We start from the raw sequence: 43,994 nt of genomic DNA, 5'->3' as shown, positions 1-43,994 counted from the left end.
GGTTACGCGTACCTTGTGGGAGCGGGTTCACCCGCGATAGGGCCCTGAAGGGCGGTCACTGAAGCAGCGGAGTCCGCAAAACCTCCGACTCCCGCCCCATTACACTCTCGGCCAACTGCACGAACTCCGCCGTGCTGACACTGTTCATCCGCATCAACGCCCGCACCAGATCGTCCAGCGACTGCTTGTTGTGGGTATGAACACGGATTTCCCGATCCAGCGCCTGCAACAGCAACACCGCGCGGGCGATGGTCGCCGCGTTGGCCTGCTCGCCGCGCAGGCTGGTCACCGCCTTGCCTTCCTTGTTCAGGCGCTTCTGCAATGCCTGGTAGCGGTCATCACTGATCCCGCCGGCACGACGCAGCAGCTCGGTAGCGTAATACTCCGCCAGCCCCTCGCCGATCCAGTCGCTGCCTTCGCGGTCGTTGATCCGCGCAAACACCCGCACCAGCTCGCGCAACAACGGGCTGCTGCCGTTTTCGCTGACCAGCGCACTGGCACTGTTGAGGTAGATGGAGTCGTGCGCCGCACGCGCGCCTCGCCATAGATGTTCACGGGCGCCGACCAGCAGCAGCTTCGTTGGATTGCGCGGGAACACCGCCTGGTACTGCGGCCAGACGAACGTCAGCAAGGTCAATGCATCCATGCGGCGCTGCCCCTGCCCGACCGGACCGGCCACGCTGACCTCGGTCTCGCCCAGGCGGGCACGTCGTACCCCAACCGTACCGGCGAGCATCCAGCCGGTCGGACGGTCGAACAGGCGCGAAACGTTGTCGATACGAAAACGCTGCTTGCCAATCCGCGGCCATGCCGTCTCGATGCTGTTCCAGCCGGCAGGCAGATCGATGCTCAGGCGAGCCACCAGTTCGGTGCCATCCTGCTGGTCGAGACGCGCTGGCGGCACCAGGTCATCACCGCGGAACAGCGCCCAGTTCGCCGCGATACGGCTGTCGTAGCTGCCGTTCTTCAGCTTGTGATCAAGCCGTACCTTGTAGCTCAGGCTGGACTTGCCCGGCGCCGGCTGCCAGACCCCACGCTGGCGGTCCGCCGCCGGTAGCCACGGACCGTCGGCCTTGAAATCGCTATACAGGCCTTCCTTGCCCAGGTCGAAATCCAGGCTGCGCACCTGGGCGCCATCGGCCAGGGTCAGGCGCACTTCGGCCTGGCCGCTCTGGGGCAGCAGGCGCACGTGGTAATCCAGATCGACTTTCCTGGCCCAGGCGGCATCGCTCGCCAGCAGCAACAGGACCCACGCCAGAGGGTGACGCACAGGCATTGCCCGACTCCTTGCACGAACGCGAAACGCGCCAGCTTAGCTGGCGCGGAATATCAGATAGTCTTCCCAGTCATCTTCGGCGACGCTGTTCTCGCTGAGCATGCGCCCCGCCTGCGAAATGCGCTGCTTGTGCACCTGCTCGCGGTCGCCGCAGACCAGGTGGTGCCAGTCCGGCAGGTCCTTGCCCTCGCTGACTAGGCGATAACCGCAGGTGGGCGGCAGCCACTTGAACTGGTCGGCCTTGCCCGGGGTGAGCTGGATACAGTCGGGCACATGCTCGAAGCGGTTCGGATAATCGCTGCAGCGGCAGGTGTTCAGGTCCAGCAATTTGCAGGCGATGCGCGTGTAGTAGACGCTGTTGTCGTCTTCGTCTTCGAGCTTTTGCAGGCAGCACAGGCCGCAACCGTCGCACAGCGACTCCCATTCGGCGGCGTCGAGCTGATCGAGGGTCTTGCGGGTCCAGAACGGCGCGGAGCTTGCCTGCATGTTGCGATGATCCTGTTTCAAAATTCTTCGGCCCTGCGGGGCGGCGCCAGTCTAGGACGTGCGTTGCGCCTTTGCCAGACCGCTTGTCAGGGTGTGGCCGACAGTTGTAGTTTTGCAAACCATTTCAGTTCTCGCCCCTGTCCAGGAATCCGTCATGAGCGCCAACCCTCGTATCGCTGACTATGCCATCCATGAACAGTTCATCCAGCGCTGGTCGCCCCGTGCCTTCACCGGCGAGCCGATTCCCGAAGAAACCCTGCTGAGCTTCCTCGAGGCCGCGCGCTGGGCGCCTTCGGCCTACAACTCGCAACCCTGGCGCTTCCTCTACGCCCGCCGCGATACGCCGAACTGGGAGCGTTACCTGGGGCTGCTCAACGAATTCAACCGCAGCTGGGCGCAGCATGCATCGGCACTGGTGGTCGTGATCTCCAAGACCACCTTCACCGCACCGGGCGCCAGCGAGGAAACCCCGGCCCTGTGGCACACCTTCGACACCGGCTCGGCCTGGGGGCACCTGGCGCTGCAAGCAAGCATCAGCGGCTGGCACACCCACGGCATGGCCGGCTTCGATCAGGAACTGACCCGCAAGGAGCTGAAGATCCCCGAGGGCTATGACCTGCACGCGGCAGTGGCGATCGGCAAGCTGGGTGACAAGGCGACCCTGGCCGAGTACCTGCAGGCCCGTGAAGTACCGAGCCCGCGCCGGCCGCTGAACGAGCTGGCGGCCGAGGGTGACTTCACCCTGTAAGCCTTATGGCCTGATCGCCGGCAACGCCGGCTCCCACAGGTATCGAGTACACCACCGAACCTTGTGGGAGCCGGCGTTGCCGGCGATAGCGGCCTCAATAGCCCCGCGAAAAATCGACCTCTCCGCGCAATCCGTCGCCCCGCCCGTAAGCCCCCAGGTTCTCAACGAACAACCGCACCATCGCCGCCGGCGAGGTCGGCGCCGAGCTGTGCCCGGTCAGCAGCAGCCCTAGCGCGGTCCAGAACGGATGATTGCGCGGCAACGGCTCCTGGCGGCACACATCGATCACCGCCCCGGCCAGATGGCCCTTGGTCAGCGCCGCCACCAGGTCGCCATCGACCACCGCCACACCGCGCCCGGCGTTGATGAACAACGCATCCGGGTTGAAGCGCTGGAACAGCGCAGCGTCATAGATATCGCGGGTCGCCGGGGTATCCGGCAGCAGATTGACCACATAGTCCACCTGCCCCACCAGCCGGCCGATCTCGTCCAGCCCGGCCACTTCGATGAAGGGCTCGAGCGGGCGGGGCGAACGGGCGATGCCATACAGCGTGCAGCCGAACGGCATGAGGAAACGCGCCACTTCGCAGCCGATGTCACCGGTCCCGACGATCAGCACCCGACGCCCGTCCAGGCTGCGTCCCGGACGCCCGTCCCACTTGCGCTCGACCTGGCTCATCAGGCGGGTCAGCACTTCACGCTCGTGACCGAGCATGTAGGTCAGCACGTACTCGGCCATGACCTGGCCGAAGATACCCACGGCCCGGGTCAGCCGGTATTCGCGGGGCAGGCCCTCGGCCAGCAGCGGCGTGATGCCGGCCCAGGTCGACTGCACCCAGCCAGGGCGGTGCCCCTGGCGCAGCAGGGAGGCCAGCAGGTCGGGCTGGCCCAGCCAGACCGGGCACTGCGCTGCCTGCGCCGACAATTCGGCGGAATCACCGCTGGTGAGCACTTCGAGTTCGGGCAATGCCTCGCGCAGCAGACGGGCATAGAGAGCGTGATCCTGTTCGGCGATCAGAACGCGCATATCGATTACAACCTTGCAGAACGGCGGGAGGGCCGGTCGGGACCGGCCCCGTCAGGGCGGGATCAGACCGGATCGTTGCGACGCAGCAATTCGTCCGGCAGGTGCTCGATGTATTCCTCTTCGGCAGGCGGCATCTGCAGGTGGAAGCCCTGGCTATCGAGGTTTTCCAAGACCTTGGCGATGTCCTCGCTGGCCAGGGTGCGCTCCGGGGTCAGCACGACGTCGAAGGCGTGCTGCGGCGTGCCGAACAGCGGCAACAGGGCATCCGGCACCCGGTTCAGGCCATCGGCCTTGAGCAGGTAAAGGTACATGCCCGGCTTGCGCGGGCTGCGGTAAATCGAACAGATACGTTTCAAGCGGATTCTCCGGCATCGGCCAGGCAGTCGAGGAGGGCCTGGCCCATCCGCTCGCGGCGCCAGCCGCGCAGCGAGTCGGGCAATTGGTACGGTCCGTCGGGGTAGCCGCTCTTGAGCAGCGCCTCGAGGGTTTTCTTGCGCAGCATGAGCTCGGGCGCGATGTTCAGGCGTTCACCCTCGGCCTGGCCGATGGCACGTAGTTTCTTCAGCAGCGCCGCGGCTTCGATCGGCAGCGGCTCGGGCACTGCCGGCGGCCATTCTTCCGGCGGCAGGTTGCCCGTGCGCTTGATCAGGTCGAGCAGGAACTCGCCATCCTGGCGGATGGTGCGCGGGTGCATGTCTTCGATACGGGCCAGGGCTGACAGGTTGTCCGGCTGGGTCCGGGCGATCGGCCACATGGCATGCTCGCGCAGGATGCGGTTGCGCGGCACGTCGCGCTCGCGGGCTTCCAGTTCGCGCCAGGCGCACAGCTCGCGCAGCACGGCAAGCTGGGCCCGGGACAGCTTCCAGGCCAGCTTGGCGTCGCGGTACAGCTCGTAGGGGTCGATTTCCCGGCACAATTGAATCACCAACTCGGCGCCGTCCTCCAGCACCCAGGCATTCTTGTCGTCGCTCAGTTGCGGGCGCAGGCGCTCGTACAGCTCGGCCAGGTGCACGGCGTCTTCCGCGGCGTAGCTGACCTGGGTTTGCGAGAGCGGGCGTTGCAGCCAGTCGGAACGGGTCTCGCCCTTCGGCAGTTCGATGCCCAGCACTTCCTGGACCAGGCGCGAGTAGCCCATGGAAAAGCCGAGGTTGAGATAGCCGGCCGCCAGTTGCGTGTCGAACAGCGGCACCGGCAGGCTGCCGGTCAGGCGGGCAAGGACTTCGAGGTCTTCGCTGCAGGCATGCAGGACCTTGGTCACGCCCTGGTCTTCGAGCAGGCCGGCCAGGGGCTGCCAGTCGTTGATCAGCAGCGGATCGATCAGGAAGGCACGCTGGCCATCGCCGACCTGGATCAAACCGGCTTTGGGGTAGAAGGTGTCGACCCGCATGAACTCGGTGTCGAGGGCCACGAAGGGCAGTTGACGCCATTGCCGGCAATGTTCCGCCAGGGCGCTGTCGTCGGTAATCCAGTGAATTTCGATGGCCACAAGGCTCTCCCACATACAATGGCGCGCAGTATATACGGCACGGGCCACCGCCGGGAAACCGCTCGACGGTAGCCTTTCCAGAGTAGGCGGCGAGCCCGTGCCGCGCTTTTACAGTGATGCCTGGACCGGACGGCAGCCGGCGAACAGGTCCAGTTGCGGGTTGTACAGCGAGGTCCGCACCTGCAGCAGGCCGAGCATGGAGTGGAACAGGTTGTCCTGGCTCAGCGGCCGGTCGCGGCCCTGTTGCAGGCAGTCGGTATCGACGCCGAAGCTCTTGCGGTAGTTGTCCGAGAACCAGGCCAGCATCGGCACGTGCTTCTGCTGCTCGGGGGCCAGCATGTAGGGCGTGCCGTGGAGGAACAGGTTGTACTCGCCCAGGGATTCGCCGTGGTCGGAGAGGTAGATCATCGCCGTGTCGACCTGGTCCTGCTTGCTGCGCAGCACATCGATCAGCGAGGCCAGCACGTGGTCGGTGTACAGCAAGGTGTTGTCATAGCCGTTGACGATGCTCTGGCGGTCGCACTGGTTCAGGGCGTTGCTGCGGCAAACCGGGGTGAAGCGCTCGAACGACGCCGGGTAGCGCTTGTAGTAATCCGGACCGTGACTGCCCATCTGGTGCAGGACCAGCACGGTGTCCTGCTTGAGATCGTCGATACGCGCGGCGAGGTCCTTGAGCAGGATTTCGTCGTGGCATTCGTTGTCGGCGCACAGGGCCGGGTCCTTCAAATTGCTGACGTCCTCGACGTGCACGCGGTCGCAGGTGCCCTTGCAGCCCGACTGGTTGTCGCGCCATTCCACCACCAGGCCGGCACGCTGCAGCATGTCGAGCAGGCCTTCCTGATTCTTCGCCTTGGCCGCGTCGTAGTCCTTGCGGGTCATTCCGGAGAACATGCAGGGCACGGAGACCGCGGTTTCGGTGCCGCAGGAGGTGACATTGCTGAAGCTCAGCAAGCCCTGCTCCTTGCTCAGTTGCGGCGTGGTATCGCGGTTGTAGCCCAGCAGTCCGAAGTTCTCGGCGCGGGCACTCTCGCCCACCACCAGTACCGTCAGGGATTTGCGTGGATGGCCGGCCCAGGCAGGGGCCAGCGTGGCATCCTCGCCGATCTTGCGGAACGGCTGCGAGGCGACCCCGACCTTTTCCCGGGCGTAGTTCACCGAGGCGCCGATGTAGTTGCTCGGCACGATCATCAGGCGCAGCTCATGGTGATTGCGAAACAGCGAGGCCAGCCCCTGGTAATTGACCATGGCCACGGCAGCCAGCAACGCCGCACTGGCCAGCACGACCAGGAGTTTCTGCAACAGCTCGCGGGGCAGGCTGCGGAAGCGGATCGGTGTCCTCAGCAGGATGAAGGTCGGTAGTACCCCGAGCAGCAGGATATGAACGAACAACTTCAGCGATAGCAGGTCACGCACTTCCGTGACATTGGTTTCCACGGTATTGCGCAACATGCCGATATCGATCAGCACGCCGTACTGGCTCATGAAATAGGCGACGCCGGCACTGATGATGAATAACGTGGCCAATACCGGTTTAAGAACTTTGCGAAACGCCAGCAGGGTCAGCACGATATTGAAGGCGCACAGCAGCAGCACGCCGAAAGCCAGGCGCAGCAGCACGGCATGGGCGTCCCCCTGCAACACCGTGGAAATGTGCTCCCAGAGTACCGAGTTGAAGCCGATCAACAGGTAGGCGCTGGCCAGCAGCGTCACCCATTCGGGACGCAACGACTTGAGTTTCAGCATGACGATTCGCTTATAAAAAGATCCATCCGCTGATGTCTTTGCGACATCAGGTTGTTCGCGGGGTGGACTTTAAGCAGCCATTCATCAATTTTCCGTGAAAAAAACGCCAACAAACGATGGCCTGGAATGAACTTTTATTAATGCGGGATTTTCACCTTCAGCCGCCGTTCGCAAACGGCGGCCTGGCCAACCGGTTTCAGGCAGGGAAACGGACCTTGGCGTAAGAATCGCGATCGATGTCCAGGATCTCCACGCACAGTTGCGTATCGATACCGGCCGGGACCGCCAGCACATCCTTCAGCGCCTCCAGCAGGCTGGCGGACAACTGGCGCTTGATCTCCGGCGAGCGACCGCTGAGCAGCGCCAGCTTTACATGGACGAAGGCACGCTCGACAGGCGCGATGCCGACGCGAAAGGTTTCATGGGCCACGGCGCGACTCTTGATATCCACCTCGTCGCCGAACTGGCCACTGGCAACCAGGGCGCTGTTCAGGCGCAGCAGGGCCTTGTCGGTATCGAGGTCACGCAGGTTGGCGCTGTATTCCAGATGAAGCTGGGGCATGGGGAACTACCGGTCGCGGAAATAGATCCGACAGACTAACCCCGACTGTCCAACACGGCAAAGGCATCTACGCTGAAGGTTCATGCCCCGACCTGACTGAGGAGTTGAAGCTATGCCGGTCAAACACAATCTGTACGCCGACCTGGGAGTGACCGCGGAAGAATTCGAGGCGCTGAAGAAAGGCAGTGCCCACCTGGCGGAGCTGGAAACCCGCTACCTGCAAAAGGACAAGGAGGTCGTCGAAGCCGAACAGAGCGCCGCCGCAGATGACATCGTCACCCGGCTGCGCAAGGAGCGCCTGGAGATCAAGGACAAGATCGCCAGCCTGGTGAAATCCGCCTGACCCCGCCCCCGCGCTGACGCCCCGGTGTCAGCGCACCACCTGACGCTGCCGACGCAGCGCCGCCCGCACCTGGTCCGCCCCGAACACGAAGCCCTGGGCCTGGCCCAGCTCCAGAATGCGGCTGATCAGCACCTCGCGATCCTGCAGCGGGTCGAGTGCTGCTGCCTGCTGTGGATGCTGCTCCAGCCAGCGGGTGAACCCGGCATAGGCCCTGTTGAAACGACCCTCGCCGGCGGCCGGTGTGGTCGCCAGCCCCGCGTCGATCGCCGCGTCCACCCAAGGGCCAGGACGGCAGTCGATAACCAGGTGGATGCGCGGCCTGTCGCCATGATTGTTGACGCTGTGCGGGCGATACAGGTCGAGAAACCAGCACTCCCCGGCACGCATCGGCACGCGCTGGTCCTCCAGCATGAAATCCACCTCCTCCGGCGCCAGCAACGGCACATGCAGGCGCATGTCGGCCTCCGGGCCACCCAGATCGTAGTCGCGGTGTTCGCGGATATGGCTGTGGGGGCCGAGGCGCAGCAAACGGGCGTTGCGGATCTCCACCTCGAGCCCGGCCAGGCCCCGCGCCCAGCGTGGATCGTCCAGCCACGGCTGGCGCTTGATCGCCGGGCCCTCGCCGTGCACCAGCGCCACCTGGGACTCGGTGGTTATCAGCCCGACGCCACTCCAGTCACCCTGGTAGTAATCGCGGTTGAAATGGGGTTGCCAAAGGGTGTCGTCGAGGTCGGCCAGGGCAGCCAGCATCGACACCGGGTCGATGACCAGGGGCAATCGGGAAAAGCCGGGGCGGCTGCGTTGCACGGGTTGCATGGGCGACTCCGATTCCATTGGCTGTCACATCTTGTCTTGGAGCAAAACGCCATCACCCTGCCAGTTGCAGGATTCCCCCGCAAGGATCATGTTTACACCCCATCGGCCGATACACTGGCCAGGCACTCTTTTCGAAGCGAACCCCATGCAGTCCATCTACCTGAACCTCGGTTGCCCCGATCACCCACGCCAGGGCTTCTTCAATATCGACCTGGAGGCCGCCCATGCCGACTACCAGCTCGATCCGGGTGCTGCCCTGCCCTGGGAGCGCGGCACGGTGCCGGGGATCTACAGCGCGCATCTGCTGGAGCGCCTGAATCGCAACCAGGGTATCCGCCTGCTGCTCGAATGCCGCCGTGTCCTGCAGCCGGGTGGCGTACTGCGCCTGGTGACCAGCGACCTGCAGGCCCTCGTGGATGACTACGTGGCTGATCGGGCTCACCCCGAAACACCCGGTATCGGTCGCGGCGAGCGCTTGAACCGTGCCCTGCGCCAGCACGCCTGGACCTGGGACCGTGACGACCTGACCCGTGTCTGCAAGATGGTCGGCCTGGTCCCGGTAGACGGCATCGCTGCGGGCCACAGCAGCGACGCCAACCTGGGCGGCCTGGAAAGCGCAGCGGCGGGCCGGGTGGTCCTGGAATTCCGCAAACCGCAACGCCAGCTCGCCGCTGATGCCGAGCCGCTGGTCAGCATCGTCATGCCGACCTACCGGACCGAGCATTTGCACCAGGCCCTGGAAAGCGCCTTGAACCAGACCTACCGCAATATCGAAGTCCTGGTCTGCGACGACTGCCCGAGCGACGCCATCGAGACCATCGTCGCCGACTATGCCCGCTTCGACCCGCGCCTGCGCTATGTGCGCAACCCCGACGCGGGCAAGGACATCGGCCGCCTCAACCATGTGCTGTGCATGCAGCAGGCCCGCGGCGAGTACATCAAGTTCCTCAACGACGACGACCTCCTGGACATCGAATGCGTCGAGCGCCTGCTCGGGACCTTCCGCGATTACCCGGACATCACCCTGGCAACCTCCAAGCGCCAGCGCATCGACGGGTTCGGCGCACCGCTGGCCGATATTCCCGCGACCCAGGCACCGGTAGCTGCCGACTCGATGATCGAGGGCCTGTCCATGGGCACCGCGTTGATGCTGTCGCAGCTCAACTTCATCGGCGAGCCGAGCACGGTGATGTTCCGCCGCGACGACATGATCGACGTCACCCCGGACTTCATGTCGGTGGACCAGCAGCCGATCGCCTGGGCGTCCGACGTGGCGATCTTCCTCAACCTCGCACTGCGCGGCAATACCGTGTATCTGGTGCGGCCACTGAGCAGCTTCCGCATCCATGGCGAACAGACCCAGGTAGTGTTCGGCGCTGCAGCACAAGGCGAGTCACGCCGCTGCTGGGGCATCATGAAGGACTTCTGGACCCGGCATGAATTCGACAAACCCTTGTGAGCATCAGGTGCCAAGGGGCCCCGATGAACAGGACGATCGGAGCGATAGGCAGCCCATGAAAAAGCGCAATCCGATCTTCGTCACCCAACCCGCCCTGCCCGCGCTGGACGACTTCATCCCGTACCTCCGGGAAATCTGGGACAGTCGCATCCTGACCAACGGCGGCAGCATGCACCAGCGTCTGGAAAGTGCGCTGTGCGAGTACCTGGGCGTCGCGCATGTGTCGCTGTTCTGCAACGGCACCCAAGCGCTGATCACGGCGATCCAGGCGGCAGGCCTGGAAGGCGAAGTGATCACCACGCCCTATTCGTTCGTCGCCACGGCCCATTCGTTGCTGTGGAACAACCTGCGGCCGGTGTTCGTCGACATCGACCCCGATACCCTGAACCTGGACCCGGCCCGCATCGAAGCAGCGATCACCGCCCGCACCACGGCGATCATGCCGGTGCATTGCTACGGGCATCCCTGCGATGTGCGGGCGATCCAGCAGATCGCCGAACGTCACCGACTGAAAGTGATCTATGACGCAGCCCATGCCTTCGGCGTGCGCGACGAGGCCGGCAGCCTGCTGCAGCATGGCGATATGGCAGTGCTGAGCTTCCATGCCACCAAGGTGTTCAGCACCTTCGAGGGCGGTGCCATCGTCTGTCGCGACGAGGCGACCAAGCGCCACATCGACCAGTTGAAGAACTTCGGCCTGTCCCGCGATGGCAGCACCGTGGAGTTCACCGGCAACAACGGCAAGCTCAGCGAAGTGCACGCAGCCTTCGGCCTGCTGCAACTGCAAGGGCTCGACCAGGCCCTGGACAAGCGTCGCCTGATCGACCAGCGCTATCGCCGGGGCCTGGCCGGAGTCCGCGGCATCCGTTGCATCGACGGCGTCGGCGAAGCCCTCGGGAATCACGCCTATTTCCCGATCCTGGTCGGCGCGGACTATCCGCTGCAACGCGATCAACTGTTCGAGCATCTCGCCGCCCACGGCATCAATGGCCGCCGCTATTTCCAGCCGCTGATCAGCAGCCTGCCGATGTACCGCCACGACCCGTCGTCCAGCGCCGACAACCTGCCGGTGGCGCACCGGGTGGTGGAGCAGGTGATCTGCCTGCCGATCTACCCCGACCTCGACCACGACAGCGTGGATTTCATCATCGAGCTGGTCGCCGGGGCGGCTGCATGACCGCACTGGCGATCATGCAGCCGTACCTGTTCCCCTACATCGGCTACTGGCAACTGCTGCAGGCTACGGACCGCTTCGTGGTCTACGACGATGTGAACTACATCAATCGCGGCTGGATCAATCGCAACCGCATCCTGATCAATGGCGAACCGGGGCTGTTCACCCTGCCGCTGCTGCAGGCCTCGCAAAACCGCAGGATCGACGAGATCGACATCGCCCCCGCCGCCCAGTGGCAACGGCGCCTGCTGCGCAGCCTGGAAATGGCCTACCGCAAGGCGCCCTGCTTCGAGCAAGTGTTTGCCCTGGTGGAGGGAATACTGCGTCATGAGGACCGCAACCTGGCCGGGTTCCTGAGCCACCAGGTGCAGGTACTGGCCCGCTTCATGGGTTTGCAGGCGCAGATCGTGCCGAGCAGCAGGTGCTACGGGAACGGCCATCTGGCGGCGCAGGAACGCATCCTCGATATCTGCCGCCAGGAAAACGCGAGCCGCTACATCAACGCCCAGGGCGGGCGCTCGCTGTACGAGCCGCAGGCTTTCGCCGAACGCGGAATCGAGCTGCGCTTCATCGCCATGCGCGCCCTGCCCTACCGCCAGCGCAGCGAAGGGTTCACGCCCGGCCTGTCGATCATCGATGCGCTGATGGAAGTGGGCCCCGAGGGGATCGGGGCCCATTTGCGGTCGTTCGACTGCACGTGAGGATCAGGCTTCGCACACCACGTAGATGCTGGCGGTAAGGTCGGGGTACTTCATTCCCAACTGGTAGCAACCCTCGAAGAACGCCTGGTCGATGATGCCGGCGCGATGCGCTGCATCGAACTGGAAATTGGCCAGCGGCTTGAACAGGATGCCGCCCCGCTGCCCAATGCGGAAACCGGCCTGCCGCACCTCGTGCTCAAGCGTATCGAGGCTGTAGGTGCAGCGGTGGCCATGCTTGCGCTCGCCTTCGGTGACTGCCGCGTTGAAGTCGATCAGGCCCATGCCTACGGCAATCTGCCGGGATGCCGCATTGGCATTGGGCACCACGACGAACAGGCGGCCGCCGGGCTTGAGCCATTCACGAACGCGTTTCAGCACCGGCTGCGGTTCGCTCAGGTGTTCCAGCGTGTGGACCAGGAAAATATTGTCGAAGCGCTGCCCGGGGTCGGCCTCTTCGAACCGGCCCAGGATGAACGTTGCTCGCGCATCGTTTACGTTCCTGCGGGCGATCTCGATAAGGTCGGACGCGCCTTCGAGCACCGTCACCTCGTCGAAGACCTGCAACAGCTTCCTGGTGAACTCGCCGTGGTAGCAGCCCATCTCCAGGGCATTGCCGGGACGGAACTGTCCGGCCAGCGCGCGGATCATGTAGTCGCGGTGGATATAGTCGAAATCGTAGGCGTAGCGCCGGTCTTCGGTGTCCTGGTACTCGGTGTTGAGATCGCGTGACATGCTCAGCCCTGGTTGGAGTGGTACATGCGCTTGGCCGGCGGCTGGTACCACTCGTCCAGCGTGGCGGGAACCCGCGCGTTATAGCCGATGACCTGGCGCAGGCGCTCGTCGAACTCCGGGCCGCGGTCGTAACCCAGGGCCCTTGGATAATCGAACTGTTGCTTCATGAACGGCCTGGAGAACATCGGCGTTACCGAGCGACGCAAGTGATCGGTGATATTGCTGCCGCCCGCGTGCCAGACGTTGGAGTTGAACATCAGGATGCTGCCTGCCGGCGCAATGGCCTGCTCGGCGTGGGCCCGGAAGTAGTCGTCGGTCGGTTTGCCCGGCGCTTTGTGCGAGCCGGACAGCATCCAGGTGGCGCCATTGTCGGCGGTGAAATCATCGAGCATCACCAGGGTGTTGAGCAGCAGCGCGGTTTCCCCCGAATAGGAGCGGATATCCCGGTGCACCCGCTGCGCGTAGGACTGGCTGTCCCGCGTGTTGATCGCCCCACCGAACGAATTGAGGATGAACTGGCCGCCGAAATAGCGTTCGATGAACGGATAGATCGGATAGGCGCGCAGGCAGTCGAGAAAGCTGTCGAACTGCCCGACCAGGTGGTGCACGGTGAAACTGGTGTCCTGGTCGATGCCGTTCTTCACCTGGTACTCGCGGCAGATCGCATAGGCCTTGTGGATGTCCTCGCGCATCTGCTCGACGATGGCCTGCGGGATGGCCCGTTCGAAGATGGCCCAGCCCTGCCCGGCCATGCGCGCGTCGAATTCCTCGATGCTGATCATGGCGGCTCCTACTTGATGGTGACGATGCACTTGGAGGGGTACAGCTCGCACTTCTCCAGGCTGTACTCGTGGGGCTGGAATACCTCCTTGAACGCCAGCGCCTCGCCCGGCGATTCCGCCCAGGTCAGCTCGTCCATCAGCAGCACGCTGCCGCTGACCAGATGCGGCCTGACCGCCTTGAGCGCCGCCAGGGTCGGCTCGTACAGGCCCATGTCGAAGTAGGCGAACGCGACAATCGCCGAAGCGTTGGCCGTGAAATACTCGGGCGCGGTCTGGCAAACGTCACCCGCCACCAGTTGATGGATGCCGCGCTTGTGGCCAAGGACATTGTTGCCCTCGTGCACCTCCAGCAGTTCGGCAAGATGATCCTTGTAGCTGGCCTGGGTCGAATAGGAGTTCTCGACCCATACGCCGCTTTCCTGGCGATCCTTTTCGCCCGGCGCGGAATAGCCTTCGAAGGTATCGAAACCGACGATCCGCCGTTGCTTGTTGAACGGCTCGTACATGGCGCGCAGGTTCTCCAGCAGGACCAGGTTATGGCCATACCAGGTGCCGAATTCACAGATGATTCCCGGAATGTGCTTGAAGCGCTTGTACAGGTCGCTGAGGACGATGAACTTCACCAGCACCGAGCTGCGGGTATACAGGCCGATATTGAACAGCAGGTCGTCATCCGACAGCGGGCTGTTCAGGTACAGGTCGCGCAACCTGTCGCGGAACGCGTATTGCAGGTCCGAGGCGGTGGATTCCAGCTTGTAGACATCATCCTGGATCTTTTCGTTACTCATCATCACTCCACTGGGCCAGGCCGAAGCCGCTGGTCCCGAACCGGTTGCCGTTGTACAGCATGTATTTGTGCCCGCCGCTCTCGAAGATGAACGGGTAGCAGGTCATCTGCGAGTCCCAGCCTTCGACGGATGGCGGGATGCCCTCGTCATCGAAGCGGGTCCAGGTCCGGCCGTCGACGGACTCGGCGTAGCGGATGCGGTAGGACCCGGCGCCGTCGCGATAGTCCTCGGAGGCGCGGGAGCAGAACCACATCTTGAACAGGCCATCCTCGCGGATCACGCACGGACGCGAGAACGCCTCGGTGGGGAAGCGCGATTCCAGGCACTGTTCGGGGAAGCGGGTGTATTGGTAGCCGTCCTCGGATTCGGCGTACTTGATCACGTAGAGCGGCTCGTACTTGCCGTTCACCTCCAGCCAGCGGGTGCCGGAGACGTACCACATTTTCCACAGGCCCTCGTCGAACAGCACCGTCGGGGTGACTGCCAGGTATGGCTCGGTGGCGGTGCGGTCCATGATCGGACCTTCGAAAAGCTTGCGGAAACTCAGGCCATCATCGTCCGAGACGGCCACGCCCATGGCGTTGTGGTAAGGCACGGTAAGCCGCTGGTTCCAGCCACTGTAGTAGAGGTAGGTGCGACCGTCGCGCTTCAGCGCATAGCTGGGCATCACGCCCTCGTCGTCGAAGGTGCCGGGCACCCCGAAACCCAGGCACGGCTCGCGGTGGCGGGCGACCACCCGCAGCGGGTCGTGCCGGTCCAGGTCCACCGCATAGCAGAGGCTCTTGCCCTGGGCATTGCGGGTGGAAATGAACACCCGCACGACATCGTCGAGTACCAGGCTGGTGGGTACCTGAGCGTGGGAGCCGACCCAGTCGCTGTCCGGGTCGAAGATTCTGCCGAGTTTTTTCCAGGCCATGTTCTACCTAAAAATCCAGGTCCTGGCTGCTCTTCACGGCACGCGCGGGTGCGCCGATGTAGAGCTGCCAGGGTTGAGTGTTTTTCGAAATCAGCGCGCCCATCGCCACGCAGGTGCCTTCGGCGATGGTGCAGTCGTTGGTGATGGTCGAATTGACCCCGAGCCAGGCGTAGGGCTCCACCACGCAATGTCCGGACAGGACCACGTGGGAGGTGAAGAACACGTGGTCGCGAATCTCGCCGTGATGACCGATATGGTTGCCGCTCCACAGCACCACGTTATTGCCGATGGTGGTGAAGGGCTGCAGGGTGTTGTCTTCGAGAATGAAGCAGTTCTCGCCGATCGGGTTGTCGTTCACCGTGGCATTCGGGCTGACATAGGAAATGAAGTCGTAGCCCTTGTCCTTGCCCTGCAGGTAGACGGACTCGCGCAGGCGATTCATCCGGCGCCCGGTCATCGGCGCGAACAGCTTGTACCCGCTGCTGGGAAAGTACTCGTGGAGCGATTCGAAAGGCACCACCGGCAGCCCTTCGAAGCGTTTCGACTCGGGGATATAGCGCTCATGCACGGTGAAGGCGACGACCTCCACGGTCGGGTCCTTCTTCAGGTAGTAATGCGCCAGCTGCGCAGTATCCAGAATTCCGAAAATGACAACTTTCTGCATCGTGACGTCCCGCGGGTACAAAAGTGAGTCAGGTCAAACCGACGTGAAAGAAGCGCTGTGTATACTGCCGGCCACGATAGCACTGTCGCTGGCACAACGAAAAAGGACACCGGGAAGATGGGCAGGATTCTTGATCACGATCAAATCCGTTTTTACCAGGACAACGGTTATCTGATCGTCGAGGACATTTTCGATGCGCGACACCTCGACGAAACCCTCGAGCATTTCAACCTGTCCTTCGCCCAGCAACTCCAGCGCCTCGGGCTGCCCGTCGCCACAGGGCCGCTGGTGGACGCCCTGCACGACAACATGGCCAGCCTGCTCGGCGCCAGCATCCCGCTCTATCTCGCCACGCTGCGCATGTGCGCCAAGCTCCATGGCGTGTATCGCCTGATGACCGAGGAGCGCCTGCGCCAGGCCTGCGCCGACCTGGGCATCGCCACCCCGCTGTTCCAGACCACCCCGGTGCTGCACCTGATGTCCAGGCGTCTGGTGATCCCGGGCGGTTACCAGGGCTTCGATGTGCATCAGGACTGGACCTCCGTCCAGGGCAGCCTCGACACCATCACCACCTGGATTCCCTTCATGACCATCGATGAACGGTTGTTCACCATGGAAGTGGTACCCGGGAGTCATCTGCTCGGCCTGCTCGGCGGCAACCAGGAGCAGCATGTGCTGCGCGTGGATCCCCGGCACTACAGCGAGGACAGCTTCGTTCCTGTCTGTGTCGGCAAGGGCGGCGTTTGCTTGATGTCGAACTTCACCATTCATCGATCTTCGCGCGAAGGCGACGAGCGCATGCGCCTCTCGATCAGCGGTCGCTACGAGAACGCCAGCGAACCGACCTTCATTGCGCGGGAGTATCCGTTCACCCAGCACAAGTCGATGCAGCGCGGCTTCATCACCGAGAACTTCCCCAGCGTCGAACAGGTACGCCGGACCTACGCCCGGAGCACCGAGCAATGAGTGATTCCAATCCGTTTCCGGCCCTGATCGAGTACTTCGCCGCCAAGCGCGCGATGTTGCAGCAGGACAGCCCGGTGCTGACCAGCATCGCCCTGGGCTCGTCCCATGGCGACTTCGCCTTCGATCCGCGCTACAGCCCGGGTTCGTTCAACCTGTGCAGCCGCTCCCAGGATTTCCGTCATGCCCTGGCGCTCTACCAGCACGCCGTGAACCAGGCACCGCGACTGGATACGGTGATCGTGTTCTATTCGCTGTTCTCGCCTGGCAACCTGCTGGAGCAATCGCCCAGCGAGAAGATTCTGGCACCGCTGATGAACGAGATTTTCCAGTTGGGGCTGAGCTACGAGGATCCGCTGCTGATACAGATCGCCAGCCAGTTGCAGGGCCGCCTGGCAGCACCCTGCGATACCCTCGGCGGCGTGGCCGGCTTCCTGCCTGACCAGCAGAAGGCCTTCATGCCGGCCAACCAGGGCGCAGCGCAGCGGGTGGCCGACCACATGCGCCTGAATGCCCGCGAAGACGGCAACCAGTACCTGGCGCAATTGCTGCTGTTGGCCGCCGAGCTGCGGCACAGGGTCATCGTGGTCATCCCGCCGATGCACGAGGCGTACCGCGCCGCTGCCGGTCACGACAGCGCCTTCCTGTTCCGCGGAGTCTTCGAACTCCAGCAGTTGCTCGGCACCCTCGCCCCCGGCCTGGACATGCAGATTATCGATCTCTATGCCGACCCCGCCTTCCATGCCGGCCACTTCGGCGACTTCGACCATCTGCTGCCGCAAGGCGAAGGAGCGATGCTGCTATCGCGCCGGATAGGCCAGGCCCTCGGAGCGGCGTGAGCGAAGTTTCGAGCGCCTGCGCCAGGCCGGTTCCAATCCATGGATATCAAGCAGACCAATGTTCAAGAACGCCCAACTGGAATCGGTAAAGGCCTGGCTCAACGACCCGGCCAATGGCGCGCTGCCCCTGCATGTGCGTATCCAGCGCGGGATTCGCCAGTTGATCCTCGATGGGGCATTGGGGGTGAACAAGCCCTTGCCGGCCACCCGTCCGTTGGCGCTGTCGCTGGGTGTGTCGCGGGATACGGTGGAATCCGCGTACAGCCAGCTGCATGCGGAAGGCTTCATCGAGCGCCGGGTTGGCAGCGGCAGCTTCGTTTCCGAACGCACCCGGCACCTGCCACCACGAAAACGCCAGGGTTCCAGGGCGAGCGTCGTACAGGCCGAGTTGAGCCAGCGCGGCGCCGCCATCTTTCGCGACGGTGGCGTGCAAAACTTCCAGTACCCCCACCCTTTCGCACCCGGTCTCGCAGAGACACGTAATTTCCCGTTACCGATCTGGGAACGGCTCGAGCGCCAGGTCATCAAGGAACATGGCACCCGCGCCCTGCTGCACAGTGCTCCCCAGGGCATGGAGGTGCTGCGCAGCAGCATCGCCGATTACCTCAACCTTGAGCGCGGGGCACGGGCCAGCACAGATCGGGTGTTGATCCTGACCAGTTCCCAGCAGGCCCTGAGCCTGTGCTCGACCGTGCTGATGGATATCGGCGAGCGCGTGCTGGTGGAGGATCCCATGTACCACGGCGCGAAAAAAGCCATTGGTGCGGCCGGCCTGGAATGCATACCGGTGCCGGTCGACGGGGACGGCATGCAGGTCCCGGCCATGGCCGCATTGGCCGGCGATGCCCGGGCGCTGTTCCTTACCCCGTCCCACCAGTTTCCCACTGGTACCACCCTGTCCCTCGACCGCCGCCTGGCCGCCATCGAGTGGGCCCGCCAGCAACGGGCGTGGATCATCGAGGACGACTATGACAGCGAGTTCCACTATGAAGGCCGCCCCACCACCTGTGTCCAGGGGCTGGATGCCCACGACCGGACCCTCTACATCGGCACCTTCACCAAATCCATGTTTCCCGGCCTGCGGATCGGCTACATGGTTCTGCCGCCGCAACTGGTCGGCCCGATGACCGCGGCGCGGACGCTGCAGGACGGCCATAACCCCTCGATTTCGCAACTGACCCTGGCGCGCTTTATCGAAGGCGGGCATCTCGGTGCCCATGTCAGGACCATGCGCGCCCTCTACAAGGCTCGCCGGGACATCCTCGCGGAGTTGGTGGAGCGGCATCTGGCCGATTTCCTCGCCCCACGGGTGCCCGATGGAGGCATGCAGATGCCCTGCCTCTTTACCCGTCCCATGGACGAGCGCGCGGTGGTCGCTGCCGCCAGAACGGTGGATGTGGACCTGCTGGGGATAGGCAGCCTGTATGCGCGACCACGCAACGACACGGGATTCCTGATGGGCTTCGCCGCCCATACGCCAGCGGAACTGACGGCTGCGGTGGGTCGGCTGAAGAAGGTGCTGGAAAAAATGGTCTGACTGCCTATCTGCAATTGGCAGGCTATCCCAGGCCATTTCAGGACTATAAAACGCAACCGGGCAACACGCCCGTTTCGATCAGTCCGGATAGGAGTCTTCCCATGGCCGCAGTACAACAGTCGATAGCAATTCGCCCCCTGGAACCGGGCGACCTCGAGCAGTGGAGCGATTACTGGCGCAGCTACCAGACCTTCTACAAGGTAGACCTGGGCGCAGAGATCACCCGGCTCACCTGGGAGCGCTTCTTCGACCCCAGCGAGCCGGTGCATTGCGCCGTCGCCGCGGATGGCGAACGCATCCACGGCTTCGTCACCTACGTATTCCATCGCTCCACCTGGGGCAAAAACGATTTCTGCTACCTAGAAGACCTCTACGTCAGCGCGGAGGTACGTGGGCAACTGATCGGCAAGCGCTTGATCGAATACGTGCAGGGACAGGCGCGGGAGAAAGCGTGCGACCGGCTGTACTGGCATACCCAGGAAAGCAATCGCACGGCGCAGCGCCTGTATGACTGGATCGCCGAAAAGCCGGGAGTGATCGAGTATCGGATGGGGCTCGACGACTGAGTGATTCGTTACGCCTAAGGCGTGGAACTCCTGTGGAGTCCATCCGGCACTACAGTGCGGGCGAGCTCCACAGGGGCCGGGAGGTCGAGGGCCCTCACGTTCCGTCAGGCCTGGTGCAACTCCTGCATCATCAACGACATCTTCTCCGCGTCGGCCAGGTAGTCCCGGCGGATCATCCTGTCGAGGAAACCCGTGTGATCGAACACCAGGTCTCGCAGTTTGGCCAACGGATAAGGCAGCCGGTGAAAGACATGGCCCAGTTTCCTGGCCAGTTCTACATGGTGGTTAACGTAGGCGACACGCTGCGCTTCGAACTGGCGCAAGCTCGCACTGATCTGTCCGGCATCGACAAGGTCCGCTCCTGCCAGCGCCTTGCCAAGGAAATAGCCATCCTCGATGGCCATGCCCATACCGTAGGCGGCGTAGGGTGAAACCGGATGCACCGCATCGCCCAGGCAGACCACCCGGCCTTCGCTCCAGTGCTGTAGCGAGGGGCGATTGTAGATATCCCACTTGAAGATCCGGGTTTCCACATCGGTGGACCTGAGCAAGCGAGGCAGCGGATCCGGGAAGTCGCGCAGGATCCTGCCCAGGTGGCCGGCAACGTCGGACGGGGCCGGGGCGTTTTCCCGGCAGGGCTCCACGACCCACCACTCGTAGCCCGGCTTGCCGTCGTGGAGCATGGGAAAGAAACTGGCCTGGTATTTGTGCGAATGGACGATCCTCCCGGTCTGTGGCGCAATACCTTCGACAGGATCGCACCAGGCCAGCCAGACGCGCAGGCCCACGTGGAACAGTTGCGGATCGCCGAACAGTTGCCGCGACACACCCGAACGTACGCCATCGGCACCGACCAGGATATCGGCATCGATAGCCTTGCCATCCTTGAAGTTCACCGTCACGCCATCGGCCCTTTGCGTGTAATGGTCGAACTCCGAGTCCGGCACCAGCATCCTGTCGGGCATGAGCTCCAACATCCGGGCAAAGGCATTGGATCGCAGCATCCCGTAATGCCAACCGTTGATTCCGAAGGATTCTTCCACCGAGCGATTGAACGGCAGGCGCGACCGCAAGCGATTCCTGTTATTGCGAAATTCGGTGACGGTAAACGAGCCGAAGTTGTTCAGATCGACACCATAATGGCGCAACACCGCCAGCACCGGCACGCTCAGCAGCACGGCACCTCCCAGCGGCTTCGGCTCTGGCTGCCTTTCATAGACCCGGACATCGAAGCCCTGACGATGCAAGGCCAGGGCGGCAGAAATCCCCCCCGGCCCGGCGCCGATCACTGCGACGCGTTTCCCGGCACGCCATTGCAAGTTCGAGTCATTGCGCATATCCAGCTACTCCCGTTGTTATTGTCGGGATAGTCTGAAGGCCTGCGCCCGGACAAAAAACGCGTAAATCTCCATATAACCGGATAAATCCTCTTGATTGCGTACCGCCCATGGACTTATTGAGCCACTTCCTGTCGATGCTCAGGATCGAATCGACCAGCCTCTCCAGTTGGCACCTCACGGCTCCATGGGGTGTACAGGTCCGCGACTACCAGCCGGGCTTCTGCTTCATCGTCACCGAAGGCAGCTTCGTGGTCGAAACTGCAGACGGCCAGCGCCTGCATCTCGCCCAAGGTGACACACTGCTGGCCGCCAAAGGCGCCGAGTGTCGCCTGCTGTCGAAACCGGGGGTCGCCACGACAGATCTTCACCAACTGAGGTGGAGTGAATCGCGCTCACCCAGGCTCGACCGCAGCCTGCAGCCCGGGTCGGCGATTTCCGTCGTCCATGGCGGCGACGGCGAGTTGTGTCGTCTGCTCGGATTGGCCTTCAGCATCCAGGGCGGACAGGGCGCATTCATCCTGTCGGCACTGCCGGAGTTCATCGTCTTGCGCGATAACGACGCCAGCATTCTCAACCTGACCCGCCCGGCTATCGAGACCTTGCTGGTCGACGACAAGCCAGGCTATTACGCAGTCGCCAGGCATATGGCGGAATTGATCATCGTCGGCCTTTTGCGCCACTTCATCCTCACCGACTCCGGTTTCTCGCCAGGCTGGATGAAGGGCTTGCAGGATCCATACATCTGCAAGGCCATGCTGGCAATACACGAAAAGCCGGATCATAAGTGGAACGTTCAGCAACTGGCGGCAACCGCCAATCTATCGCGCTCGTCCTTCGCCGCACGTTTCAGGCGGCTCGTTGGCCAGTCACCGATCGACTATCTGAATGCATGGCGCATTACCGTCGCAGCTGAGCTGTTGCAGGATAGCAAAGACTCGATAGGGCAAATCGCCGCGACGGTGGGGTATCAATCGGATCGCGTGTTTCGCCAGGCATTTCATGAGCGCATGGGCATGTCGCCCAAGCATTATCGTAATGAGCAGAAGGCTTGAGTGTTCTTTCGACAGGCATGGCGGATACGACTGCAAGTCGCTCAGTTCCTGCTTGACCGGGTCAAACCGAGGTAGCTGAAAAGGGGAATTCGTGAAGGTTTGCGCAGTCCGACCTTAGCTCTACGGTCGGCTCACCATGCGCCATGGTCAGCACACTAGCGTCATCATTAACGCTCTGTAAATCGATACCGCAATGCAGGTGTTCATACCAGTAGCCGTCACTGCAGAGCAGCAGTCGCGCATCCGTCAAGAAATGCGTCGTCAGGCATTCCGGGGAGTGAAAGCGCCTGGCGTTCAGAGAGCGTGTCAGCAAATGCCGTGACGCCTGAATGCCCGATACATCTTCCTGCCAGATGGCTTGGCTGTGCAGGTTATGCGGGCGGTTCAGCCAGTTGATGGGCCCTCCAGGTCGCTGGATTTCAATCAGGCAATCACCAATGTGCGCGACATGGATCAACTGCTGGGGCAGGTCGACGAGCACGCAGCAGTAGCTGGCGATTGCATGAAGGTAATCTTGGCGCAACCGCTGCTGTTCGGCGCGCATGATATCAATCAGCCTAGCTGGATTCAGTTGTTGCGCCTCGCCAAGCGCGACATCGATAACGGTACGAGCCCAGTGCCGGGCGAGGCCTTGCCCACGAAATACACGGGACTGACCAGGTTGATAGCGATTCCCTGGTCAAGGTAATGGACCGTGGAAGTGCTCATGGCGTCGCTGTACCAGCGGTTGCCGAAGCCAAGGGAGTTGTCGTCAGGCATGAAGTCAACGCGAAGGTCGCCAAGCTTCATTGCGCAGACGGGGAAGTCATCGTCATCTGCATGCGGGCTAACTCGGAAACCGCGAGCACTAAGAGTCTCCTGCAAGCGGGCGAAGCCTACAGGTCCCATAACCTGGACGATAAGGTCAACATCGTCGGTGCTGCGCACTTGCTCCCGGGTGAACGCATCGGTCAACAACAAGCCAGTGGTGCAACCACCAACGAAGGTCATTTGCTGGCAAAGTTCCGGCCCCAATGCTTTGGCAACCTCGCACAACATACTCTGGAGGGTATTGAAAACGCTCATGAAACCTCCAAGCGATCCTGCAATAACTGAGCTGCAAGGTTTCGTTCACGAGGCTGTCCCAAACGTATGGCATCGACAAGCGCCAGCAAGGCATACATTTCGGGATCTCTTCGAGCCGCATCGGCCGCAGTCTTGAACAGCGGTTCGACCTTCATGCCCATGGTATTGCCACGGGCGTATGACCAGACCTGAACATGTTCACCGGCACTAATCAGGCTTTTATCCAGGACCGGCGCTGCAAAACCAGTTGCAATGCCACGGGTAAGCTCTCCGGCTCGGACTGGAAAAACATATTTCAGGCCATAACGGATGAACTCGAACAGCGCTTTGGTGTTTGCGCGTGGAACGCCCTGCTTGCGGTCAAGCTTGACCAGGCCTATCTCGATGCAGTGCTTCAAAGAGATGTTGATCTGGGTTTTGCTGATGCCAGTCTGCTGCTCTAGTGCACGGGCAGTGTAGGAAGGCGAATGGGTGATATCTTCCCCGGGACCTGACTCACCTTGATAAGGGGGAGATGGGTCATCACCAAAATCCTCCCAGTCCTTCCAGTCATGCGGCCAAGCCGCGATAGCCTTACCGCGCGCCTCATGCCGCTGGAGGCAGACCAACTTGAGTAGCAAGCCTATGTCTTGACCTTTCATAGAATTCTCTTACTTGCAGTCCCTAGTCCCGGGACACGGGACAAAAAGAACACGTAACGCCGAGTACCGCAAGCTTAAGATGTAAATATTTTAAATATGATCGCCATGTGCCTCAGCGAAACAATCAAGGTTGCTTGCAACGCTATGTAATTCCCAACCACACTCCAAAACGACAAAGCCCCTGAAACTTCACAGTTTCAGGGGCTTTGACATGTATGGCGGAGAGATAGGGATTTGAACCCTAGGTACCCGCGAAGGTACAACGGATTTCGAATCCGTCCCGTTCGGCCACTCCGGCATCTCTCCAGTGGCGCGCATCATACCAGCACTTTCTGCAAAGGCGAAGCCTTTTGATGAAAAAAATCGCGTGCTTTCAGATGCTTGCGCGAACGTGCCGGATTACAGCGGCACGCCCAGGCGCTTGGCGACTTCTTCGTAGGCTTCGATGACATCACCCAGGCCCTGGCGGAAGCGGTCCTTGTCCATCTTCTTGCGGGTTTCCTTGTCCCACAGGCGGCAGCCGTCCGGGCTGAACTCGTCGCCGAGGACGATTTCGCCGTGGAACACGCCGAACTCCAGCTTGAAGTCGACCAGCAACAGGCCGGCGTCGTCGAACAGCTTGGTCAGCACTTCGTTGACCTTCAGCGACAGCGCTTTCATCTTCGCCAGCTGCTCGGCAGTACCCCAGCCGAACGCCACGACGTGGGATTCGTTGATGAACGGATCGCCCTTTTCGTCGTTCTTCAGGAACAGCTCGAAGGTCGAGGGCTCCAGCTTGATGCCTTCCTCGACGCCAAGGCGCTTGACCAGGCTACCGGCGGCGTAGTTGCGCACCACGCATTCGACCGGGATCATGTCGAGCTTCTTGACCAGGCATTCGTTGTCGCCCAGCAGCTTGTCGAACTGGGTAGGGATGCCGGCTTCTTCCAGTTTCTGCATGATGAAGGCGTTGAACTTGTTGTTCACCATGCCCTTGCGGTCGAGCTGTTCGATACGCTTGCCGTCGAAGGCCGAGGTGTCGTTACGGAACAGCAGGATCAAACGGTCGGCGTCGTCGGTCTTGTAAACCGACTTGGCTTTGCCGCGGTAGAGTTCTTCACGTTTTTCCATGATGGGCTCCGCTTGCTAAATGAGAGGGGCTAGACGATTTCGCGCCAGTCGAGCCCACAATCCTGGTTGGCCACTTGCAGCCAGTCCGGGTCGCACCCGAGGGTATCGACGAAACATTGCCGGGCCAGCTGTGGCAGGTTGTTCTTGCTGCTGAGATGGGCCAGCACCAGGTGCTGCAGATTCTCCCATCCCAACTCCGCCACCAGGTTCGCGGCCTGGTGGTTGTTCAAATGTCCGTAGTCGCCACCCACCCGCTGCTTGAGAAACATCGGGTAATGCCCGCGGGCCAGCAGGTCGCGACAATGGTTGGATTCGATCATCAGGGCATCCAGGCCCCGGTAATGCTCCAGCAGCACCGAGTCGTAGCAGCCCAGGTCGGTCAGCACGCCAAGGCGCCTGCGGCCGTCGCTGAACACGTACTGCAAAGGCTCCAGCGCGTCATGGGGCACACCCACCGCGCGGATGCTCAGGTCACCCACCACGAAGGTATCGTTCGCCGCGAGCAGCCCGGTTGCCTCCAATGGCTTGCGCAAGCCGCGCAAGGTGCCTCGACTCAGGTACACCGGAACATTGTAGCGCCGTGCCAGCAAGCCCACCCCATGCACGTGGTCGGCATGTTCATGGGTTACCAGCACGGCGCTCAGGCTGTCCGGGGCAACGCCGAGCCGCGCAAGGCGCCGCTCGGTTTCACGCAGGGAAAAGCCGCAATCGACCAGCACTCGCGTGTTGCCACTGCTGACCAGCGTGCCATTTCCCTGGCTGCCGCTTCCGAGAACCGCGAAACGCACTTAACCCAGGTTGTCCTGGATGACGCTCAGCACACGACGGGCCACGTCAGCCGGGGCCACGGTATTGATGTTCTTCTCGACGGTGACCTGCACGCTGTCACCTACCTTGCTCAGGCGTACCTGATAACGCTCGGCGCGGGCTTCGACCTCTTCCTTGCTCGGCTCGCTGCCGAACATGCGGCTGAAGAATCCAGGCTCGCTCTTGGGCTCGGCTTTTTCGGCAAGGTTGATGTAGTACAGGCCAAGGCTGCGGTTGATGTCTTCGACACGCCATTCACCGTGCTCCAGGGCACGACCGACGCTGGACCAGGCGCGATCGAGGTCGGCACCGAGGCTCAGCACCGGGTTGCCGCTGCCGTCCTCGCTCAGGCTGACACGGCTCGGCGCATCGAAATCGCGGGCCGCAAGCAGGGACACCGAACCACCCTTCTCGGCGCTGCGGGTCATGCTGGCGAGCATTTCGTCGACCAGCACCGCGTCGACGCCGGTATTGCTGGAGCGCGCCGGGAAGTCCTGCTCGGCGGTGCTGCCGGCCGGACGTTCGACGGTGACCACGTAGACCTCGCTGGTGTTGCGCTGCACGCCCGGCTCGATACGCACACGGGCACGGATCTCGCTGTCACGGCTGCTGGCGGCGCCGCCCAGGCGATCGGCCATGGACGCGGAAAGCTCGTCGAAACGCTGCCAGGTGGTGTTGAACTCGCCGGTCTGCGGACGCTCTTCGGCGATGCGGAAACCGTTGTCCTCGAAGAACTGCCGGGCCACCGGCCAGGTTTCCGCCGGCGAACGCTGGGCCAGGACCCAGCGCGCGGCGCCGCTCTTCTGCAGGCTGAAATCGCTGACATCAGCGGTAGCCGCCAGCGGCAGCGGACGGGGAACCTCGAATTCGCCCTTGACGGTGTCGTCGGCGACGTTGCGCGGAATCGGCAACAGTGGATCGAGACGCTTGACGTTGCTCGCATCCGGAGGCAACTGCATGGGCGGCTTCTGGGTCGCCTCCAGGTAGTCGCTGCCACGGTCGCGGAAATACCCGTCCTCGCCCCACAACCAGGCGCAACCGCTGGTGCTGGAAATGATCAGGGCAAGGGCGGAAAGACCAGCCAATCGCTTCATGCGGAGTACGTCCTCAATTAAACCAGTACGCCGCACTGGCGCATGGCCTGGCGCAGCGTGTCATGACAGGATGGGCTCAGCCAGGTCAGCGGCAGGCGAATGCCGTTGTCCATCAGCCCCATTTCATTCAGGGCCCACTTCACCGGAATCGGGTTGGCCTCGATGAACAGGTTCTTGTGCAGCGGCATGAGTTTTTCGTTGATGGCCCGTGCGGTTTCGGCATCGCCACGCAGGGCGGCTTCGCACAGGTCGGCCATTTCGCGCGGAGCGACGTTGGCGGTGACGGAGATGTTGCCCTTGCCACCGAGCAGGATCAGCTCGACGGCGGTCGGATCGTCGCCCGACAGGACGATGAAGTCGTCGCCGACACCTTCGATGATCGCCTTGGCGCGGGCCAGGTCGCCGGTGGCTTCCTTGATGCCGATGATGTTCGGCACGCTGGACAGGCGGATCACGGTCTCGGCCAGCATGTCGCAGGAGGTGCGGCCCGGCACGTTGTAGAGGATCTGCGGGATGTCCACGGCTTCGGCGATGTGCTTGAAGTGCTGGTACAGGCCTTCCTGGGTCGGCTTGTTGTAGTACGGCACCACCAGCAGGCAGGCATCGGCACCGGCTTTCTTGGCATTCTGGGTCAGGTGGACGGCTTCGCTGGTGGAGTTGGCGCCGGTGCCGGCAATGACCGGGATGCGGCCGGCGACCTGCTTGACCACGAACTCGATGACCTGGATGTGCTCATCGACGCTGAGGGTCGCCGACTCGCCGGTGGTGCCGACGGCAACGATGGCATGGGTCCCGTTCTGCAGGTGGAAGTCCACGAGTTTGCTGAGGCTGTCCCAGTCCAGACGCCCATGTGCATCCATGGGTGTGACCAATGCCACCATACTGCCCGCAATCATGAAGCTGCTCCTGCCGGAAAAAGAGAGCGGTAATGGTACTGGCGCCATCGGCCTTGCACAAGCGACGCGGGCGCCTGGAGCATTCCCCTTCGCGGCCATTTTCGCTACCCTTCGTCCTTTGATCGGTACACAGCGGCCCGCCGGGCTGCCAACCATGCGTTCCGGCAGGGTCCGCCCCTCGATCCAGAACCCCTGGAGCATGCGAACCAGCCTTTTTCCGCGCGTCAGGTACCGACCGCTCATCGCTTTAGGAATGCTATGTCCACCCCCACCGTCCGCGAACAATTCCTTGTCGTCAGCGCCCTGGGCCCGAGCCCGATGGAGCTGACCAACATCCTCTGCCGCGCCAGCAACGACAGCCGCTGCGCGGTGGTCACCTCCCGCCTGACCCGCCACGGCGAATGCAGCGCGCTGATCCTGCAGATCAGCGGCAACTGGGACGCCCTCGCCCGCTTCGAAGGCGCCCTGCCGAGCCTGGCGAAGAAGCACGGCTTCATCGTCAACGTGGTGCGCAGCACCGAGCTGGAAGTGCGCCCGCTGTCGCTGCCGTACGTCGCCTACGTCAGCGCCGCGTACCGCCCGGACATCATCAACGAGCTGTGCCAGTTCTTCATCGACCACCGGGTCGAGCTCGAGAACCTGACCTGCGACACCTACCAGGCGCCGCAGACCGGCGGCACCATGCTCAATGCCACCTTCACCGTCACGCTGCCCGCCGGCACCCAGATCAGCTGGTTGCGCGACCAGTTCCTGGACTTCGCCGATGCACTCAACCTGGATGCCCTGATCGAGCCGTGGCGTCCGCAGAACCCGATGTAAGGAGCCGCCTCATGGCCGTCGAACTCGATAAACCCGTCGCCGACTTCCAGGTGCAGGCCACCAGCGGCCAGCAGGTCAGCCTCGCCGATCTCAAGGGTCGCCAGGTCGTGCTGTACTTCTATCCGAAGGACAGCACCCCGGGCTGCACCACCGAAGGCCAGGATTTCCGCGACCAGCATGCCGCCTTCCAGGCCGCCGGCACCGAGGTGTTCGGCGTGTCCCGCGATGGCCTGAAGTCCCATGAGAACTTCAAGGCCAAGCAGGCCTTCCCCTTCGAACTGATCAGCGACAAGGACGAAAGCCTCTGCCAGCTGTTCGACGTGATCAAGCTGAAGAAGCTATACGGCAAGGAATACCTGGGCGTCGACCGCAGCACCTTCCTGATCGACAAGGACGGCGTGCTGCGCAAGGAATGGCGCGGCGTCAAGGTGCCGGGCCATGTGGCCGAAGTACTTGCCGCGGCCGAAGAGCTCAACAAGGCTTGAACAGAAACGGGGCATGATCGACATGCCCCGTTTTCATTTCACGCTGTTCATTTCATAGCAGCGGCGCCACCGCCGGCTCCCGCCTCGGCCAGGCATCCAGCACGGCCTTGAACAGCGTCGCCAGCGGAATGGCGAAGAAGATTCCCCAAAAGCCCCACAGCCCGCCGAACAACAGCACCGCGCAGATGATCGCCACCGGGTGCAGGCTCACCGCCTCGGAGAACAACAGCGGCACCAGCACGTTGCCATCCAGCGCCTGGATGATCGCGTACACCGCCATCAGGTAGATGAACTGGTCACCCCAGCCCCACTGGAACAGCGCGATCAGGGTCACCGGCACGGTGACCACCACCGCGCCGACATAGGGCACCACCACCGACAACCCCACCAGCAGCGCCAGCAGGGCCGCGTAATTCAGGCCCAGGGCAACGAAGGCGATGTAGGTGGCCACGCCGCAGATCAGGATCTCGATGCCCTTGCCGCGTATGTAGTTGGCGATCTGCCGGTTCATTTCCTCGGCGACCCGGGTCATCAGTGCGCGCTCGCGCGGCAGGTAGCTTACGACCCAGCGGGCGATGGTCTCGCGGTCCTTGAGGAAGAAGAACACCAGGATCGGCACCAGCACCAGGTAGATCATGACGTTGACCAGCAGCGGCAGGCTGGACAGGGAGAAGGTCAGTGCCCACTGGCCGAACTTGCCGATTTCGCCGCGCATCGCCTCGATGGCCTGCAGCACCTGGTCGTCGGACACCAGGTGCGGATAGCGCTCCGGCAGCAACAGCAGCAACGACTGCCATTTGCCGAGCATGCCCGGCAGTTCGTTGAACAGGGTGATCAACTGGTGCCAGAGCAACGGCACCAGCACCAGCAGGAACACGGCCAGCGCGCCCATGAACAGGGTGAAGACCAGGCCGACCGCGACCTTGCTCGGCACCTTGAAACGCTCCAGCGCATTGACCAGCCCCTGCATCAGGAACGCCAGGACCATCCCCGCCAGCACCGGCGCGAGCATGCCGCCCAGGGTCAGGACCGCGGTGAAACCGAGAAACAGCAGAACCGCCAGCACCACCGCTTCCTCATCGGAGAAGTAACGGTGCAGCCAGCTGCGAAGCACTTTGAACATCGGAAAGGACTCAGGCCTTTTTCAGCCAGTAGGTGTAGGTCCCGCCTTCGGCGGTTTCGTGAAGCAGGGTATGACCGGCAAGCCTGGCGAAAGTGCGGAAGTCGCGCTGCGAGCCGCCATCGGTGGCGATGACCTTGAGCACTGCGCCCGAAGCCAGGCGATTGAGTTCCATCTTGGCCTTGAGCAACGGCAACGGACAGTTCAGGCCGCTGGCGTCCAGTTCGGCATCGGGATTGGGAATAGCGGTCATTGCAGCACTCCAGAAGAATCGGAACGGGCCGGGCGAGCCGGCAAGCCTCGCAGAATTGCGCCACTGGTCGCAACCGTGCCGGGCGGCTACAGTAAGGCTTTTTGTCGACCAGAGCTCCGTGCATGACTTTTCTGCGCCCTACCCTGCTGACACTGGCCTGCCTGCTGGCGCTTCCGAGCCACGCCGACGACCTGCCGTCACTCGGCGACGCCAGCTCGGCCATCGTCTCGCCGCAACAGGAACACCAGCTAGGCCGCGCCTGGCTGAGCCTGCTGCGCGGCAACGTCAGCCAGTTGTCCGACCCACAGCTCAAGGATTATGTCGAAACCAGCGTCTACAAGCTTGCCGAAACCAGCCAGCTGCAGGACCGCCGCCTCGAATTCATTCTGATCAACAGCCCGGAACTCAACGCCTTCGCCGCACCTGGTGGAATCGTCGGGGTCAACGGCGGCCTGTTCCTCAATGCCCAGACCGAGGGTGAATACGCCTCGGTCCTGGCTCACGAACTTGCACACTTGTCGCAGCGCCACTTCGCTCGTGGCGTCGAGGCCCAGCAGCGCATGCAGTTGCCGATGATGGCGGCCTTGCTCGCCGGCATCGTGGTCGCGGCGTCCGGTGCCGGCGATGCCGGTATCGCCGCCATTGCCGGCACCCAGGCCGCAGCCATCCAGGAACAACGGCGCTTCTCTCGGCAGAATGAACAGGAAGCCGACCGCATCGGCATCCTCAACCTGGAGAAGGCCGGCTACGACCCGCGCAACATGCCGACCATGTTCGAGCGCCTGATGCGCCAATACCGTTTCGACGCCAAGCCGCCGGAATTCCTCCTGACCCACCCGGTTACCGAAAACCGTATCGCCGACACCCGCAACCGCGCGGAACAGGCGCCGCCGGGCGGTATCGAGGACAGCGCGCGCTACCAGTTGATGCGCGCCCGGGTGCAATTGTTCTATGAAGGCACGCCGGGCCTGGCAGCCAAGCGTTTCCGCGCGCAACTGGACGAAAATCCCAAGCTGGACGCAGCGCGCTACGGCCTGGCCCTGGCGCAGATAAAAGGTGGCCAGCTCAACGAGGCGCGGGAGAACCTCAAGCCGCTGCTGGCCAAGGCGCCCAACGACATCACCTACAACCTGACCCAGATCGACCTGGAGATCACCAACAATCGCCTGGCCGACGCGCAACAGCGGGTCGATCGCATGCGCCAGTTGTATCCCGGCAACTACCCGCTGAAACAGGTGGCTGCCGACCTGCTGCTCAAGCAGAACAAGCCGGCCGAGGCAGAAAAGGCGCTGGAAGCCCTGGTCAAGGACCGCAGCGACGACCCGGATGTCTGGTATGACCTGGCCGAAGCCCGCGGGCTGTCCGGCAACACCATCGGCCTGCATCAGGCCCGGGCCGAATTCTTCGCGTTGACCGGGGATTTCGACCAGGCTATCCAGCAACTGGACTACGCCAAGCGGCGGGCCGGTACCAACTTCCAGTTGGCGTCACGGATCGATGCCAGGCAGCGGGACATGCTGGAGCAGCAGCGGATGGTCAAGGATATGATGCGCTGATCGTTACAAGAAGCGAAAACGACGCGGACCCTGTGGGAGCGGGTTCACCCGCGATTACGATGGTGACTCCACCACAGCAATCGCGGCGGTTCGGCGCTCCGATGAACCCGCTCCCACAGGGTCCGCGTCGTTTTCGGATCTTAAGCGTTACCAGACAGTTTCAACCGCGCCGCCGCGGTGAAATCCAGCATCCGCTGCAACGGCCGGATCGCCTGCGGCACCAGCGCCGGCTCGACGAAGATCTCGTTGCTGCCTTCGCGCAGGCATTGCAGGGTGCGCTCCAGGGTGTTCATCGCCATCCACGGGCAATGGGCACAACTGCGGCAGGTCGCGCCGTTGCCCGCCGTAGGCGCCTCGATGAACTCCTTGTCCGGACACAACTGCTGCATCTTGTAGAAGATGCCGCGGTCGGTAGCGACCACGAAACGCTTGTTCGGCATACGCTGCGCTGCGGCAATCAGCTGGCTGGTGGAGCCTACCGCGTCGGCCAGCTCGATCACCGCCTCCGGCGATTCCGGGTGCACCAGGATCGCGGCGTCCGGGTACAGCGCCTTGATATCGGCCAGTTGCCGCGACTTGAATTCTTCGTGAACGATGCAGGCGCCATCCCACATCAGCATGTCGGCACCGGTCTGCTTCTGGATGTAGCGCCCCAGGTGCTGGTCCGGCCCCCAGATGATGGTTTCGCCGTTGTCCATCAGGCTTTCGACGATCTCCAGCGCGCAACTTGAAGTCACCACCCAGTCGGCACGGGCTTTCACCGCCGCCGAAGTGTTGGCGTAGACCACCACGGTACGCTCGGGATGCTGGTCGCAGAAGGCCGAGAACTCGTCCACCGGGCAACCGAGGTCGAGGGAGCAGGTGGCTTCCAGGGTCGGCATCAGGATGCGTTTTTCCGGGGTGAGGATCTTCGCGGTCTCGCCCATGAAGCGCACGCCGGCCACCAGTACGGTACTGGCCGGGTGGTTCTTGCCGAAGCGGGCCATCTCCAGGGAGTCGGCGACGCAGCCGCCGGTTTCCTCGGCCAGGGCCTGGATCACCGGGTCGCAATAGTAGTGGGCGACCAGCACCGCATCCTGCGCCTTCAGTTCGGCGGCGATGGCGGCGCGGTAGTCGGCCTCTTGTTCAGGGGTGAGGGGCTTGGGCTGCTTGGCATCCAGGTGGGCCTGGACCAGAAGGCGTTCGGAAATCTGCGTCATGTTCGCAAGACCTGCAGGCGCTGATGCGCGTAAGTCGAGAGTATCATCGGGCACGGACAAATCGGGTAACAGCTCGACTGTTGCACGGGTGGCAAAGTCCGCTGCGACCTCGGTTTTATGAGTGGCCGAAGGCTACAGACAATCGGATGAATTCTAAAGGCTTTTTTAGCTTGCCAGGCAGGCGGGCGACGCTCGACACAGCGCCCGCCAGCCCGCGTGGTTACTGTGCGGCGCCCGTGAATCCGGCAGTACGCTGCTGGACCAGGGCAGCAAACTGATCGACGGTCATCTTCTGGCCGTTGAAGTCCACCTGGCCGTCGGCGTAGCCCAGTTGCACGAGAATGTCATCTCCCTTGATCGCCGCCAGCTGGTTCTGCGCCGCGATCATCCCGACCATCTCGCCGGACGCCGAGGCCTGGCGCACTTGCTCGGCGTCCAGCCCTTCGAGCCTGGCGCGCAGGGCCGCGAGGTCGCCGATCATCGGTTTGGAGATCTTCAGATTGGTCTGCAGCGACTTGACCGACTGGGCGAAGGCCTGCTCCAGCGGGACACCTTCCGGGCCCTTGGCGGACAGGTCGAGATCGAGATCGAAGCGGCTTTCGCCGTTGGCGGTCTTGAACGACAGCTCCTGCAGAGTGACCCGAGGACCGCCCGCCAGCAGCTTCAGCAAGGGCGCCTGCAACTGCGGGTCATCCAGCATCAGTGCGCCGGTGTCCGGGGTCAGGCCCAACGCCATGCTTTGCAGTTGCGGCAGGTTCTGCTCGTACCATTGCACCAGGTTGCCGACCGCCTCCGGATTCAGGCGCGCGACATGCCAGGCTACCCGTGCGCTGCCGATGGGGTTCCCGGAAAAGGTGATATCCGCAAGGCTGGCCTGCTGCTGCAACGACAGACCGCTCTGCTCCAGGCGATAGACATCGCGCTGTTCGAACTTGCCGAAACGCAGTGATTGATTGTCACCGAACGACAGCGAGCTCTCGGCCACGTCCAGGTTCATCGAGCCGACGAAATAGCCGTAGCTGCTCATGGTGAAGTCGGTGGACAGCGCGATGCCCTTGAGCGAGACACTGACCGGGGCTTCACCACCCGTCACCATCGCCACACGACCCAGCTCACCGCGAAGACGCAACCCCTCGCCTTCGAGCGTCGAATCCATGTCCAGGGTCAGGCCGGAGAACGACAGGGAGGTATCGTCCTCGCCGACGGCTTCGAACGGCGCCAGGCGCAGCTCGTTGCGGATCGCACCGCCGTAACCGACGCTCATGCTGCCTTGCAGCGGTGCTTGCTCGCCGGTCACGGCAAACCAGGGCGCGCTGTCGTCGGTGTTTTCCAGTACGTAGTTGCTGGCAGCCATCACCGGCGCCAGTTGCAGGCGCTTGACCCGCGACCAGGGAAACGGGCCATGCTCCAGTTGGTCCTTGAAATCGAGCTGGAGGTGTTCGCCCTCGGCACCGTCGAGGGTCAGGCGATAACGCGCCTGGCTACTGAACACCCCGGAGTCCAGGGACAACAACTCGACCTTGCCGCTGCCACTGCCGCTCAGGGCTGCGGCCAGTTGCCGGTTGGTCTGCGCCAGCGAGGCCTCGAGCACCTCGGGCAATTGCTTGCCGGTGTACCACGCGATCGAGGTACAGGCCGCTCCCGCGACCACCAGCCCGCCGATGACTAACAGTGCTTTCTTCATGAAGTGTTCCAGTTGCTTTCCCTGATTGATTGAGCGACTGCACGGGCGTTCCGCCCCGTATTGCCGGGCAGCGAGATTATCACCCCCGCGTAGCACGCTCATACAACTGTCATCGGACACTGCCATGTTCAGCGCATCAACCCGCCCTGCGCGGCGGGACGCACGGCATCGCACCGAAAAGGGAGCTTCTTATGAAAGTTGCAGTGTTCGGCACCGGTTACGTGGGCCTGACCCTCGCCGCCTGCCTCGCCGAGGTGGGCCATGCGGTGTGCTGCGTCGATGTGGATGCCCGGCGCGTGGCGAGCCTGTCCGAGGGGCACTGCCCGATCTTCGAACCCGGCCTTCCAGTGCTGCTGAAAAACGGCCGGGCCAGTGCCCGCCTGGCCTTCACCACCGACGCCGCCCGGGCCATCGACGCGGCGACAGTGATCTTCATTGCCGTCGGCACCCCTTCATTGCCCGACGGCAGCGCCGACCTGAGCCAGGTCTTTGCCGTGACCGACAGCATCGCCCGGCATGCCCGCGGCGATAAGATCGTGGTCAACAAATCCACTTCGCCGGTCGGTACCGTCGATGCGATCAAGGCCCGTCTGGCCCGACACGACGCCAGCACCGCCACGCGCGTGGACGTGGTGAGCAACCCGGAATTCCTCAAGGAAGGCTCGGCGGTGCTCGACTGCATGCGTCCCGACCGCATCCTCATCGGCGGCGCCAGCCCGGCGACCCAGGCGCTGCTGCGCGAGCTGTTCGCCCCGTTCAGCCGCAACCACGACAAGTTCATCTGCATGGACGCCCGCAGCGCCGAGCTGGCCAAGTACGCGGCCAACTGCATGCTGGCAACCAGGATTTCGTTCATGAACGAGATGGCCAACCTGGCCGAGCACACCGGCGCGGACATCGAGGCGGTGCGCCGGGCAATCGGCTCCGACCCGCGTATCGGCTACGACTTCATCTATGCCGGCTGCGGTTTCGGCGGCTCGTGCTTCCCCAAGGACCTTTCCGCACTGCAACGCATCGCCGAGCAATACGACTACCAGCCGCGCCTGCTCCAGGCCGTGGACGCAGTGAACCAGCGGCAGAAACATCGGCTGTTCGAGAAGGTACTCGGTCACTACGACGGCGACCTGGCAGGCAAGACCTTCGCCGTCTGGGGCCTGGCGTTCAAGCCCAACACCGACGACATGCGCGAGGCCTCCAGCCAGGTGCTGCTGCGCTCGCTATGGCAGGCTGGAGCCAATGTCCAGGCGTTCGACCCACAAGCCCACGCCGAAGCCCGCCGCCTGTTCGGTGAACGCGACGACCTGCGTTTGATGGACAGGAAGGAAGACACCCTGGCAGGCGCCCATGCCCTGGTGATAGTCACCGAATGGCAGGATTTCAGGGTTCTGGACAACGGCCTGGTCAGGCAGCGCCTGCTCGACGCCACGGTGTTCGATGGCCGCAACCTTTACGAACCGGCACAGATGGCCGAGGCAGGACTGGTCTACTACAGCATCGGTCGTCCCGACGCCGGGGCGCGCCAGGCGCCCCGGTGATCCCGGGATAAGGAAATGTCCTACTCGTTGACGTCCATGAACTCGCGGGCCCAGACAATGTAGTCATTCGGCTGGGTGTAGGTGTGAGTCAGCTCGGTGGCGCTCAGGTCCGAGGCGGCGCTGGTGATCCGGCGCTGCTCGCGAAGGCAGTCGTAGGTAGCCTTGATCGCGGCGAAATAGGCGCCATGGCCATCGACCGCGATGCGCACACCCAGTTGCGCCAGGCGCGCATCGTCGTGCAGTTGCGGGTTGCCATAGGTCACCAGCATCAGCGGTACGCTGAGGTGGCGGGCGATTTCTTCCAGGTGCTCGAAATCGCGCACGCCAACCATGCACACACCGTCGGCGCCAGCGTTCTGGTAGGCCACCGCGCGGGCGATGACTTCCTCGGTCGGGATGGCCGCGGCGTTGGTCCGGGCGATGATCACCAGCTCCGGATCGACACGGGCTTCAAGGGCCGCACGGACCTTGCCGACGCCTTCCTCGATGCTGATGAGGTCGGTGGATTTGCGCCCGAACTGGGCCGGCAGCAGGGTGTCTTCGATGGTCAGTGCGGAAACCCCGGCGCGCTCCAGTTCGATCACCGTGCGCATCACGTTCAGGGCGTTACCGTAGCCATGGTCGGCGTCGGCAATGAATGGCAGCTGGGCGACACGCCCGATGCGGGTGGCCTGCTCGGCGAACTCGCTCAGGGTGATCAGGGCAAAATCCGGTGCTGCAAGTACCTGTAGCGACGCCACCGAGCCCCCGAGGATACCCACCTCGAAACCGAGGTCGGCGGCGATACGCGCTGACATCGGATCGAACACCGAGGCGGTGTGGTAACAGCGGGGGGAAGCAAGGAGTTTACGAAACGCACGGCGCAGTTCTTGGTGGGACGCTTTGGGCATGATCAATCCACTTATTTCGACTTCATTCTGCCCCGCAACATACCACTGCTTGATGTCGCTCTGACAGCAGGAAAGGTCCTTGTCCGACAAATTGACGAAACGTTTCATCTCTCCGGGCTTGCAGGGAAACCGGATGGCGAATGACGCCCCGACGCCGACCGGCCAAGGCCGGGCCTGGGTGGATCGAGGCTGGCGAAACAGGAATTTTTTCAGCGTTTCATAAAAAAAGCGCCGAATGAGTATGAACTGTGCATGGGTTTTTCCCTCAACACTGACTCAGGCCAATCCTGAATCCACGATCAGGGATTACCGTAATGGATCCACTTGAGGCATCAGAGATTCCCTGAGTCATTAAGCATAGAATTTGTATGGCTATGGCATAATGAAATCATTCCGCAACTCCAGATAACGAGCCGTGACTTGTGTCAGTAACTACCCTAACCGTATGTGACGACTCCACCGTTGCCCGCAAGCAGGTATTGCGGGCCCTGCCTTCCGACTGGCCGGTTTCGGTCACCGAAGCCGCCAATGGCCACCAGTGCATGGACGCTGTGCGCAAGGGCCTGGGCCAGGTCGTGGTGCTGGACCTGAACATGCCGGAGATGGATGGCTACCAGGTACTGCATGCATTGCGCGACGAAGGCTTGAAGGCCAACGTCATCGTTATTTCCGGGGACGTTCAGCAGGAGGCCCTGCGCCGCGTGCAGGAGCTGGGCGCCCTCGCCTTCCTGAAGAAGCCCTTCGAACAGGACCAGTTGCGCGAAACCCTCGACCGCCTCGGCCTGCTGCGCCTGGCAGGCCAGGCGGCGCATAGCCATCGTCCGCAGACCCACGCTGCCGTCAGCTTCAACGAGGTCTTCCGCGAGACCGTCAACGTCGCCATGGGGCGGGCCGCCGCCCTGATCGCCAAGGTGCTCGGCGTGTTCGTCCAGTTGCCGGTCCCTAACGTGAACGTCCTCGAGGTCGGCGAACTGCATATGGCCCTGGCCGACGCCGGGCGCAGCCAGCAACTGACCGCCGTGTGCCAGGGTTTCATCGGCGGCGGTATCGCCGGCGAGGCGCTGCTGATGTTCCATGACGCCGAAATCGCCGATATGGCGCGCCTGATGAAGCACCAGAGCAGTCATGCCTCCGACCTGGAAATGCTCCTGGACCTGTCCAGCATCCTGATCGGCGCCTGTCTGAGCGGCATCGCCGAGCAGGTCGATGTGGTGTTCTCCCAGTGCCACCCGCAGATCCTCGGGCAGCACGCCAACATCGAGGAGCTTATCCGGGTCAACCAGGGGCGCTGGAAGAAGACGCTGGCGGTGGAGATCAGCTATCGGCTCGAAGGGCATGACATCAGCTTCGACCTGTTGCTGCTGTTCACCGAGGACTCCATCGAACGCCTCACCCATAAACTCGCGTACCTGATGAACTGAGCCATGAACAAACCTCTTGATCTGACCGAGTTCCACTGGCTGCTGGCGATCGTGCAGAGCATCGATGTCGGCGTCGTGGTGCTCGATCGCGACCACTGCGTGCAGGTCTGGAACACCTTCATGGAGAACCGCTCCGGGGTGCCGCCCAAGGATGCCATCAGCCAGTCGTTCTTCAGGCTGTTTCCCGAAGTCAACGAAGAGTGGTTCCGGCGCAAGCTCGACAGCGTCGCAACCCTGGGCACGGCAGCGTTCACCGTATGGGAACAACGCCCCTATCTGGTGCGGTTCAAGAACTACCAGCCGATCACCGGGCAGGAAGACTTCATGTACCAGAACACCACGCTGTTCCCGCTGCGCTCCACCGACAGCAGCATCAGCCACTTCTGCCTGGTGATCTATGACGTGACCGACGTCGCCACCAACCGGCACATGCTGCAGTCAGCCAATGCCCAGTTGCAGAAGCTGTCCAGCACCGATCGCCTGACCGGGCTATACAACCGTGGTCACTGGGAAGACAGCCTCAAGGTCGCGTATGCCCGCCATCAGCGGCATGGCAACCACACCAGCCTGGTGATGTTCGACATCGATCACTTCAAGCGCATCAACGACACCTATGGCCACCAGGCCGGCGACAAGGTGATCGAGCAGGTCGCCGCCCTGCTCCGACAGTACGTGCGCGACACCGATGTGGCCGGACGCTACGGCGGCGAGGAATTCGCGGTGGTGCTGTCGGACACCGACAAGCTCGGCGCAACAGCCTTCGCCGAGCGCCTGCGCAAAGCCGTGGAGGAACTGGAAGTCCAGCACGAGGGGCAGAGCATCCGCTTCACCATCAGCCTGGGTGTCGCCGATCTCGACCGGCCCTCGGACAGCCATGCCGATCTGATCGCATGGGCCGACCAGGCGCTGTATGCGTCGAAGAAGGGTGGGCGTAACCAGGTCTCGGTACACGCCTAGGTATCTGCCTCACCTGCGCTTTCCAGACTGACCTGTACCTGGCGCAAAAACCGGTCGAGCGCCGTGGACCGGGTGCTACGCGAGTGCCAATGCAACGACGCAGGTTCGCGATAACCCGCAACGTTAAAACTGGACTCCTATCAACCTCAACGTCGGCCAAGGCCAAAATGAGTCGATTCTAGAAACGGGAAAAATCAAATCAGTACTGAACGATTGGGATATAAATCAAGTCTCTAAATCCACCCCTTCCTTGCAGTCCGGGTCGAACAGGAAAATCCTGAAGACCTGGAAGACCCTGTGCGAGGCTGGTCGACATTTCGAACCGACGAGATTGGCTATATGCGAACCATCCCACTGAAATCGTTCAAGCCAATCGGATGTGCCGAGTGCCGCAACCCTGACGGCCTGGGATTCGACTTCACCATGGCGTTTCAACCCATCTTCAACGTCACCACCGCAAAGCCTTATGCCTACGAGGCTCTGGTTCGGGGCCTTGATGGGCAGTCGGCGGCCAGCATCCTGGCCAGAGTCAATGAAACCAACCGCTATCGGTTCGACCAGGCGTGCCGGGTCAAGGCGATCGAGTTGGCGGCACAACTCGGCATGCCGGCGATACCGGACTGCAAGCTGAGCATCAACTTTCTTCCCAACGCGGTCTACCGCGCCGAGACCTGTGTCCGCGCAACGCTGGAGGCCGCCAGTGAATGGGCATTCCCCATCGACCGGATCATGTTCGAAGTCACCGAAGGTGAGCAGGTCGAGGATCCCGATCATCTGAAATCCATCTTCCTCGAATACGAGCGCCAGGGATTCACCACAGCAATCGATGATTTCGGCTCGGGGTATTCAGGCCTCAACCTGCTGGCCATGTTCCAGCCCCAGGTGCTGAAAATCGACATGGCGCTGACCCGCGGCATCGGCCAGGACAGTGTGCGACGCGCCATTGTCGAAGGGATCGTTCTGGTTTCCAGGCGCCTGGGCATCACCGTCATCGCGGAGGGCATCGAAACACGCGAGGAACGAGACGCCCTTACAGCACTGGGTATCGAGTTGATGCAGGGGTACCTGTTCGCGAAACCGAGCATCGGCGTATTGCAATCGATGCCAACGGAGCTGATCTGAACGCTGGCTGGCCTCTGGAAACCCCATGAACGAAAAAGCCCGCTGACCGTCACCGGCAGCGAGCCATTTCATCTTTCAATCACCTTGAAGCGCGCCCGGGTTTGCTGATCAAGCGAGCTGCCGGCGAGTCACTGCTGTCCCCAGCCGACGATGCCCTTGATCTCCAGGAAGTCATGGATGCCCCACCCCGCATACTCGCGTCCGTTACCCGACTGCTTGTAGCCACCGAAGGGTGCGAAGGTGTCCCAGCTTGGGTAGTTCAGGTAGACCGAGCCGGCCCGCATGCGACCGGCGACGGCGCGGGCTTTTTCGAGATCCCGTGACTGCACGTAGGCCGCCAGGCCGTAGACCGTGTCGTTGGCCATCTCGATCGCCTGTTCCAGCGTGTCATAGGGCATGATCGACAGCACCGGACCGAAGATTTCCTCGCGGGCGATGGTCATGTGCGGCGTGACGTTGCCGAACACGGTCGGTCGCACGTAATAGCCCTTGTCCAGCCCGTCAGGCCGCCCGAGGCCGCCGGCGACCAGCGTGGCGCCCTCTTCGATGCCGCTGGCGATCAGCCCCTGGATCTTGTTGAACTGTGCCTCGCTGATGACCGGCCCCAGATTGGTTTTTTCGTCCAGCGGGCTGCCGGTGACCAATTGCCCGGCAGTCAGCCTGGCGATCTCCAGCGCGCGGGCATGCAGGCTGGCCGGCACCAGCATGCGGGTCGGCGCGTCGCAGGATTGCCCGGAGTTGGAGAAACAGCCCTGCACGCCCTTGGCCACCGCCACGTCGAGGTCGGCGTCCTCGAGCAGGATATTGGCCGACTTGCCGCCCAGTTCCTGGGCCACGCGCTTGACGGTATCGGCCGCCGTCTTGGCGACGATGATGCCGGCGCGAGTGGAGCCGGTGAACGAGACCATGTCCACTTTCGGGTGGCTCGCCATGTGCTGGCCCACGTCGGGACCGGTGCCGTTGAGCAGGTTGAACACCCCCGCCGGCACGCCGGCCTCATGCAGGATCTCGGCAAAGATGATGCCGGTGAGCGGCGCGATTTCGCTGGGCTTGAGTACCACGGTGCAGCCGGCGGCGATGGCCGGCGCCACCTTGCAGACGATCTGGTTCAGCGGCCAGTTCCACGGCGTGATCAGGGCGCACACGCCAATGGCCTCGCGCACCACATGGGTGGCACCGTGCTGCTCGCTGAACCGGAAGTTTTCCAGGGCGCTGATGGTGGATTCCAGGTGCGCGCGACCGCTCCAGATCTGCGCATCACGGGCAAAATGCAGCGGTGCCCCCATCTCCTGGCTGACAGCCTTGACCAGGTCTTCGTAGCGCAGGTTGTACACACGCAGGATTTCCTTGAGCAGGGCCAGGCGTTCAGCAACGGACGTATTCGAAAACGCCGGGAAGGCCCGGGCAGCGGCCTCTACCGCCTTGTCGACATCCCGGGCGTCGCCCACGGCGATCTGGACGAACGCCTGCTCGGTGGCAGGATCGATCACGTCCAGGGTGTTGCCGGCCTGCGGGGCTACCCACTGGCCGTCGATGTAAAACTTCAATGCGTTGTTCATGTCTGTCTCCACGTGAGCAGGACGCCGCGTGAGGCTCATCGCCCACGCGACAGGATTGACCCGACCTTGGCCACTCAAGCGTTGCTGGGGAACGCGAACTGGGCGGTTTCATGGCTGGCACGGCGCGGCCAGCGCTGGGTGATGGCTTTCTTGCGCGTGTAGAAACGCACACCGTCAGGGCCGTAGGCATGCAGGTCGCCGAACAGCGAACGTTTCCAGCCACCGAAGCTGTGGTAGCTGACCGGCACCGGCAACGGCACGTTGACACCGACCATGCCCACCTCGATCTCGTCGCAGAACAACCGGGCCGCTTCGCCGTCGCGGGTGAAGATGCAGGTGCCGTTGCCGTATTCGTGCGCGTTGATCAACTGCATCGCCGCTTCCAGGCTCGGCACGCGGACGATGCACAGCACCGGGCCGAAAATCTCGTCGGTGTAGATGCTCATCTGCGCGGTCACCCGGTCGAACAGCGTGCCGCCAACGAAGAAGCCCTGTTCATGGCCGGCCACCACCAGGTCGCGACCGTCCACCAGCAGCGTGGCGCCCTGGGCGACGCCTGCGTCGATGTAGCCCTTGACCTTGTCCCGCGCAGCGCCGGTCACTAGCGGCCCCATGTCCAGGCCGCACGAGGTGCCCGCGCCGATCTTCAAGGCGCGCACCTGCGGCACCAGTTTTTCCACCAGCGCATCGGCGATCGCATCGCCCACGCAGACCGCCACCGACAACGCCATGCAGCGTTCGCCACAAGAGCCATAGGCCGCGCCCATCAGCGCGCCGACGGCATTGTCGAGGTCGGCGTCGGGCATCAGCACCGCGTGGTTCTTCGCCCCGCCAAGGGCCTGCACGCGCTTGCCGCGCCTGGTGCCTTCGCTGTAGATGTATTCGGCGATGGGCGTGGAGCCGACAAAGCTCAGCGCCTTGACGTGCGGCGACTCGATCAGGCCATCGACCGCTTCCTTGTCGCCATGCACCACGCTCATGACGCCAGCGGGCAGCCCCGCCTGGATCAGCAGTTCGGCGATGTACAGGGTGGAACTGGGGTCGCGCTCGGAAGGCTTGAGGATGAAACAGTTGCCGCAGACGATGGCCAGCGGGTACATCCACAGCGGCACCATGGCCGGGAAGTTGAACGGCGTGATGCCGGCGACCACGCCCACCGGCTGCAGGTCGGTCCAGGCGTCGATGTGCGGGCCGACATTGCGGCTGTAGTCACCCTTGAGCAGCTCGGGTGCGCCGCAGGCGAACTCCACGTTCTCGATGCCACGCTTGAGTTCGCCTGCTGCGTCTTCGAGTGTCTTGCCGTGCTCTTCGCTGATCATCGCCGCGATGTCGGCTTCGTGTTGCTCCAGCAATTGCTTGAAGCGGTACATGATTTGCGCACGCTTGGCCGGCGGCGTATTACGCCACGCCGGGAAGGCAGCCCTGGCCGCCTCGATGGCCTGCTGCAGGGTGGCCGCATTGGCCAGCGCCACCTGCCTGACCACGGTGCCGGTGGACGGGTTGTAGACGTCAGCAGTGCGCCCGGTCCCCTGGACCCGCACACCGTTGATGAGATGAGGAACGATACTGCTCATGCATATTCTCCGATGCCGAAAGCCGGCTGTTCAGGGGCCGGTCAGGCCTTGACCGCTGCCTGCAGGGCGATTTCGACGAGGATGTTCTCCGCCGCCATGTTGGCCTCCACGGTGGCCCGTGCCGGCAGCGCGTCCTGCGGGATCCACTCGCGCCACACGGCGTTCATGGCGGCAAAATCCTGCACGGCATGCTTGAGCCAGATCTGC

The 43,994-nt window shown here is 62.9% G+C and carries 46 protein-coding genes and 1 tRNA gene (1 of these 47 cut by a window edge); 17 read left to right on the top strand and 30 right to left on the bottom strand.

The features are described from left to right. Positions 1–55 precede the first annotated feature (55 nt). Positions 56–1,276 (bottom strand): hypothetical protein, encoded by a 1,221-nt coding sequence (locus ACKLLE_RS11565; RefSeq protein ID WP_420058007.1) that lies wholly within the window; start codon positions 1,274–1,276, stop codon positions 56–58. A 36-nt stretch (positions 1,277–1,312) separates the two neighbouring features. Beyond that, the gene (locus ACKLLE_RS11560; protein WP_009399575.1) at positions 1,313–1,762 is read right to left on the bottom strand and encodes a YcgN family cysteine cluster protein; all 450 of its coding nucleotides are present in this window, start codon (positions 1,760–1,762) and stop codon (positions 1,313–1,315) included. Between the two features lie 154 nt (positions 1,763–1,916). Here ACKLLE_RS11560 and ACKLLE_RS11555 point away from each other — a divergent pair, with 154 nt between their 5' ends. Next, complete coding sequence (locus ACKLLE_RS11555; RefSeq protein WP_420058005.1) at positions 1,917–2,510, top strand: nitroreductase family protein; 594 nt, start codon at positions 1,917–1,919, stop codon at positions 2,508–2,510. 94 nt (positions 2,511–2,604) lie between these two features. Here ACKLLE_RS11555 and ACKLLE_RS11550 read toward each other — a convergent pair whose 3' ends face one another. The 5 genes from ACKLLE_RS11550 to ACKLLE_RS11530 all read right to left on the bottom strand — a co-directional run bounded on the left by ACKLLE_RS11550 (position 2,605) and on the right by ACKLLE_RS11530 (position 7,328). After that, positions 2,605–3,537 (bottom strand): D-2-hydroxyacid dehydrogenase, encoded by a 933-nt coding sequence (locus tag ACKLLE_RS11550; RefSeq protein WP_420058004.1) that lies wholly within the window; start codon positions 3,535–3,537, stop codon positions 2,605–2,607. A gap of 62 nt (positions 3,538–3,599) precedes the next feature. Beyond that, positions 3,600–3,893: a YcgL domain-containing protein gene (locus ACKLLE_RS11545; RefSeq protein WP_009399578.1), complete on the bottom strand. Its 294-nt coding sequence runs from the start codon at positions 3,891–3,893 to the stop codon at positions 3,600–3,602. Then, on the bottom strand, positions 3,890–5,023 hold the full coding sequence (gene rnd, locus ACKLLE_RS11540; RefSeq protein ID WP_279896884.1) for a ribonuclease D: 1,134 nt from the start codon (positions 5,021–5,023) through the stop codon (positions 3,890–3,892). The genes ACKLLE_RS11545 and rnd overlap by 4 nt, the downstream gene beginning before the upstream one ends. 108 nt (positions 5,024–5,131) lie before the next feature. Continuing rightward, positions 5,132–6,766 carry a phosphoethanolamine transferase gene (locus ACKLLE_RS11535; protein WP_420058003.1) on the bottom strand — a complete coding sequence of 545 codons (1,635 nt, stop codon included), beginning with the start codon at positions 6,764–6,766 and terminating at the stop codon, positions 5,132–5,134. Positions 6,767–6,962: 196 nt separating this feature from the next. Further along, on the bottom strand, positions 6,963–7,328 hold the full coding sequence (locus tag ACKLLE_RS11530) for a 5-carboxymethyl-2-hydroxymuconate Delta-isomerase (protein WP_009399581.1): 366 nt from the start codon (positions 7,326–7,328) through the stop codon (positions 6,963–6,965). A gap of 112 nt (positions 7,329–7,440) precedes the next feature. On the opposite strand from ACKLLE_RS11530, the gene ACKLLE_RS11525 reads away from it, so the two are divergent. After that, on the top strand, positions 7,441–7,671 hold the full coding sequence (locus tag ACKLLE_RS11525) for an HP1242/YdcH family protein (protein WP_009399582.1): 231 nt from the start codon (positions 7,441–7,443) through the stop codon (positions 7,669–7,671). 27 nt (positions 7,672–7,698) lie between these two features. Here the strand turns inward: ACKLLE_RS11525 and ACKLLE_RS11520 are convergent, their stop codons facing one another. Continuing rightward, complete coding sequence (locus ACKLLE_RS11520) at positions 7,699–8,487, bottom strand: aspartyl/asparaginyl beta-hydroxylase domain-containing protein (protein WP_420058001.1); 789 nt, start codon at positions 8,485–8,487, stop codon at positions 7,699–7,701. A gap of 145 nt (positions 8,488–8,632) precedes the next feature. Between ACKLLE_RS11520 and ACKLLE_RS11515 the strand changes: the two genes are divergently transcribed. From ACKLLE_RS11515 to ACKLLE_RS11505, 3 genes are read left to right on the top strand one after another with little or no spacing between them, the layout of a single operon-like run. Further along, positions 8,633–9,946, top strand: a complete 1,314-nt coding sequence (locus ACKLLE_RS11515; protein WP_420058000.1) for a glycosyltransferase — start codon at positions 8,633–8,635, stop codon at positions 9,944–9,946. Between the two features lie 55 nt (positions 9,947–10,001). Continuing rightward, positions 10,002–11,123, top strand: a complete 1,122-nt coding sequence (locus ACKLLE_RS11510; protein WP_420057999.1) for a DegT/DnrJ/EryC1/StrS family aminotransferase — start codon at positions 10,002–10,004, stop codon at positions 11,121–11,123. Further along, positions 11,120–11,821, top strand: a complete 702-nt coding sequence (locus tag ACKLLE_RS11505) for a WbqC family protein (RefSeq protein WP_420057998.1) — start codon at positions 11,120–11,122, stop codon at positions 11,819–11,821. Before ACKLLE_RS11510 ends, ACKLLE_RS11505 begins: the two co-directional genes overlap by 4 nt. Before the next feature lie 3 nt (positions 11,822–11,824). Here ACKLLE_RS11505 and ACKLLE_RS11500 read toward each other — a convergent pair whose 3' ends face one another. The 5 genes from ACKLLE_RS11500 to ACKLLE_RS11480 are packed head-to-tail and all read right to left on the bottom strand — an operon-like array spanning position 11,825 to position 15,703. Next, positions 11,825–12,553, bottom strand: coding sequence for a class I SAM-dependent methyltransferase (locus tag ACKLLE_RS11500; protein WP_009399587.1), 729 nt, complete (start codon positions 12,551–12,553; stop codon positions 11,825–11,827). Positions 12,554–12,555: 2 nt separating this feature from the next. Further along, positions 12,556–13,335: a phytanoyl-CoA dioxygenase family protein gene (locus tag ACKLLE_RS11495; protein WP_420057996.1), complete on the bottom strand. Its 780-nt coding sequence runs from the start codon at positions 13,333–13,335 to the stop codon at positions 12,556–12,558. A gap of 8 nt (positions 13,336–13,343) precedes the next feature. Then, entirely contained in the window at positions 13,344–14,123 is a 780-nt protein-coding gene (locus ACKLLE_RS11490) for a class I SAM-dependent methyltransferase (protein WP_009399589.1), read from the bottom strand. Next, the gene (locus tag ACKLLE_RS11485) at positions 14,116–15,039 is read right to left on the bottom strand and encodes a glycoside hydrolase family protein (RefSeq protein WP_420057995.1); all 924 of its coding nucleotides are present in this window, start codon (positions 15,037–15,039) and stop codon (positions 14,116–14,118) included. The genes ACKLLE_RS11490 and ACKLLE_RS11485 overlap by 8 nt, the downstream gene beginning before the upstream one ends. A gap of 7 nt (positions 15,040–15,046) precedes the next feature. Next, a complete protein-coding gene (locus ACKLLE_RS11480) occupies positions 15,047–15,703 on the bottom strand; it encodes an acetyltransferase (RefSeq protein WP_064301885.1) in 657 nt (218 codons plus the stop codon). Between the two features lie 117 nt (positions 15,704–15,820). On the opposite strand from ACKLLE_RS11480, the gene ACKLLE_RS11475 reads away from it, so the two are divergent. From ACKLLE_RS11475 to ACKLLE_RS11460, 4 genes are all read left to right on the top strand, one after another. Beyond that, positions 15,821–16,669, top strand: coding sequence for a phytanoyl-CoA dioxygenase family protein (locus tag ACKLLE_RS11475; protein ID WP_064301884.1), 849 nt, complete (start codon positions 15,821–15,823; stop codon positions 16,667–16,669). Beyond that, entirely contained in the window at positions 16,666–17,505 is an 840-nt protein-coding gene (locus tag ACKLLE_RS11470; RefSeq protein ID WP_420057993.1) for a hypothetical protein, read from the top strand. Before ACKLLE_RS11475 ends, ACKLLE_RS11470 begins: the two co-directional genes overlap by 4 nt. A 58-nt stretch (positions 17,506–17,563) precedes the next feature. Next, positions 17,564–19,042, top strand: a complete 1,479-nt coding sequence (pdxR, locus tag ACKLLE_RS11465; protein ID WP_420057992.1) for a MocR-like pyridoxine biosynthesis transcription factor PdxR — start codon at positions 17,564–17,566, stop codon at positions 19,040–19,042. A gap of 101 nt (positions 19,043–19,143) precedes the next feature. Further along, positions 19,144–19,608: a GNAT family N-acetyltransferase gene (locus ACKLLE_RS11460; RefSeq protein ID WP_420057990.1), complete on the top strand. Its 465-nt coding sequence runs from the start codon at positions 19,144–19,146 to the stop codon at positions 19,606–19,608. A gap of 104 nt (positions 19,609–19,712) precedes the next feature. On the opposite strand, the gene ACKLLE_RS11455 is transcribed toward ACKLLE_RS11460, so the two are convergent. Further along, the gene (locus ACKLLE_RS11455) at positions 19,713–20,945 is read right to left on the bottom strand and encodes an FAD-dependent oxidoreductase (protein WP_420057989.1); all 1,233 of its coding nucleotides are present in this window, start codon (positions 20,943–20,945) and stop codon (positions 19,713–19,715) included. A 110-nt stretch (positions 20,946–21,055) separates the two neighbouring features. Here ACKLLE_RS11455 and ACKLLE_RS11450 point away from each other — a divergent pair, with 110 nt between their 5' ends. Next, positions 21,056–22,000: an AraC family transcriptional regulator gene (locus ACKLLE_RS11450; protein ID WP_420057988.1), complete on the top strand. Its 945-nt coding sequence runs from the start codon at positions 21,056–21,058 to the stop codon at positions 21,998–22,000. A 61-nt stretch (positions 22,001–22,061) separates the two neighbouring features. Here the strand turns inward: ACKLLE_RS11450 and ACKLLE_RS11445 are convergent, their stop codons facing one another. The 8 genes from ACKLLE_RS11445 to dapA all read right to left on the bottom strand — a co-directional run bounded on the left by ACKLLE_RS11445 (position 22,062) and on the right by dapA (position 27,613). Further along, positions 22,062–22,544, bottom strand: a complete 483-nt coding sequence (locus ACKLLE_RS11445; RefSeq protein WP_420057986.1) for a hypothetical protein — start codon at positions 22,542–22,544, stop codon at positions 22,062–22,064. Between the two features lie 23 nt (positions 22,545–22,567). Continuing rightward, positions 22,568–23,065 (bottom strand): hypothetical protein, encoded by a 498-nt coding sequence (locus ACKLLE_RS11440; RefSeq protein ID WP_420057985.1) that lies wholly within the window; start codon positions 23,063–23,065, stop codon positions 22,568–22,570. Continuing rightward, entirely contained in the window at positions 23,062–23,706 is a 645-nt protein-coding gene (locus ACKLLE_RS11435; RefSeq protein WP_420057984.1) for a hypothetical protein, read from the bottom strand. Before ACKLLE_RS11435 ends, ACKLLE_RS11440 begins: the two co-directional genes overlap by 4 nt. A 216-nt stretch (positions 23,707–23,922) precedes the next feature. Beyond that, positions 23,923–24,012: transfer RNA gene (locus ACKLLE_RS11430), tRNA-Ser, on the bottom strand. A gap of 93 nt (positions 24,013–24,105) precedes the next feature. Next, on the bottom strand, positions 24,106–24,816 hold the full coding sequence (gene purC, locus ACKLLE_RS11425) for a phosphoribosylaminoimidazolesuccinocarboxamide synthase (protein WP_009399599.1): 711 nt from the start codon (positions 24,814–24,816) through the stop codon (positions 24,106–24,108). Between the two features lie 29 nt (positions 24,817–24,845). Next, positions 24,846–25,604, bottom strand: a complete 759-nt coding sequence (locus ACKLLE_RS11420) for an MBL fold metallo-hydrolase (RefSeq protein WP_420057983.1) — start codon at positions 25,602–25,604, stop codon at positions 24,846–24,848. Beyond that, positions 25,605–26,717: an outer membrane protein assembly factor BamC gene (bamC, locus tag ACKLLE_RS11415; protein ID WP_009399601.1), complete on the bottom strand. Its 1,113-nt coding sequence runs from the start codon at positions 26,715–26,717 to the stop codon at positions 25,605–25,607. A gap of 17 nt (positions 26,718–26,734) precedes the next feature. Beyond that, entirely contained in the window at positions 26,735–27,613 is an 879-nt protein-coding gene (gene dapA, locus ACKLLE_RS11410; RefSeq protein WP_009399602.1) for a 4-hydroxy-tetrahydrodipicolinate synthase, read from the bottom strand. Between the two features lie 258 nt (positions 27,614–27,871). Between dapA and ACKLLE_RS11405 the strand changes: the two genes are divergently transcribed. After that, complete coding sequence (locus ACKLLE_RS11405; protein WP_009399603.1) at positions 27,872–28,432, top strand: glycine cleavage system transcriptional repressor; 561 nt, start codon at positions 27,872–27,874, stop codon at positions 28,430–28,432. Between the two features lie 11 nt (positions 28,433–28,443). Continuing rightward, complete coding sequence (locus ACKLLE_RS11400; RefSeq protein ID WP_009399604.1) at positions 28,444–28,917, top strand: peroxiredoxin; 474 nt, start codon at positions 28,444–28,446, stop codon at positions 28,915–28,917. A 52-nt stretch (positions 28,918–28,969) separates the two neighbouring features. Here ACKLLE_RS11400 and ACKLLE_RS11395 read toward each other — a convergent pair whose 3' ends face one another. Then, positions 28,970–30,040, bottom strand: coding sequence for an AI-2E family transporter (locus ACKLLE_RS11395; protein ID WP_009399605.1), 1,071 nt, complete (start codon positions 30,038–30,040; stop codon positions 28,970–28,972). A gap of 10 nt (positions 30,041–30,050) precedes the next feature. Next, a complete protein-coding gene (locus tag ACKLLE_RS11390) occupies positions 30,051–30,290 on the bottom strand; it encodes a sulfurtransferase TusA family protein (protein WP_009399606.1) in 240 nt (79 codons plus the stop codon). A gap of 122 nt (positions 30,291–30,412) precedes the next feature. Between ACKLLE_RS11390 and ACKLLE_RS11385 the strand changes: the two genes are divergently transcribed. Further along, positions 30,413–31,846: a M48 family metalloprotease gene (locus tag ACKLLE_RS11385; protein ID WP_009399607.1), complete on the top strand. Its 1,434-nt coding sequence runs from the start codon at positions 30,413–30,415 to the stop codon at positions 31,844–31,846. A gap of 140 nt (positions 31,847–31,986) precedes the next feature. Here ACKLLE_RS11385 and nadA read toward each other — a convergent pair whose 3' ends face one another. Together nadA and ACKLLE_RS11375 are read right to left on the bottom strand one after the other, a co-directional pair. Further along, on the bottom strand, positions 31,987–33,045 hold the full coding sequence (nadA, locus tag ACKLLE_RS11380; RefSeq protein WP_064301877.1) for a quinolinate synthase NadA: 1,059 nt from the start codon (positions 33,043–33,045) through the stop codon (positions 31,987–31,989). Between the two features lie 220 nt (positions 33,046–33,265). After that, on the bottom strand, positions 33,266–34,729 hold the full coding sequence (locus ACKLLE_RS11375) for a YdgA family protein (protein WP_420057980.1): 1,464 nt from the start codon (positions 34,727–34,729) through the stop codon (positions 33,266–33,268). A gap of 191 nt (positions 34,730–34,920) precedes the next feature. Here ACKLLE_RS11375 and ACKLLE_RS11370 point away from each other — a divergent pair, with 191 nt between their 5' ends. Beyond that, on the top strand, positions 34,921–36,264 hold the full coding sequence (locus ACKLLE_RS11370; protein WP_420057979.1) for a UDP-glucose dehydrogenase family protein: 1,344 nt from the start codon (positions 34,921–34,923) through the stop codon (positions 36,262–36,264). A gap of 20 nt (positions 36,265–36,284) precedes the next feature. Here ACKLLE_RS11370 and ACKLLE_RS11365 read toward each other — a convergent pair whose 3' ends face one another. Then, complete coding sequence (locus ACKLLE_RS11365) at positions 36,285–37,154, bottom strand: isocitrate lyase/PEP mutase family protein (RefSeq protein ID WP_064301999.1); 870 nt, start codon at positions 37,152–37,154, stop codon at positions 36,285–36,287. A 422-nt stretch (positions 37,155–37,576) separates the two neighbouring features. Here ACKLLE_RS11365 and ACKLLE_RS11360 point away from each other — a divergent pair, with 422 nt between their 5' ends. The 3 genes from ACKLLE_RS11360 to ACKLLE_RS11350 all read left to right on the top strand — a co-directional run bounded on the left by ACKLLE_RS11360 (position 37,577) and on the right by ACKLLE_RS11350 (position 40,654). Then, complete coding sequence (locus ACKLLE_RS11360; protein WP_037060347.1) at positions 37,577–38,575, top strand: response regulator; 999 nt, start codon at positions 37,577–37,579, stop codon at positions 38,573–38,575. 3 nt (positions 38,576–38,578) lie between these two features. Further along, complete coding sequence (locus tag ACKLLE_RS11355; protein WP_420057978.1) at positions 38,579–39,532, top strand: GGDEF domain-containing protein; 954 nt, start codon at positions 38,579–38,581, stop codon at positions 39,530–39,532. A gap of 339 nt (positions 39,533–39,871) precedes the next feature. Next, on the top strand, positions 39,872–40,654 hold the full coding sequence (locus ACKLLE_RS11350; RefSeq protein ID WP_420058013.1) for an EAL domain-containing protein: 783 nt from the start codon (positions 39,872–39,874) through the stop codon (positions 40,652–40,654). 128 nt (positions 40,655–40,782) lie between these two features. Here ACKLLE_RS11350 and ACKLLE_RS11345 read toward each other — a convergent pair whose 3' ends face one another. From ACKLLE_RS11345 to ACKLLE_RS11335, 3 genes are all read right to left on the bottom strand, one after another. Beyond that, positions 40,783–42,213, bottom strand: a complete 1,431-nt coding sequence (locus ACKLLE_RS11345) for an aldehyde dehydrogenase family protein (RefSeq protein ID WP_420057976.1) — start codon at positions 42,211–42,213, stop codon at positions 40,783–40,785. 74 nt (positions 42,214–42,287) lie between these two features. Continuing rightward, positions 42,288–43,787, bottom strand: coding sequence for a CoA-acylating methylmalonate-semialdehyde dehydrogenase (locus tag ACKLLE_RS11340; protein WP_420057974.1), 1,500 nt, complete (start codon positions 43,785–43,787; stop codon positions 42,288–42,290). A 41-nt stretch (positions 43,788–43,828) separates the two neighbouring features. Then, on the bottom strand, positions 43,829–43,994 hold the 3' end of the coding sequence (locus tag ACKLLE_RS11335) for a RidA family protein (RefSeq protein ID WP_420057972.1). It continues 194 nt past the right edge of the window; only the last 166 of its 360 coding nucleotides appear in the window; the start codon falls outside the window, past its right edge; its stop codon occupies positions 43,829–43,831.

It is taken from the genome of Pseudomonas bharatica (genome assembly GCF_048586865.1).
GTDB lineage: Bacteria > Pseudomonadota > Gammaproteobacteria > Pseudomonadales > Pseudomonadaceae > Aquipseudomonas > Aquipseudomonas bharatica.
The sequence above is the reverse complement of the archived record's forward strand: the minus strand, read 5'-3'. Positions and strand labels throughout refer to the sequence as shown.

Coding starts and splice junctions, on each gene's coding strand:
- ACKLLE_RS11565 (WP_420058007.1), bottom strand. CDS start 1,276: ATGCCTGTGCGTCACCCTCTGGCGTGGGTCCTGTTGCTGCTGGCGAGC.
- ACKLLE_RS11560 (WP_009399575.1), bottom strand. CDS start 1,762: ATGCAGGCAAGCTCCGCGCCGTTCTGGACCCGCAAGACCCTCGATCAG.
- ACKLLE_RS11555 (WP_420058005.1), top strand. CDS start 1,917: ATGAGCGCCAACCCTCGTATCGCTGACTATGCCATCCATGAACAGTTC.
- ACKLLE_RS11550 (WP_420058004.1), bottom strand. CDS start 3,537: ATGCGCGTTCTGATCGCCGAACAGGATCACGCTCTCTATGCCCGTCTG.
- ACKLLE_RS11535 (WP_420058003.1), bottom strand. CDS start 6,766: ATGCTGAAACTCAAGTCGTTGCGTCCCGAATGGGTGACGCTGCTGGCC.
- ACKLLE_RS11530 (WP_009399581.1), bottom strand. CDS start 7,328: ATGCCCCAGCTTCATCTGGAATACAGCGCCAACCTGCGTGACCTCGAT.
- ACKLLE_RS11525 (WP_009399582.1), top strand. CDS start 7,441: ATGCCGGTCAAACACAATCTGTACGCCGACCTGGGAGTGACCGCGGAA.
- ACKLLE_RS11520 (WP_420058001.1), bottom strand. CDS start 8,487: ATGCAACCCGTGCAACGCAGCCGCCCCGGCTTTTCCCGATTGCCCCTG.
- ACKLLE_RS11515 (WP_420058000.1), top strand. CDS start 8,633: ATGCAGTCCATCTACCTGAACCTCGGTTGCCCCGATCACCCACGCCAG.
- ACKLLE_RS11510 (WP_420057999.1), top strand. CDS start 10,002: ATGAAAAAGCGCAATCCGATCTTCGTCACCCAACCCGCCCTGCCCGCG.
- ACKLLE_RS11505 (WP_420057998.1), top strand. CDS start 11,120: ATGACCGCACTGGCGATCATGCAGCCGTACCTGTTCCCCTACATCGGC.
- ACKLLE_RS11500 (WP_009399587.1), bottom strand. CDS start 12,553: ATGTCACGCGATCTCAACACCGAGTACCAGGACACCGAAGACCGGCGC.
- ACKLLE_RS11495 (WP_420057996.1), bottom strand. CDS start 13,335: ATGATCAGCATCGAGGAATTCGACGCGCGCATGGCCGGGCAGGGCTGG.
- ACKLLE_RS11490 (WP_009399589.1), bottom strand. CDS start 14,123: ATGAGTAACGAAAAGATCCAGGATGATGTCTACAAGCTGGAATCCACC.
- ACKLLE_RS11485 (WP_420057995.1), bottom strand. CDS start 15,039: ATGGCCTGGAAAAAACTCGGCAGAATCTTCGACCCGGACAGCGACTGG.
- ACKLLE_RS11480 (WP_064301885.1), bottom strand. CDS start 15,703: ATGCAGAAAGTTGTCATTTTCGGAATTCTGGATACTGCGCAGCTGGCG.
- ACKLLE_RS11475 (WP_064301884.1), top strand. CDS start 15,821: ATGGGCAGGATTCTTGATCACGATCAAATCCGTTTTTACCAGGACAAC.
- ACKLLE_RS11470 (WP_420057993.1), top strand. CDS start 16,666: ATGAGTGATTCCAATCCGTTTCCGGCCCTGATCGAGTACTTCGCCGCC.
- pdxR (WP_420057992.1), top strand. CDS start 17,564: ATGTTCAAGAACGCCCAACTGGAATCGGTAAAGGCCTGGCTCAACGAC.
- ACKLLE_RS11460 (WP_420057990.1), top strand. CDS start 19,144: ATGGCCGCAGTACAACAGTCGATAGCAATTCGCCCCCTGGAACCGGGC.
- ACKLLE_RS11455 (WP_420057989.1), bottom strand. CDS start 20,945: ATGCGCAATGACTCGAACTTGCAATGGCGTGCCGGGAAACGCGTCGCA.
- ACKLLE_RS11450 (WP_420057988.1), top strand. CDS start 21,056: ATGGACTTATTGAGCCACTTCCTGTCGATGCTCAGGATCGAATCGACC.
- ACKLLE_RS11445 (WP_420057986.1), bottom strand. CDS start 22,544: ATGCGCGCCGAACAGCAGCGGTTGCGCCAAGATTACCTTCATGCAATC.
- ACKLLE_RS11440 (WP_420057985.1), bottom strand. CDS start 23,065: ATGAGCGTTTTCAATACCCTCCAGAGTATGTTGTGCGAGGTTGCCAAA.
- ACKLLE_RS11435 (WP_420057984.1), bottom strand. CDS start 23,706: ATGAAAGGTCAAGACATAGGCTTGCTACTCAAGTTGGTCTGCCTCCAG.
- purC (WP_009399599.1), bottom strand. CDS start 24,816: ATGGAAAAACGTGAAGAACTCTACCGCGGCAAAGCCAAGTCGGTTTAC.
- bamC (WP_009399601.1), bottom strand. CDS start 26,717: ATGAAGCGATTGGCTGGTCTTTCCGCCCTTGCCCTGATCATTTCCAGC.
- dapA (WP_009399602.1), bottom strand. CDS start 27,613: ATGATTGCGGGCAGTATGGTGGCATTGGTCACACCCATGGATGCACAT.
- ACKLLE_RS11405 (WP_009399603.1), top strand. CDS start 27,872: ATGTCCACCCCCACCGTCCGCGAACAATTCCTTGTCGTCAGCGCCCTG.
- ACKLLE_RS11400 (WP_009399604.1), top strand. CDS start 28,444: ATGGCCGTCGAACTCGATAAACCCGTCGCCGACTTCCAGGTGCAGGCC.
- ACKLLE_RS11395 (WP_009399605.1), bottom strand. CDS start 30,040: ATGTTCAAAGTGCTTCGCAGCTGGCTGCACCGTTACTTCTCCGATGAG.
- ACKLLE_RS11390 (WP_009399606.1), bottom strand. CDS start 30,290: ATGACCGCTATTCCCAATCCCGATGCCGAACTGGACGCCAGCGGCCTG.
- ACKLLE_RS11385 (WP_009399607.1), top strand. CDS start 30,413: ATGACTTTTCTGCGCCCTACCCTGCTGACACTGGCCTGCCTGCTGGCG.
- nadA (WP_064301877.1), bottom strand. CDS start 33,045: ATGACGCAGATTTCCGAACGCCTTCTGGTCCAGGCCCACCTGGATGCC.
- ACKLLE_RS11375 (WP_420057980.1), bottom strand. CDS start 34,729: ATGAAGAAAGCACTGTTAGTCATCGGCGGGCTGGTGGTCGCGGGAGCG.
- ACKLLE_RS11370 (WP_420057979.1), top strand. CDS start 34,921: ATGAAAGTTGCAGTGTTCGGCACCGGTTACGTGGGCCTGACCCTCGCC.
- ACKLLE_RS11365 (WP_064301999.1), bottom strand. CDS start 37,154: ATGCCCAAAGCGTCCCACCAAGAACTGCGCCGTGCGTTTCGTAAACTC.
- ACKLLE_RS11355 (WP_420057978.1), top strand. CDS start 38,579: ATGAACAAACCTCTTGATCTGACCGAGTTCCACTGGCTGCTGGCGATC.
- ACKLLE_RS11350 (WP_420058013.1), top strand. CDS start 39,872: ATGCGAACCATCCCACTGAAATCGTTCAAGCCAATCGGATGTGCCGAG.
- ACKLLE_RS11345 (WP_420057976.1), bottom strand. CDS start 42,213: ATGAACAACGCATTGAAGTTTTACATCGACGGCCAGTGGGTAGCCCCG.
- ACKLLE_RS11340 (WP_420057974.1), bottom strand. CDS start 43,787: ATGAGCAGTATCGTTCCTCATCTCATCAACGGTGTGCGGGTCCAGGGG.